Here is a 57671-nt window from a genome sequence, read left to right on the forward strand (position 1 = left end):
TAATTGACCATGAGGAAAACGCTACCTGCCTCCGCAGAGGTGCCGGCGCGATCCCGCTCACCTGTCGCGAATGGTGAGCCTCGTCCCCGATTCGTGACAGGCGAGCGGTCGGGGGTGAGGACCGGCAGCCGGGACGAACGGATGCCGCGACCGGCGCGTGAGCACCGGTCGCGGCATCCGTCGTCAGGAGTCGGTCAGACGACGCGGGCGGACTCGTCCTCGACGGCGTCATCGGCGGCCCCGGCCGACGGCTCGCCGCGCTCGGCCTCGGAGAGCGCATGCGCCTCTTCGTCGAGATCGGTCGCCGCCTGCTCGAACTGCGAGTTGTAGAGCCGGAAGTACGCGCCCTTGGCGACGATGAGCTCGTCGTGCGTGCCCTTCTCGACGATGCCGCCGTTCTCCATCACGAGGATGAGATCGGCGTCGCGGATCGTCGACAGGCGGTGCGCGATCACGAAGGACGTCCGGCCCTCGCGCAGCGCCGCCATCGCGTGTTGCAGCAGCAGCTCGGTGCGGGTGTCGACGGAGCTGGTCGCCTCGTCGAGGATCAGCACCGACGGCTGCGCGACGAACGCGCGGGCGATCGTGATGAGCTGCTTCTCGCCGGCCGAGATGTTCGACGCGTCCTCGTCGAGGAGCGTGTCGTAGCCGTCCGGCAGGGAGTGCACGAAGCGGTCGACGTACGTCGCCCGCGCGGCGGCGAGGATCTCGTCGTCGGTGGCGTCGGCGCGGCCGTACCGGATGTTCTCTCGGATCGTGCCGGCGAACAGCCACGGGTCCTGCAGCACCATGCCCGTCTTGGCGCGGATGTCGCGCCGCGTGAGCTGAGCGATGTCCTGCCCGTTGAGGAGGATGCGGCCGCCGTCGAGCTCGTAGAAGCGCATCAGCAGGTTCACGAGCGTCGTCTTGCCGGCACCGGTCGGGCCGACGATCGCGACCGTCTGCCCCGGCTCCACCCGGAAGGACAGATCGTGGATGAGGGGACGGTCGGGCGAGTACGAGAACGCCACGTCCTGGAACTCGATGGTGCCGTCGCCGTCGACAGGCGCCGGGGCATCCTGCGCGTCGGGCTCCTGCTCGTCCTCGTCGAGCAGCTCGAACACCCGCTCGGCCGAGGCGGTTCCGGACTGCACGACCGCGGCCATGCCGCCCAGTTCCGACAGCGGCTGGGTGAACTGCTGCGAGTACTGGATGAAGGCCTGCACGTCGCCGAGGCGCAGCTGTCCGCCCGCGACCATCAGCGCACCGAAGACGGCGATGCCGACGTAGGTCAGGTTCCCGATGAACATCATCGCGGGCATCATGATGTTCGACAGGAACTGCGCCTTGAAGGAGGCCGCGTAGAGCTCCTCGTTCTCGGCGCGGAATGCCTCGCGGGACGCCTGCTCACGGCCGAAGACCTTGACGAGCGCGTGGCCCGAGAACGACTCCTCGACACGTGCGTTGAGACGGCCGACCTTGCGCCACTGGATGCCGAACGCCTTCTGCGAGCGCGGGCCGATGACGCCGAACAGCACCGCCATGAGCGGGAAGCTCACCAGCACCACGAGGGTCAGCTGCCACGAGATCGTCAGCATCATGATGAGCACGCCGATCACGGTGAGCACGGCAGTGAGCGCCTGCGACAGCGACTGCTGCATCATCTGGGTGATGTTGTCGATGTCGTTGGTGACGCGGGAGATCAGCTCGCCGCGCTGCACCCGGTCGAAGTAGCGCAGCGGCAGCCGGTTGATCTTCGCCTCGACGTCTTCGCGCAGGCGCCACATGACGCGCACCATGATCACGTTGATGACGTAGCCCTGCACCCACATCAGCACCGACGACGCGAAGTACAGCGCGAGCACGATGAGCAGCACGCGGCTGAGCGCCATGAAGTCGACGCCCGCGCCGGGCACGAAGTGCTCCATTGCCTCGACCATGTTGGCGAGGTCCTGCTCACCGGAGGCCTCGAGCCCCTGGACGACCTGCTCTTTGGTGGCGCCGGACGGCGCCATCGACGACACGACGCCCTCGAAGAGGATGTTGGTCGCCTCGCCGAGCACCTTCGGCGAGAGCACCGCCAGCACGACGCCGATCGAGCCGAGGATCGACACGAAGATGAAGCCGACCGCGTTGGGCCGCAGGAGCCCGATGAGGCGGCGGAAGGAGGGCCCGAAGCGCGCGGCCTTGCCCGGGGCGACGGCGCCGCTCCAGTCGTCGGCCGAGATGCGGGCCTGCTCGCCGAGCTCGATCTCGAGCTTCTCCTCGGGGCTCAGCTCTGCGATCGCATCGCGTGCGCGGCGGCGGCTGGTGGACTTGCCGGTGCCGGACTGTGGTTCAGGGTTCGAGGGGTGTTCGGCGCTCATCGGGCGACCTCCGCTCCGAGCTGGGATTCGACGATCTCGCGGTAGGTCTGGCTCGTCTCGAGCAGCTGCTCGTGCGTGCCGAGTCCGACGATGCCGCCGTCGTCGAGGACGATGATGCGGTCGGCGTCGGTGATCGTCGAGACGCGCTGGGCGACGACGATCTTCGTGACGTCCGGCAGCTCTCGCCACAGCGCCTGCCTCAGCCTCGCGTCGGTGGTGAGATCGAGCGCCGAGAACGAGTCGTCGAAGACGAGCACGCGCGGCTGGTGGACGATCGCCCGGGCGATGGCGAGGCGCTGGCGCTGACCGCCTGACACGTTGGTGCCGCCCTGCGAGATCGGGGCGTCGAGCCCGCCGTCCATCTGGCTCACGAAGTCGCTCGCCTGGGCGATCTCGAGCGCATGCCAGAGCTCGGCATCCGTCGCCTCCTCACGCCCGAACCGCAGATTCGAGGCGATCGTCCCCGAGAACAGGAACGGCCGCTGCGGCACCAGGCCGATCGTGGCCCAGAGCGCTTCGAGATCGGCGCGGCGCACATCCAGGCCGCCCACCTCCACGACGCCGTCCGTCACGTCGAACAGACGCGGGATCATCGAGATCAGCGTGGTCTTGCCCGCGCCGGTCGAGCCGACGACCGCGACGGTCTCACCCGGCTCGGCGCGGAAGCTGATGCCCGAGAGGATGGGGTGCTCGGCGCCCGGGTAGGTGAAGGTGACGTCCGTGAACTCGACGGTGCCCGGCGCAGGGAACTCGGCGGGTGCATCCGCCGCCCGCGCGAGCGATGAAGACGTGTCGAGGACCTCGCCGATGCGCTCGGCCGACACCGCGGCGCGCGGGATCATCAGCGTCATGAAGCTCGCCATCAAGACGCCCGAGAGGATGATCATGGCGTACTGCATGAAGGCGAACAGCGTGCCGATCTGGATCTCGCCCGAATCGACCTGCATGCCGCCGAACCAGATCACGCCGATCACGGTCACGTTGAGGATGAGCATGACGGCGGGGAAGAGCACCACGAACAGCGAGCCGACCTTGCGGCCGACCACCATGATCTCGGTGTTGGCCTCGCGGAAGCGCTGCTCTTCGATCGGCTCCCGCACGAACGCGCGGATGACGCGGATGCCGGTGAGCTGCTCGCGCATGATGCGGTTCACGCCGTCGAGACGTGACTGGAAGCTGCGGAACAGCGGAACCATGCGTGCGATGACGAGACCCGCGACGAGCAGCAGCACGGGCACGGCGACGGCGATGATCCAGGCCAGGCTCGCCGCCTGTTCGATCGCGAGGATGATGCCGCCGATCGCGAGCAGAGGCGCCGTGACCAGGAAGGTGGCCGCCATCATCGCCAGCATCTGCACCTGCTGCACGTCGTTGGTGTTGCGGGTGATGAGCGAGCCGGCCCCGAACCCGGTGACCTCGCGCTCGGAGAACCCCGAGACGCGCTCGAAGACGTCGTCACGGATGTCTCGCCCGAGCTTCATCGCCGCCCGCGCGGCGAAGTAGGTGGCGATGATCGAGGCGACGATCTGGGCGAGTGACACCGTCAGCATCACCATGCCGGTGCGCCAGATGTACTCGGTGTCGCCCTTTGAGACGCCGTTGTCGATGATGTCGGCGTTGAGGCTGGGCAGGTAGAGCGAGGCGAGGGCCGAGGCGGACTGGAACAGCAGCACCCCGAGCAGCAGCCAGCCGGACGGTTTGAGATAGCGGACGAGGAGTTTGGCGAGCACGGAGTTCTCCCAGACGTGACGAGGCCATGACGAATCACCGCCTGATGCGGTGGTCATGGTGTGCCGACCCACCATTGCACGGGCCGCCGACATCGCGGCAGTCCCGTTCACGGAGGGCGAACGGCTGATCGGACGGCGTTCCCGGGCCGTCCGCCGGTCACTCTAACACGATATATCGCGTACTGTCACTCCGGTCCACGGCCGACGAGCGAGGGATGCCGCAGGTCAGGCCTGCCCGCCCTGGGCGATGTCGGCGCGCTCGCGCCAGCTGCGCGCGGTGACGCGATCCAGCGCCACCTGGCGGCGCAGGGCGTCGGCCTGCTCGTAGAGCGACGGCTGGCCGTAGCTCGTCAGCACCTTCACGAGCACGGGCAGCAGCTCGATCATGAAGAAAAGCCCGGCGATGAGCCAGTGCGCCCAGGAGAGGATCGGCTCGCGCTGCGACAGCCGCTCCAGTCCGCTGATCTGGCTGAGCAGCCCCACGGCGCCGGAGTTGCCGCCGGCGATCTCCGCGGCGCGGGCGTCGTAGGCCGCCAGAGCCGCCTGGTACTGCTCGCGCGCCCCGGGGAGCTCGTCGTTCGCCTGCTGCTTGTTCTGCGCCTCCGACGCGCCGACCTCGGCCGTGCCCGCCGCCTGCGCCGCGGCCAGATCCGCCTGGGCGGTGGTCAGCTGGGAGGCCAGGTCGTCGTACGAGGCCTGCGCGGCGGCGAGCTGATCCTGCGCGGCGCCCGAGCTCGCGCCCTCGCCCGCGACGCCGCTGCAGCCCGCGACCTCACCGGCCCCCTGGCCGGTGAGCTCGCACTGGTAGATGGCGCGCGCCTGATCGATCACCGTCTGCTGCGCGGCGAGCTTCGCGGTCAGGTCGTCGACGGTCTGCTGCGCCGAGGCGGTCGACGCAGACGTCGTGTCGGCGCCCGCCACGACGCCGCTGGCCGCCTGGCTCTCGAGCGCGGCGACGCGCTCGCTCGCGGCATCCAGCGCCTGCTTCTCAGGACCGGCGGTGACGGCATCCTGATCCGCCTGCGCCTGCGTGATGTTCGTCGCGTTCACCTCGCGGGCGATGTCGTTGTGGAAGATCTGCAGCACGAGAGGCTCGGCCACGACGATGCCGATGACCGCCGCCATGATCACCCGGGGGATGGCGAGCCCGATCAGCCGGCCCACACTGTGCGTCGAGCGCATGGTCGAGGTGAGGAAGCGGTCGAGGTTGAAGATGATCAGCGCCCACACGATCGCGAGCGGCAGCGCGCCCCACGCGACGATCCGGACACCCGTGGTCAGGGCGAAGTACATCGAGATCGCGGAGATCAGCGCGGTGCCGGCGATCACGAAGAACATCTGCACGAAGCGGGGCGTCTCGGTGGGCACCTGGTCGAGCACCGACGCGTCCGCTCCGCCGAGCACGGCGAGCCTCCGCCAGCCCGAGCCGCGCTCGCGACGGCGCGCGCCGCGCTTCGCGCGACCCGGGCGCGTAGGAGCGGCGTCCGCCGGGGCGGGGTCCTCGACGACAGCGGGCTCGGCGGTCGGGTCCGGCTCCGCCGCAGCGCCCCACTCCCCGATCGGGGCGGTCTCCACGGCCGCCGCCGGCTCGGTGTCCGCCACCGCCGCCCTGTCGGCCACCACCGTGACGGGCTGCGTCGGGTTCATCGCCAGCGCGTCCTCGAGCAGATCGCGCGTCACCGGGTACGGGTCATCGGGACCCTCTCCATCGAGACGCTGGTCGCTCGGCTCCCCGGCCGCCTGCTGGGCGCGCACGTCATCGAGGTAGAGATCCGCGGTTCGGTCGCCGTCCGTCTCGAACTCGATGCGGCCGTCGGAGCCGAATCTGCCCGGCCGGTGTGCGGAGAATGACATCCGGACACCCTAGACAGGCCAACCTGTGCGGCAGGTGGACGAATCCTGGATCGACGGGGGCCGCAAGCGTTTCGTCTCGCTCGTTCCTCGCTCGCTCAACGACCGTGCTTCCGGTCGTGAATCGACCGAGCGACACGAGAACCGAGCGCTTCGGCTCAGTCCTCGAGCGGGGTGACGGCCGCGACCGCCTCGTCCTCTTCGGTGGCGACGAGCTGGCCGCAGGCGCCGTCGATCTCCTTGCCGCGGGTGTCGCGGAGGGTCGTCGGGATGCCGGCGTCGTTGAGGCGCCGGACGAACTCGTTCTGCACCGGCACGTCGGAGGCCGTCCAGATCGAGCCGGGGGTCGGGTTCAGCGGGATGGGGTTGACGTGCACCCAGCCGCGACCGCGCGCGTTGAGCTTCTCGGCGAGGAGATCGGCGCGCCAGCCGTGGTCGTTCATGTCCTTGATGAGCGCGTACTCGATCGACACGCGGCGTCCGGTCTTGTCGAAGTAGGCGCGGGCGGCATCGAGGGCCTCGTCGACCTTCCAGCGGGAGTTGACCGGGATCAGCTCGTCGCGGAGCTTGTCGTCCGGCGCGTGCAGCGAGAGCGCGAACGTCACCGGGATGTCCTCGTTCGCGAGCTTCGTGATCGCAGGCACGAGACCGACGGTCGACACCGTGATGCCGCGAGCGCTCATGCCGAGGCCGTGCTGCTTGTCGGTCATGACCCGCACCGCCTGCATCACCCGCGCGTAGTTCGCGAGCGGCTCGCCCATCCCCATGAAGACGATGTTCGACACCCGCTCGGCGGAGCGGTCGTCCTTCTTCTTGCCGCCGAGCCCGCCGTCGGCGATCAGGCGGTTGGCGCGCACGATCTGCTCGACGATCTCCGCCGCCGACATGTTGCGGGTGAGGCCCGCCTGCCCGGTGGCGCAGAAGGGGCAGTTCATGCCGCAGCCGGCCTGGCTCGACACGCACAGCGTGATCCGGCCGGGGTAGCGCATGAGCACCGACTCGACGAGGGCGCCGTCGTGGAGCTTCCACAGGAACTTGATCGTGTCGCCGCGGTCGGTCTCGAGACGCCGCACTTCCGTGAGCAGGGCCGGCAGCATGCCGTGGACGAACTCCTCGCGGCCCTCCGCGGGGAGGTCGGTCATATCGGCGGGGTTGTGGGTCCAGTGCTGGAAGTAGTGCTTCTCGAGCTGCTTCGCCCGGAAGCCGGGAAGCCCGAGCTCCTTGACCTTCTCGACGCGCTGCTCGGGGGTGAAGTCGGCGAGGTGCACCGGCGGCTTGCCGCGCTTGGGGCTCGCGAACTGCAGGAGCGGCCGGCCCTCGGCATCCTTCTTCTGGGTCCAGCCCTCGGTCGCCGGACGCACCTGCCTGGGCTTCGTGGCGCGCACGGGCGAATCGGTCATGAGAACCAGGGTAGGGGACACGCCTGGACGGATGCCGATGCCGGCGCATCGCGCAACCCCCGCCCGGCGTGCGGCCGGCCCGGCTAGCGTGACGGCGTGAGCGACAAGAGCGACGCGATGATCCGGCCGATCGAGCCCGGCGATGCCGGCGAGGTGCTGACGCTGCAGCGTGCGGCATTCGTGCAGGAGGCACTCATCTACGGCACGCCCGACATGCCGCCGCTCACGCAGACGCTGGAGGAGGTGCAGGCCGAGCTGGAGGAGAATCTCGGCGTCGTCGCCCTCGACGGCACCCGCATGATCGGAGCGCTGCGGGCGCGCATCGACGGCGACCTCCTGCTCGTCGGCCGCATCGCGATCGCGCCGGACCGCGCGGGCGAGGGCATCGGCAGCGCGCTGCTGGAGGCCGTCGAGCGACGCGGCGCCGACCGGGGTGCCACGGACGCGGAGCTGTTCACCGGGTCGCTCAGCGAGGCGAACATCCGCCTCTACGAGCGCGTCGGGTATGCCGAGACCCAGCGTGTGCCGGGCGACGACGGCACCGAGCAGGTCTTCCTGCGCAAGCGACTCGAGCAGGAGCGTCGCGGCTAGGCTCGCCGTGTGGTCCCGCTCGAGAACCTTCTCGCCTTCACGCTCGCCGCGCTCGTCCTGATCGTGATCCCGGGCCCGAGCGTGCTGTTCACGATCGGGCGCGCACTCGCCCTCGGACGCATCGGCGGGCTCCTCAGCGTGCTCGGCAACGCGCTCGGCCTCCTGCCGGTCGTCGGCCTCGTCGCGCTCGGCGTCGGCGGCATCGTGGCGCAGTCGGTCGTGCTCTTCACGATCGTCAAGGTCGCCGGGGCGCTGTACCTCATGTATCTCGGCGTCCAGGCGATCCGTCACCGCCACCGCGCCGCCGCCGAGGCGAACGGGGGCGTCCTGCCCCGTTCCGCGTGGCGTCAGCTCGGCGAGGGCTTCATCGTCGGCGTAACCAACCCGAAGACGATCGCGTTCTTCGTGGCGGTGCTGCCGCAGTTCGTCGATCTGAACGCGGGCATGGTGCCGCTGCAGATGGTCGTGCTCGGCCTCGTCTTCTTCGTCATCGCACTCATCTCCGACGGCATCTGGGCTCTCGTGGCCGCCGGCGCCCGCGGGTGGTTCGGCCGCTCGCCCAAGCGCATCTCGACCTTGTCGGCGACCGGCGGCGGCTTGATGATCGGCCTGGGCGGCATCCTCCTCTTCACCGGGAACAAGCACTGATGGACTCTTCGACGACCCCGGATGCCGGACCGCAGCGAGCGAGCGGCCGGCGCATCATCTTCCTCGACGTCGACGGGACGATCCTGGAGCACGGCTCGCACATCTCCCCCTCGACCCCGGGCGCCGTTCGCGCCGCCCGCGCGGCCGGGCACCTGGTGTACCTCAGCACCGGGCGATCCGCCGCCGACATCCATCCGGTCGTCGCCGAGATCGGCTTCGATGGCGCCGTCACCAACTCCGGCGCGCTCGTGACGTCCGACGGCGAGGTGGTCGTCGAACGCCCGCTGTCGGCGGAGGCGACGGACCGGATGCTGACGGCGCTGCGCAGCCGCGGCATCCGCTACTTCCTGCAGACCCGTGACGCCGTCTACGCGAGCGACGACATGGCCGAGCTGATGCGCGACTACGCCGTCGCGCTCGAGGCCCGCGTGCAGGCAGGTCAGGAGGTGCGCCCGGAGGACTCGCTCGTCGGCCTCGCCCAGCGGAGGTTCCCGGGTGTGGCAGAGGCGGACCTCGGCCGCATCGACAAGGCCGTGTTCGTCAGCGACCACGAGGAGGGCATCGACGAACTCCGTGCCGATCTGGGCGACGAGTTCCTCATCGTCCCCGGCAGCATGCCGCTGCCCGGCGGCTCGAACGGCGAGATCAGTGAACGCGGCACCACCAAGGGCTCGGCGATCGAGCTGCTGCTGGCGCACCTCGGGATGGATGCCGCCGACGCCGTCGCGGTCGGCGACAGCTGGAACGACGTCGAGATGTTCCAGGTGTGCGGCGTCGCGGTGGCGATGGGCAACGCGCAGCCCGAGCTCAAGGAGCTCGCCGACATGGTCACGACCGACGTCCTCGACGACGGCATCGCCCACGCGTTCCGGCGGCTCGGCCTCATCTGATCCGGCGTCGCCGCCGTTCGAGGCGGCCCGGCCGCGGTGTCACGGCTGCTCGCGGACTTCCATCCCGAGGTTGACGAGGGTGCCCCCGGGGTCGCGTACCTGCGCGACCCGCTCGCCCCATGGCATGTCGGCGGGCGCCTGCTCGGCCCGCCCGCCGGCGTGCACCCACGCCGCGTAGGTCGCATCCACGTCGTCGACGTAGAACCAGAGCGCGACGCGGTCGCCGACCGACGGCGGCAGCGCGTCGGGGTCGCGGCCGATGCCCAGCGACGTCTCGCCGACCTGCAGCGACACGTAATCGTCCTCGTCGCCGCTGCCGAACCGGTAGGTCACCGTCGCGCCGAGGGCGCTCTCGTAGAACCGCACGAGCTCCGGCAGGTCTCGCACCAGCAGGATCGGGAACAGGCTCCGTACCCCCATGGGGCCACCCTACGTCGCCGTCGTGGGTCTCGAAAGGGACTGCTCAGTCCAGGAAGATGTCGGGGAACAGGGCCGAGTCCGGGGTACCGGGGACGGCCGCGTAGCCCGAGAAGTCGGTCACGCCGGCCGCTTCCAGCACGTCCTCGACGATGAGCGTCTGGCCGGTGTACCCGCGCGCCGGCTGGGTGAAGATCTCGTATGCGGCGTCGGCGTAGATCTCGGGCGTGCGGCTCACCTTCATCATGCGGTCGCCGCCGAGCGCGAACTGCACCGCCGCGGTCGCGATCGTCGTGCGCGGCCACAGCGTGTTGGCGGCGATGCCGGCCGACGCGAACTCCGCCGCGAGCCCCAGGGTCGCCATCGTCATGCCGTACTTCGCGAGCGTGTAGCCGGTGTGGCCGCCCAGCCACTTCGGCGAGAGGTTCAGCGGCGGCGAGAGGGAGAGGATGTGCGGGTTCGCGGCATCCTTCAGGATCGGGATCGCGGCACGCGAGAGCATGAAGGTGCCGCGCACGTTGACGTCCTGCATGAGGTCGTATTTCTTGGCGTCGAGGTCGAGCGAGCGCGACAGGTCGATCACCGAGGCGTTGTTGACGACGATGTCGATGCCGCCGAACTCGCCCTGCGTCTTGAGCACGGCCTCGGTGACGTCGTCGTCGTTGCGCACATCGCCGACGATGGGCAGTGCGTTCCCGCCGGCCGCGCGGATCTGCTCCGCCGCCGAGTGCACCGTGCCTTCGAGCTTGGGGTGGGGCGTGTCGGTCTTGGCGAGCAGCGCGATGTTGGCGCCGTCCCGCGCCGCGCGCAGCGCGATCGCGAGGCCGATGCCGCGGCTGCCGCCCGACATCAGGATGGTCTTTCCGGCCAGGGGCTTGTCGCTCATCTCGGGTTCTCCTCGGGTCAGGAACGGGACTTGGCGGATGCCGCCGCGAAGGCCGCGACGCGGGCGCGGGCCTCCTGCGTGTCGAAGCGGGCGCCGATCGAGGCGGCCTCGTCGTCGAGGTTCTCGGCGAGCGAGCGCCCCGCCCCGGTGCGGACCAGCCGCTTCGCCTGGCCGAAGGCGCCGGTGGCGTTGTCGAGCCAGAACCGGGCGACCGCCTCGGCGCGGGCGGCGACGTCCGCCGCGGGCACCACTTCGGTGACGAGACCCCAGTCGAGCGCCGTCTCGGCGTCGATCGTGAGGTCCTGCAGCAGCAGCTGCAGCGCGCGGCGCTGGCCGACCGCCGCCGGCAGCAGCGTCGAGACGCCGAGGTCCGGCGTCAGCCCGATGTTCGCGTACTTGCTCACGAACCTCGACTGCTCCGACGCGACGATGTAGTCGGCGGTGAGCATGAGCCCGAGCCCGCCGCCCGCCACCGCACCCTGCACGGCCGCGACGATGGGCTTGCCGGACTCGACGAACGTGCGGATGCCGTCGTGGATGGTCTGCGCGGCGCCCGTGACGTCGGGGCCGGACGCGCCCGACGTCGCCATCTCGAGGACGTCGCCGCCCGCGCAGAAGGCCGGGCCCGCGGCATCCAGGATCACCGCGCCGACCGACTCGTCGGACGTGATCTCGTGGGCGACGTCGCGCCAGCGGCGGCCCATCTCGAAGCCCATCGCGTTGAGGAACGCGGGCCGGTTGAAGGTGACGCGTGCGAGGGCGCCGTCGCGCGTGACGAGGATCGAGTCGCTCATTGTTCTCCTGCGGTCGGGGCTTACTTCGGTGCCATCCGGATGGCACCGTCGAGGCGGATGGTCTCGCCGTTGAGGTAGCCGTTGTCGACGATCGACATCACCAGCCGCGCGTACTCGTCGGGCTTGCCGAGTCGCTGCGGGTACGGCACCTGCTCGCCGAGCGAGTCCTGGGCGGCCTGCGGGAGTCCCATGAGCATCGGGGTCTCCATGATGCCCGGGGCGATCGTCACCACGCGGATGCCGTAGCGCGCGAGCTCGCGCGCGATCGGCAGCGTCATCGCGTGCACGCCGCCCTTCGATGCGGCATACGCGGGCTGGCCGATCTGCCCGTCGAACGCCGCGACGCTCGCGGTGCTGACGATGACGCCGCGGTCGCCGTCGGCGGTCGGCTCCGTCTTCGCGATCGCGGCGGAGGCCTGCGCGATGACGTTGTACGTGCCGATGAGGTTGACGCGCACGATGCGCTCGAAGCCCTCCAGCGGCGACGGGTTGCCGTCGCGGTCGAGGACCTTCGCGGGCGGCGCGATGCCGGCGCAGTTCACCACGACGCGGAGGGGACCGGATGCCGCGGCCGTCGCGACCGCGGCGGCCACCTGCTCCGCCTCGGTGACGTCGGCCGGCGCGAACGCTCCCCCGAGCTCTGCGGCGACATCGGCGCCGGCGGAGGACGGCAGGTCGACGATCGTCACGGCAGCGCCGGCTGCGGCGAGGCGGCGGGCGGTCGCGAGACCGAGGCCGCTCGCGCCACCGGTGACGAGCGCGGAGGCACCCGTGAGGTCCATGGATTCTCCTTCGAAGTCCGGATGCTGCGGAACCGCGTATCAGCATACGCGGGACTGAGTCCCAGGTCATGCCGGGCGGCGCACGACCCAGGCTAGTCGTGCCGCCACACGGTCACTCGATGAGCGGCCTCCGCACCCGTACCAGCGTGGCGATGCGATCGAGGAGTTCCGCGGGGCGCGCCAGCAGCACGCGCGCCTCGGGCCGATCGGTGAGGTACTCGGCCAGTCGTGTGGTCGCACGCGCCTCGGCGCGACGGTACCCCGAGAGATAGTGCTGAGTGACGCCCCATTCGATGTCGGCGCCGGCGGTGCCGACGCGCACCGGGAAGGTCGGCGTCTCGGCTCCCTCGACGAACGAGCCGCCGCCGCTGAGGAGCCCCTCCAGCAGCGGCCCGACGGAGTCGCCGATCGCAGGGTGGGGCCACAGCGTCGTCGGCGGCTGCACCGTGAGCAGGCGCACCGCGTCCCACGGCATGAAGCCGCCCGGCGAGTCCCCCAGCCAGGGCGCAAGTCCGCCGGGGGTCAACCGCACGTGCCGGGCGGCGGCATCGCCGATCGCCAGCGCCGCCTCCGGCCCCTCCAGAGCCGTGAGCGGTCCTCGGCGGCGCGTGACACGTGTGGTGGCGGACATGACCTCATCCCATCATGCGGCCGGCGCACGCTCCGCCGCTCGAGTTGAATCCCTTCCCGCTCGCCTGTCACAAACGGTCCGCTCACACCGCGAAACGTGACGGGCGAGCGGAACCGGCAGGCGGGCAGGATGGGAGCGTGTCGATCCCCGCCGAACCCGTGCCCGTGTCCGAGACCGTCGTGCGGCTCGCGCGCGGCGCCGCGCTCACGCCGGTCTGGCGGAACGACTACGGCGGCATGACGTTCCGCACCGACGACGGCCGCTTCATCAAGCACGGTCCGCGCAACGCCGAGACGTCGTTCGCCGGCGAGGCCGCGCGCCTGGCGTGGGCGCAGCCGCACGCGCGGGTGCCGCTCCTGCTCGAGGTCGGCGGCGACGACAGCCACGAGTACCTCGTCACGGCGGCGCTCCCGGGGCTCTCCGCCGTCGACGCGCGCTGGGTCGCCGAGCCCGCCACCGCCGTCCGCGCCGTCGGCGAGGGCCTGCGTGCCCTGCACGACGCGCTGCCGGTCGCCGACTGCCCCTTCGACTGGCGCGTGCCCTCCCGCATCGCGAACGCGGCCGGCCGCGGCATCCGCGTTCCCGAGGCCCTGCGCGAGCCGCCGCCGGTCGACCGGCTCGTGGTCTGCCATGCCGACGCCTGCTGCCCCAACACGCTCATCGGCGACGACGGCCGCTGGAGCGGGCATGTCGACCTCGGAGCACTCGGCCTCGCCGACCGCTGGGCCGACATCGCCGTGGCGTCGATGTCGACGGCGTGGAACTATGGCGAGGGATGGGAGGACGCCCTCATCGAGGCGTACGGTGTCGAGCCCGACCGCGCGCGCCTGTCGTACTACCGAGAGCTGTGGAACGCGACATGACCGAGATCACCGGCAACGTCTGCAAGATCGACGGCCATCCGAACCTCGTGATCCTGCGGCGCTTCCGCGCGACCGCCGACGAGATCTGGCGCGAGCTCACCGAGTCGGCGCGGCTCGAGCGCTGGATCGGCCGCTGGGACGGCGACCCGTCGAGCGGGCACGTCACGTTCTACATGACGGCGGAGGCCGAGGATGCCGCGGGCGAGGAGTACACGATCCTCGAGTGCGACCGGCCCCGGCGCTTCGCCGGCGACACGTCGGCGGCCGGAGGTGCCTGGCATCTGTGGTTCGAGCTCGCCGAGGAGGCGCCGGGCGACACGATCCTCACGTTCGGCCAGCGGCTGAACCCGGGCGAGGACGTCGGCTCGATCGGTCCGGGCTGGGAGTACTACCTCGACCGGCTCGTCGCCGCGCAGGCCGGTCTCGACGCCGGCTCCGTCTCGTGGGACGACTACTTCCCCACCCTGCAGCCCGCCTACGAGCGGCTCGTCGCCGCCGACTGACGCGGCGCACCGCGCTCGCCCGTCGTCCGGGCCTTTCGTCTCTGCGTTTCGACTCGCAAGCTCGCTCAACGACCGGGGGAAGGCTCCGGTCGTTGAGCGAGGAGCGCCAGCGACCCCGGGGGGGCTCCGGTCGTTGAGCGAGGGAGCGCCAGCGACCGGGGGGGGGGAAGGCTCCGGTCGTTGAGCGAGGGAGCGCCAGCGACCGAGACGAAACGCGCCGAACCTCGCTGCAGCGCCGCTCCGAGTGAGGCGTGCGGTGCGCACGTTCTGCAGTCCGGCAAACGCCGGTTCCGGCATCCCAGAACCCGCGAAACCTGGACCTCACCGCGCCGGGGTCGGCACGCGCGCGCGGTGCGGTCCGGAAAGCGCAGCATCCGGCATCCCAGACACCGCGGAACCTGGACCGCAGGAGCCGGCCCGACTCAGGACCACACGAACCGGAACGTGCCGGCGGCGACCGCGGCGGCGATCGCCACGGCCATGATCGCGGCGGCGCCGAGCAGCGCCACCAGGTCGCGGGGGTGGAGCCGCGAGGGACGTGACCACGTGCGCGGGATGCCGGAGCCGAAGCCGCGCGCCTCCATCGCCATCGCGAGCTTGGTGCCGCGCCGCACGGCGAACACGAGCAGCACGAACGCCATGGAGAAGAAGCGCCGGATCGCGCCGCTGTCGCCCACGCCGCGCGCGCGGCGCGCGAGGCCCATGCTGCGCCAGTCGTCGAGGAAGAGGCCCAGCGTGCGCGTGCCGGCGAGCACCCCGAGCACGAAGCGGCTCGGCAGCTTCGCGACCTGCGCGAGGGCGTCGGCGAGCTCGGTGGGGTCGGTGCGGCCGAACAGCAGGATCGTCGGCAGGGCGAGGGCGAGCACGCGCAGGCACACCGCGACGGCGAGAGCGATCGAGTCGTCGCTGATCGTGGCGTACCAGAACGACCAGTAGACCGTTCCGCCCGGCTCGGCATACAGCAGCATGCTGATGCCCGCGACAGGGGCGAAGACGAGGATCGGCAGCATCCGCATCAGGACGGTCATGGCTCCGAGACCGGTCAGCGGGATGCAGGCGAGCTGCAGCGCGATGGCCACGAGGGCGCTCGTCACGTCGATCGACGCGAGCAGCGCCACCGACAGCAGCAGCGCGAGCACGATCTTGGTCACCGGGTTGACGCCGTCGAGCCAGGCCGCCCGCTCGGCACCGACGTCATGCGCGTCGGTACGGGCGTCGACGGCGGTCACGACCGCACCCCCACCGGCCGCGAGCGCCTGGGTGCGCCGGATGGGGCCTCCGGGACTGCGGGCCCCGCACCGAGATCGATGCGGTGGCCGCCGAGATGGTGCAGCACGTCTTCGTCGTGCGTGACGGCGACGACGGTCGTGCCGGCGGCGATCTCGGACTGCAGCAGCTGCACGAGCTCGATCCAGCCGCGGCGGTCCTGGCCGAACGTCGGCTCGTCGAGCACGATGACGGGCGGTGCGTCGGCGAGCACGGTCGCGACCGAGAGCCGGCGCTTCTGTCCCCCCGACAGCGTGAAGGGGTTCGCGGCGGCGAGCGGCGCGAGGTGCAGTCGCTCGAGCAGCTCGTCGACGATCAGGCCGACGGCGTCCGCGGCCACGCCGCGCGAGCGCGGCCCGATCGCGAGCTCGTCGCGCACGGTCGAGGCGAGGAACTGATGCTCCGGCTCCTGGAACACTGTGCCGATGCGGGTCAGCAGCTCGCGCGAGGACCACCGCGACGGGCGGCGGCCCGAGCGGCCGGCGAGCTCCGGCGCCGCGACGACCTCGCCCGCCGCCTCGGGCAGGAGCCCCGCGAGCGTCAGCGCGAGGGTGGACTTGCCGGCGCCGTTGGGCCCGGTGATCACCGTCGCCGCCCCGCGCGGCACGCTGAGATCCAGCCCCGCCCGCACGACGGTGCGGCCATCGCGGGAGATCGAGAGAGCGGATGCCGCCACCGCCGCCGCGGCGGCGGCCGGCGCCGCGGGCAGGACGGGCAGGTCGACGGGGCGACCCGGCACCCACACGCCCGCGGCGGCGAGCTCCGCACCGTGACGGGCGAACACCTCGGCCGGAGTGCCGTCGGCGAGGAGGCCGCCGTCGGCGCCGACGACGAGCACACGGTCCATCAGGTCGGCCCAGACGGCCGTGCGGTGCTCGATCACCACGAGCGTCGCCCCCGTCTCGGCGAGAGCGTGCTCGATGCTCGCGCGCACCTCGCGGACGCCGTCGGGATCGAGATTCGCGGTCGGCTCGTCGAGCAGCAGCACGCCGGGTCGCATCGCGAGCACGCCGGCGAGCGCGAGCCGCTGCTTCTGCCCGCCCGACAGCGCCTTCGTCGGCCGCGCGAGCGGGACGTCGAGCCCGACGGCCTCGAGCGCCTCGGCGACGCGGGCGGGGATCTCGGCCGCCGGCACCCCGAGGTTCTCGCAGCCGAAGGCCACGTCGTCGCCGACCTTCGACAGCACGACGCCCGAATCGGGATCCTGCAGCACGAGCCCGACGCGCCCGCGGTGGGCCTCCGGCCGCTCGCCGTCGATCAGCAGCGATCCCGTCTCATCGCCCTCGTCGGCCCCGCCGAGAAGGCCCGCCATGCCGGCGAGGAGCGTCGACTTGCCGGCACCCGAGGCACCGAGCAGCAGCACGCGCTCCCCCGGCTCGATCGTGAACGACACGTCGCGGACGGCGGGCGCGCGCCGGCCTGCGTAGCGCCATCCCCAGCCGTCCGCCGTGAGGCGGGCCGGACGGGTCGAGGCCATCGTCAGACCTCGCGGCGCGCTTCGCGTCCTGCCGCGAAGCGGTTGAGCGCACCGGTGGCGGCGAGCCCGCGGACGGCGAGCCAGCCGACGACACCCGCGAGCACGGCACCCGAGACGACGAGCGAGACGAGGTAGATGACGTTGAACTCGAGCGTCTTCAGGATGTTCGGCGAGCTGCCGTAGAACAGCTCGAACACCCAGGCGCCGGCGGCGGCGCCCGCACCGGCCAGCATCGCGACAGGCAGGGTGAAACGGCGGTAGAGGAAGAGGGCGAAGATCAGCTCGGCGCCGAGACCCTGGACCAGGCCCGACAGCAGGGTGGACACGCCCCACACGTTGCCGATGAGCATCGACACGATCGCGGCGATCACCTCGACGAGGAGTGCCGCACCGGGCTTGCGGATGACGAGACCGCCGATGACGCCGCCGATCAGCCAGATGCCGACGGCGAGTCCGCCGAGGCCGGGCGTCAGGCCGTCCATGGCGATGAACCAGGCGTAGCCGACGGTGTTCCAGGCCCAGAAGACGAGGCCGATGGCGACGCCGAGCACCGCCGCGACGACGATATCGACGACTCGCCAGCGCAGGCTGCGGGGGCCCGAAGGGGTGGCCGCAACGGGGGTGGATGCGGACGCGGACGTGTGCATGTGAACTCCTCCCTGCGCCGGCATGATCCGGATCAGGTTCGACGGTCGAAGCGTGGATCGCTTCCTCTCAGCCCGGCTCACCGGACTCCCGTGGTTATGGCGTTGAGTATACCGCCGCGATGACGGGTATTTTGAGGGGGTGACTCCGGACGACACCCCCGTGCCCACGCGTCGCGCGCGCCGGGCGCAGACCGGTGCCGTGCCGACCCCGGCTTCGGCCGGTGCCCCGGAAGGCGGCATCCTGACCGTCGCCACCGGTGAGGCTGACATCGTGCACCCGGGCAGCACCACCGCCCCCGTCGATGTGCCCACCGTTGCGCCGACCATCGCCACGGTGCCGCTCGGCGACAGCCCGACGGCGATCGCGCCGACGATGCCCCTGTTCGATTCGGACGCGCAGACCGGGCCGGTCATCCCCGGGCTCCTTCCCGAGCCGTCGGTCCCCGTCGCCACCTGGGATCCCGCGGGCCACGACGCCCTCGCCGACGTCCCGGTCGCCGAGGATGCGCGCCCCGCGGCGGGCGGCGGACGAACCGCGCTCGCGTGGGTCGATGAGACGGCCGTGGGCCTCGGCGCCGCTCCCGGCGATCTGACCGCCGCGGCCACCCCCTACGTCACGGTCGACGCCGACCTGCTCTCCGACGCGCCGCGGCGCTCGCCGCTGCGCGCCGGCGTCGTGGTTCCCACCCTCGCGATCGCGGCCGTGCTCGGCGCGTATGCGGGGACGACGCTGCTGTGGCCGCTGCACGCCGTCGCACCCACGGTCACCGCCATGGAGGTCCAGCCGGTCGCGGCCCCCGCCGCGGCGCCGGTGTGGCCCGCGCAGGGCAGCGCGGCCGAAGCGGTCGGAGGCATCTCGGGGACACTGGCCACGACGGCGGATCCCGACTCCATCGCCAGCGTCACCAAGCTCGTGACCGCCCTGGTCGTCCTCGAGGAGATGCCGCTCGCGCTCGGCGAGCAGGGTCCCGAGTACCGCTTCACCTCGGCGGATCGCTCCCGCTACTGGCAGTACCTCAGCAACGGCGAGTCCGCGCTGAACGTGCCCGCCGGCGGCTCGCTCACCGAGTACCAGATGCTCGAGGGCATGCTGGTCGGCTCGGCGAACAACTACGCCGACCGCCTGGCGCAGAGCATCTGGCCGTCGGATGCCGTCTTCGCCTCGGCGGCCTCGTCCTGGCTCTCCACGCACGGCGTCCCCGGTGTGACCGTCTACGAGCCGACGGGGATGGACCCGCGCAACACCGCGAGCCCTGAGACCCTCGTCGTGCTCGCGCAGAAGGCCCTCGCGAACCCGGTGATCGCCGAGATCGTCGCGAAGCAGTCCGTCGACCTGCCCGGTGCCGGGCTCGTCGAGAACACCAACGGGCTGCTCGCCGACCCGGGTGTCGTGGGCCTGAAGACCGGGACGCTCGACTCCTGGAACCTGCTGTCGGCGAAGGACGTCACGATCGGCGACACGACGGTGCGCCTCTACGCGTCGGTGCTCGGACAGCCCGACGACGAGAGCCGTCTCGCCGCGTCCCGCGCGCTGTACGCACAGCTCGAGAGCGAGCTGCAGCTGAAGCCCTCGGTGACGGCGAACACCGTCGCCGGACAGGTCGAGACCCTGTGGGGCGACGAGGTGGACATCGTGACGTCGGGCGACGCGTCGGTGGTCCTGTGGAACGGCGGCAGCGGCACCGTCGCCACGACCTACCACCTCGGCGAGAGCCGCGATGCGGGCGACGCGGTCGGCTCCCTCAGCGTGACCGGACCGCTCGACGACACCACGGTCGACCTGCAGCTCGCCGCCGACATCACCGACCCGTCGCCGTGGTGGCGGCTGACGCACCCGCTGGACCTGTTCGGCCTCAACGGCTGAGACCGCCGCCGTTCACCTGGCGGACGGTCAGCCCGGGGAGGGTCAGCCGGCGGACGGGTGCCCGACGACGCCCTTGCGCAGCAGCGCGTTGCCGTACTTGCGGGTCTCGCCCGTGCGCAGGATGAGGTACGCGCGCTTCGCCTGCTCGTAGTACTCGAACCGGTCGACGTAGCGCGGGGCATCCGTGCCTGCCGCGGCGGCGAGCTCGCGCTGCACGTCGAGCACCTCGCCGTCAGCCGACGCCATGAGGTCGAGCGCGGGCGCATCGTCGAGCGGCAGCACCGTGCGCACGGCGGCCACCACCTCGGGCGTGGTCGTCCCGGGCAGGTCCACGACGCGCGCGCCGATCGCCCACGCCGGAAAGTGCGCGTCGGCGATCACGACGGCGTCGGAGTGGCCCATCCGGTCCAGGTGCAGCAGCAGCTCCCCCGTCAGCAGCGGGTGGATGCCCTCGAGCATGGGATTCCCTTTCGTCAGCGGATGAGGCCTTCGGCGGCCAGATCGTCCCACAGGCCGCCCGGGATGTCGACCTCCATGAGCTCGGCGTTGCGGCGCAGCTGCTCGGGTCGGCTCCCGCCCACGACGACCGAGCGGACGGCCGGGTCCCGCAGCGCGAACTGCACCGCGGCGGCCGGCAGCGGCACGTCGTGAGCGCGGCAGACCGCGACGATGCGCTGCAGGTGCTGCCACAGCGGCTCCGGCATCCGTCCGTACTCGTACCGGTCGTCGCGCGTGGGCTCGTCCTTCGCCAGCAGACCGGAGTTGAAGACGGATGCCGCGACCACGCCGGTCCCGCGCTCGTGGCACGCCGGCAGCACCTCGTCGGCGGCCGGCTGCTCGAGCAGCGTGTAGCGGCCAGCGATCATGATGAGGTCGAGATCGGCGCCGCGAACGCCCGCGGCGAGCGCGTCGGCGGTCATCGAGCCGATGCCGATGGCGTCGACGGCGCCCTCCGCCCGGAGCTGCTCGAGAGCCGGGAAGGCCTCCTGCAGCGCGAGGTCGAGGTCGTGGCGCTCGGGGTCGTGCAGGTACAGGATATCGATGCGGTCGATCCCGAGACGTTCGAGCGATTCGTCGAGGCTCGCGCGGATGCCGGCCTCGGAGAAGTCCCACTCGCGGCGCAGCGTCGTGCGCACGTGGAAGTCCGCGGCGAGGTCCAGTCCGCCGTCGTCGTCGGGGTTCGGACGCAGCAGCCGCCCCGCCTTCGTCGAGATCACGAACTCGTCGCGGGGCTTCGTCCGCAGGAACGCGCCGAGCCGCCGCTCCGAGAGACCGAGGCCGTAGTGAGGGGCGGTGTCGAAGTAGCGGATGCCGCTCTCCCAGGCCGCATCGAGGATGGCCCACGCCTGATCGTCGGTGAGCTCGCGGAAGAGGTTGCCGACGTTCGCCGCGCCGTAGCCGAGGCGCGTCAGCGCGGGGGCGTCGGAGCCGGTCGGGTCAGGCCGCGGCATCCGTGCTCCCGAACTCGTACGCGGCGCGACTGGCCGCCTTCATCTCCATGCCGATCCCCGGCGCGAGCGGGGCGCGGTAGACGCCGCCGTGCACGTCGGTCGGCACGACGAAGTGCTCGTGCAGGTGATCGACGTACTCGATCATGCGGCCCTCGCGGCTGCCGCTCACCGCCACGAAGTCGAACATCGACAGGTGCTGCACCGCCTCGCAGAGCCCCACGCCGCCGGCGTGCGGGCACACCGGCACACCGAACTTCGCCGCGAGCAGCAGGTTGGCGATGTTCTCGTTGACGCCGCCGACGCGCGCGGCGTCGATCTGCATGACGGCGATGGCGTCCGCCTGCAGCAGCTGCTTGAAGATCACGCGGTTCTGCGCGTGCTCGCCCGTCGCCACGCGCACCGGCGCGACGCCCCGGGCGATCTCGGCGTGGCCGAGCACGTCGTCAGGGCTCGTGGGCTCCTCGATCCAGGCGATGCCGAACTCGGCGAGCGCGTTCACCCACGCGATCGCCTCCGACACCTCCCAGCGCTGGTTCGCGTCGATGGCGATCGGGAAGTCGGGTCCGCACACCTCGCGGGCGACGCGGAGGCGGCGGACGTCGTCGTCGAGGTCGGCGCCCACCTTGAGCTTGATCTGGCCGAAGCCGTCGGCGATCGCCTCGCGGCACAGCCGCGCGAGCTTCTCGTCGGAGTAGCCGAGCCAGCCGGGGCTCGTCGTGTACGCCGGGAAACCCGTGGCGAGGAGCTCCTGCTCGCGCTCGGCGCGGCCCGGCTCGGCGTCGCGGAGGATCTGCAGGGCATCCGCGGGCGTGAGGGCGTTCGTGAGGTAGCGGAAGTCGACGAGGGCCACGATCTCTTCGGGGCTCATGCGCGAGAGCAGCTGCCAGAGCGGGAGGCCTGCACGCTTGGCCTTGATGTCCCACAGCGCGTTGACGACCGCGCCGATCGCCATGTGCATGACGCCCTTCTCGGGGCCGAGCCAGCGCAGCTGCGAGTCGCCGATGAGCTCGCGGTTGGTCGCGCCCATGTCGTCGAGGAGCAGCTCCACCTCGCGGCCGACCAGATGCCCGGCGAGCGCGTCGAGCGCCGCGACCTGCACGTCGTTGCCGCGCCCGATCGTGAACACGAAGGCGTGCCCGCTGACGCCGTCGGCGGCATCCGTCACGATCCGGAGGTACGCGGCGGAGTAGTCGGGATCGTGGTTCATCGCATCGGAGCCGTCGAGGCTGAGCGAGGTGGGGAATCGGATGTCTGTCGTCTCGAAGGCGACGATGCGGCTCACGGGGCGGTCTCCTGCAGTTCGCGGTCCGGAAGTCGAACCGCTCGCAGTGTAAACATCCGATGTCTATACTGTCAATCACGCCCCGCGGGCCGCGACGGCATCGACGCCGCCCCGCACGGAGAATCCAGGAGAGCAATGAAGTTCGCGCGCCTCGGCGAGTCCGGTAGCGAGATCCCCGTCGTCCTCGACGGCGATCGTCGCCTCGATCTGCGCCCGCTCACATCCGATGTCGACGGCAGCTTCCTCGCCGACGATCCCGTCGGCCGCACGTCCGCCGCGATCGCCGCGGGGCTCCTGCCCGAGCTGCCGGGCGCCGACGCGCTCCGCATCGGCGCCCCCATCGCGCGGCCGAGCGCCGTCGTGTGCATCGGCATGAACTACGCCGCCCACGCCGCGGAGTCCGGGGCGACCCCGCCGAGCATCCCGGTGATGTTCCTCAAGACCCCGAACACCGTCGTCGGTCCGAACGACGCCGTCACGATCCCCCGGGGCAGCGAGAAGACCGACTGGGAGGTCGAGCTCGGCATCGTCATCGGACGCCGCGCCGCGTACCTGGACTCCCCCGCGCAGGCGGCGGACCACATCGCCGGCTTCGTCACCGCCAACGACGTGTCGGAGCGGACGTTCCAGCTCGAGGTGTCGGGCGGGCAGTGGTCCAAGGGCAAGTGCGCGCCCGGGTTCAACCCGACCGGCCCGTGGCTGGTCACGCCCGACGAGGTCGACCCGCAGGCGCTGCGGCTGCAGAGCCGCGTCAACGGCGAGCCGCGCCAGGACTCGTCGACGGCCGACATGATCTTCCCGGTCGACCACATCGTGTGGCACCTCTCGCAGTTCCTCACGCTCGAGCCTGGCGACCTCGTGCTGACCGGGACCCCGCAGGGCGTCGCCCTGTCGGGGCGCTTCCCGTATCTCGCACCGGGTGACATCGTCGACATCGAGATCGAGGGTGTGGGCGCCCAGCGCCAGGAGTTCGTGGCATGGGAGGCAGCACGATGACCGGACAGCTGGACGGACTCGTCGCCGTCGTCACCGGGGGCGCCTCGGGCATCGGCGCCGCGATCGCAAGCGCACTGGCCGACGAAGGCGCCGAGGTCGCCGTGCTCGACCGCGACACCTCGGGCGCCGACCCGCGGTTCGCCGCGTTCGCCGCCGACGTGTCGGACCGCGCCGGCGTCGAGGACGCGATCGCTGCCGTGGCCGAACGGTTCGGCCGCATCGACATCCTCGTCAACAACGCCGGCATCGGCGCGCAGGGCGACGTCGCCGCGAACGACGACGACGAGTGGGCGCGCGTGCTGTCGATCAACGTCACGGGGATCGCGCGCGTGAGCGCCGCGGCGCTGCCGTGGCTGCGGCAGTCGCCCGCCGCGGCCATCTGCAACACGTCGTCGATCGCCGCGACCGCGGGCCTCCCGCAGCGCGCGCTGTACAGCGCGTCGAAGGGGGCGGTGCTGTCGCTCACCAGGGCGATGGCGGCCGACCACCTGCGCGAGGGCATCCGCGTCAACGCCGTCAACCCGGGCACAGCCGACACCCCGTGGATCGGCCGCCTGCTCGCCAGCGCGCCCGACCCGGCTGGAGAGCGCGCAGCGCTTGAGGCCCGGCAGCCGCACGGGCGCCTCGTCTCGGCCGACGAGGTCGCCGGCGCCGTGCTCTACCTCGTGAGCCCCCGCGCCGGCTCGACCACGGGCACCTACATCGAGGTGGACGGCGGGATGTCGCCCCTCCGCCTCCGCCCGGCCGGGTCCTGAGGCCCGCGCGGTTGCCCCGCGGGTCAACCCGGCCGGGTCCTGAGGCCCGCGCGGTTGCCCGCGGGTCCGCCCGTGCATCCGCGTCAGCCCGTGCGTCCGCGTCAGCCCGCAGCTCCTGACCCCGTCGTCTCTCCGCTCACTTGCGCTGAATGTACGCGAAACGCCCGCCGAGCCGTACGTTCAGCGCAAGTGAACGCCCGGAGACTCCGTGGAGCGGCGACGGGGTGGGCGGGTGGGGCGCTCAGGCGAGGCGATAGACCCGCTCGGCGTTCGAGGCGAGCACGGCCTCGCGGTCGTCCTCGCCGAGCCGGTCCGTGACCCACGACGACACGGTCTCGACCCAGCGGCCATACGGACCCGAGACCGGCCAGTCGCCGCCGAACAGGAGGCGGTGCGGGCCGAAGGCGTCCAGTGCGACGTCGAGGAACGGGCGCAGCTGTGCGGCGGTCCACTCTCCCTGCGACTCCGCGGGCAGTCCCGACAGCTTGCAGACGACATTGTGACGCCGGGCGAGCCTGTGCAGCTCCGTCGCCCACGGCGTGCCTTCTGCGGGGGCCGCGGCATCCGCCGATCCGACCGGCGGCTTGCCGAGGTGGTCGAGCACGATCGTGAGCTCGGGCACCGCATCGGCCAGGGCGATCACGTCGGACAGCTGGCTCCAGCGCACGCACGCGTCGAACGTGAGACCGGCCGCCGCCACCGCCCGCGCGGCGTCACGGAAGCCCTGCGCCGCCGAGAAGCCGTCGGGCTCGGACTGCAGCAGGCGGCGCACCCCGACCACGAGCGGTCTGCTCTCGTACGCCGCGAGGTGCTCGTCGGTCGCTGCGGGGTCCTCGAGCGGCGCGCGCGCGACGATGCCGCGCAGCGGCACGCGCGGTGCCAGCGACGCGACCCAGTCGACCTCGGCGACCGACTGCTCCGGCGTGCACTCCGCCTGGACGAACACGAAGCCGAAGTCGTCGTCGGGCGCGTCCTGCAAGGCGAGATCGAGCTCGTCGGGTCCGAATGATCGGAGCAGCGGTCCCTCCAGCCACTCGTAGGTCAGGACCTCGGGGTCCCAGAGATGGAGGTGTCCGTCCACGACTCGCATGCCTCCATTGTGACGCCGACGCGTCCTTGCCGCGGCATCCCGACCGGATGACATCCGATGTCTATGATGGGCGCGTGGCCGTCACCGACGAAGCGATCGAGAAGATCAAGGACATGATCGTGCGCGGCGAGCTCGCCCCCGGGTCGCGCCTGCCTCCCGAGAAGGATCTCGCCGAGCGTCTGGGCCTCTCGCGCAGCTCTATGCGCGAGGCCGTGAAGGCTCTCGAGGTCATCCGGGTGCTCGACGTGCGGCGCGGCGACGGCACGTACGTCACGAGCCTCGAACCGAAGCTGCTCCTCGAGGCGATCTCGTTCGTCGTCGACCTCCACGACGACGACTCGCTGCTCGAGATCTTCGCCGTGCGCCGCGTGCTCGAGTCGCATGCGACCGGTCTGGCGGCGCAGCAGGCGGACGAGGACGACGTCGCGACGCTGGATGCCGAGATCAGCGGCGTCGCCCCTGACACCGACATCGAGTCCCTGGTCGAGCACGACGTGCGCTTCCACAGCGCCATCGCGCGACTCGCCGGCAACGACTACCTCGCCAGCCTGCTGGACAGCCTCACCAGCCAGACGGTGCGAGCGCGTGTGTGGCGAGGGCTGACCCAGGAGGGCGCCGTCGAGCGCACCCTCGCCGAGCACCGGGCGATCCTCGACGCGATCGCCGACCATGACATGGAGCTCGCCACCTCGATCGCCCAGGTGCACATCGCGGGCATCGAACGGTGGCTGCGCCAGGCGCGCGACCGCGCCTGACCTCCGTCGAGAGCATGCGCTCTCGCCGAACGCGGGCGACCCGCGCCGGAGGCCGGCGGCTGACGGCCGTCGCCCCCGCCGACAGCGCACGCTCTCGCCGAACGCACACGTCACGAACGTGAACGTCGTGCGCTCTCGGTGAGAGCCCACGATCTCAACGAGGGCACGGCATCCCCGCCCGATACCCCCGCGACCACGCCTGACCCAGCGCGACCGGCCTGAGCCCGGGCGACGGGGCGCCCGCCCCGCCACCCGGACTCCGACGTCAGCCGGTCACGTACGACTCCGACGTCATCTGGTCACGTACGACAGGGCGTCGACGCGCAGCACGTCGCCCGACGCCTTCACGAGCCGCAGCGTGTGCTCGCCCTTGCCGAGGCCGTCCTGCGAGAAGACCTCGCGCTGTGTGATCCGCGCGGCGCTGTGCAGGTCCACGGTGTCGACCAGCGCACCGTCGAGGTAGACCTCGACCTCGCCCTGGTCGGGGGCGGTCGGGCCGGTCACCGTGACGGCCGTCCCCTGGAAGGTCAGTTCCACGGCGGCGTCGTCGTCCTCGGTCCAGTGGACGTCGTCGCGCAGGTCGCCGCGGAACCGGAAGTCGAGGGCCGTGTCGCCGTCGGGAAGCGTCGACAGGTACGACGCGCTGACGGTGACGGCATCCGCTTCCACGGTGTAGTCGGTCCCGCTCTTCAGCGCGGTGCCGTCGCGGTAGATGCCTTCGAGCTCGCCCGGGTCGCGCAGGATGCGGACCGTCGCACCGGCGGGCGCCGCACGGTCGAACACGACCGCGCCGACGTCGATCAGACTCTGCTGCACCACGTCGAGGCGGTCGAGCAGCATGAACTGCCCCGACTTCTTGACCACGCGGATGGTGTGGCTGCCGTCGGCGAGGTCGCGCACGCTGTACACCACCTGCTGCACGCCGCGATCCTGTGCCGGGTCGAGATACGTGTCGACGGTGTCGACCAGCACGCCGTCGAGGTAGACCTCGGCCTCACCCTGCGATGAGTGGGTCTCGGTCACCCAGTCGATCCCGGTGCCGACGAACGTGTACTCGAACGCGGCGCCGTCGGCCTCGGCGTAGTGGACGTCGTCCTGGTAGTCGCCCAGCCCGCGGCCCGTGCTGTGACCCCAGTTGCCGCTGTAGGCGATCGCGGAGTCGCTGTCGTTGACGGCCACGACGTTCGACGCACCGGGCTCGGGCGCCGTCCCGCCCTGCGACGAGTCGTACGACGACACGGTGAGCGCCTGCGAGGTGGCCACGATCTCCTTGCCCGCGTTGCGGGACCATTCGCCCTCGTACGACAGACGCGCGTCGTCGTCGTTCAGCGCGATCTCACCGCCCTTGGCGGGCGTGACGGTGAACAGGCGCGTGCCGTGCACCGGGACGTCGTCGGCGGTGAACTCGCCGTCGAAGCTGCCGAGGTTCTTCTGCGCCCAGAGGTCGCGCACCTTCGCGGATCCCTGCAGGCCCAGGTCGGCGAACGACACCTTCATGTCGGCGTCCGTCCGACCGAGGTTGAACAGCGCGACGGTGACCGACCCGTCGGGGTTCATGGCGTACCAGGTCTGCTGCTTCGTCGCCGTCGACACGGGGTGGGCGGGGCGGCCCGCCTGGTTCACCGCGATGACCTCAGGGTTCGTCAGCAGCTCGATGCCGTAGTCGTCGAGCCGCGTCATGTCGTTGCCGACGTACATCGGCGCGGCCGCGACCGCCCAGAGCGTCGTCGCCGTGCGCCGCTCGTCGCGCGTCAGCCCGTCCATCGAGCCGTTGCCCACGTTGAGCGAGTCGAAGTCGTTCCAGCCGCGATCCGGTCCCGCGAAGCGCCACCAGTCGGCCGCACGCGGGAAGAGGCGGGCGATGTTGTCCCAGGTGGTGAGGGCCTCGTCGCCGCAGTAGCACTCGACGTCCCACTCGACGCGCCAGCCCTGGGCGTGCTCTGCCCAGTAGTCGGCGTAGCGGATGTCGAGCGCCCACGAGAGCTCGAACCAGATGCCGTTGCGCTCGAGCGCCTGCGACCAGGCCGCGACATCGTCGCGGGCATCGAGGGAGAGGTCGCCGATTCCCGACCCGGGCGTGACGCTGTCGAACTTGAGGAAGTCGATCCCCCACTCGCCGAACATGTCGGCGATCGAGTCCACGTACGCCTGGGCGCACGGGTTCGCGAAGTCGAGACGATAGCCGATGTTCCAGTAGTCCGCCTGCTGGATCGGCTGCTTGACGATGTCGCCCGTGGAGCAGTCGGGGGCGCCGTAGATCGGCAGGTCGGCCTCGTACACCTCGGGCGAGATCCCGGGGATCGCGTAGAGCCCGACCTTCTGGCCGTTGCCGTGGATGTGGTCGATGACGGCCTGCAGCCCGTTCGGGAACAGCGTCGTACTGGGCGTCGGGCGCCCGTACTCGTCGGTGCCACCGTTCCACGCGGCATCGATGTTGATGTACTCGTAGCCCGCCGACTGCAGCTTCTCGTGCATGGCGTCGGACTGGGCGATGATCTGGTCGGCGGTGATCCAGGTCGATCCGCTGCCCGAGTACACCTGCATGCTGTAGCTGCTCCAGCCCATGTAGGGCCGGGCGCCGAGCTCTTCCTCGGGCGCCGGCGCCGCGGCGGCGGGCGCCGCGGCGGCGGGCGCGGTCGTCGCCGGGGAGACGGATGCCTCCGCCGGCGGTGCCGCATACGCCGCCGTGGCGCCGAGCCCGAGGGTCAGCGCGCCGACGGCGAATGCCGCGAGCCGGCGTGGCCGGCGGGCATGGCGATCGTAGGTGTCCATGGTTTCCTCTCTGCGGTGGGTTCGACGGTGAACCCCGCGCGCGTGCCCTGGCCCCAGTGGCCGCTGTACGCGCAGGTTCCCAGAAGGTGGAGCGGACGTCAGCGGCTCATGGGAGCCTCTCGACATCGAACAGCAGCGCCTGCTGCGGGTTGAGGGTGGGAAGCGGCACGCCGGCGACGCCGAGCACCGACCCGGGCAGCTCGATGCCGCCGTCCAGCGCCAGACGCATCCAGTCCGGATCCGACACCTCGTGGCGGCTGGCCGGGCCGAGCTCCGACCTCACCCGCACGCGATAGACCGATCCGGCGTCGAGCCCGGGGAAGCGCACCCGGCCGCTCTGCCCGTCGGCGGACGTGGCGAGGCGGGTCCAGGTGAACAGCGCCCGCTCCCCGCCGGCCGCGACGATGCCGGTGAGCATGGTCGCGTCGTCGGCGAGGTCGGCGTTCACGACGTCGCCCGTGTGGATGAGCTCGCGCAGCTCCCGGTACAGCGCCGCCCAGGCGGTGATGGTGTGCAGGTCTTCGGCGCCCGACACCGTCAGATCGGTCTCGATGCCCGCGTGCGCGGTGAGGGCGACGGCGAGCCGGAACGACAGGTCGGTCTCGCGCGAGGTGGTGTGGGAGCGGCGGGCGCCGAGGTGCGAGCCGATGAGCTCGGGCGGCACCAGGAGGCGCGTCCAGCGCTCGATGCGCGCCCGCTCCACCGGGTCGTTGCAGTCCGACGCCCACACGCGGTCGGTGCGGTCGAGGATGCCGAGGTCGACGCGGCCGCCTCCGCCCGAGCACGTCTCGATCTCGAGGCGCGGGTGGCGGGTGCGCAGCTCGTCCAGCAGCCGGTACAGGGCGAGCGTCTGCTCGTGCACGAGGGGCCGGTCGCCGCCGTCGCGGCGCGCGACGGGTTCGACGAGGTCGCGGTTGTGGTCCCACTTGAGGTAGTCGATGTCGTGCTCGGCGACCAGCGCGCTGATGCGCTCGAGCACCAGTGCGTAGGCGTCGGGATTGGCGATGTCGAGGACGTGCTGGTTGCGGGCGGTGGCTCCGGCGCCCTGGCCGGGGGCGAGCACCCATTCCGGGTGGTCCCGGGCGAGGTCGGAGTCGGGGCTGATCATCTCGGGCTCGAACCAGAGTCCGAACTGCATGCCGCGCTCGCGCACGGCGTCGACGAACGGCCCCAGCCCGTCGGGCCACACCCCCTCGTCGACGAGCCAGTCGCCGAGCCCGGCGTTCGCGTCCCGGCGCCCGCGGAACCACCCGTCGTCGAGCACGATCCGCTCGACGCCGACCTCGGCGGCGCGGTCGGCGATCTCGACGAGGCGGTCGAGATCGTGGTCGAAGTAGACCGCCTCCCAGGTGTTGAGCACCAGCGGGCGGGGCGTCGCGGGGTGACCGCGGCGAGCGCGGAGCCGGCGGTGGAATCGGGCGGAGAGCCCGTCGAGCCCGCGGTCCGACCACGTGAAGAGCACGGTCGGGGCGTCGTAGCGCTCGCCGGGCTGCAGCACCACCTCGCCCGAGCGCAGCAGCTCGCCGGCGCCGATGACGCGGGACTGCGCCCCGGCGCCCTCGGGAAGCCGCTCGGCGAGGTACTCGCCGTCGCCGCTCCAGGCGAGGTGAACGCCCCACAGCTCGCCGTGCGCGAAGCCGAAGGCCGGCGTGCCCGCGACCAGGAGGAACGGTGTGTCGTGGCCGGGCTTTCCGCGGCGCGCGCGGCGGGCGTGCGTGCCGAACGAGAAGGGCAGGCGCTGCGGCGCACGCTCGCGGCACCACTTGCCGGTGAAGTCCAGGAGCTCTCCCGCGCGGTCCGGCACGGGCACGAGCGCCCGCAGCCCGTCGACCAGATACGCGGATGCCGCTTCCGCCGGGTTCTCCACCGACAGGTCGACCGACAGCACGCCGGCGGCATCCAGCCGGTAGGTCAGCCGGGCGCGCGTGCCGGCCACGGCGTCGTCGAAGCGGAGCGCGATGCGTCCGCCGCCGTCGCGTGCGGGTTCGATGTCCACGTCCACGAGCCGCGGGCGCGGGGTGGTGGCGGTGCCGCCGCGGTGGCCGGCCTGAGCGGGGGTCCCGGCCCAGCCGTCCTGCTCCGTCGGCCACACCGAGAAGAGGCGAGGGACGTCGGGCGAGTTGTTGAGCACGGCAGGCACGGATGTCGCGCGCAGTGCGTCGATCCCCCGCGGGTCCAGGGCGCCCAGATCGGCGCCCCAGTGCAGCACGCGGGGCATGGCGCCCGCGAGATCCACGACCAGCGCAGTCCCTGCCGCTCGCAGCGTGTGGACGGCTGCCGGCACGGCTTCCGTGGCCGGCAACGTCTGGACGGCGCCTTCACCGTTGACCATTCGAACTCCTCCATCGAGTTTCTTGACATCGGTAATTAATCACGTTTACGCTGGCGTCGCAAGCAAAGATCCGAGGTCTGCAGGCGAGGTCGCCACGGACACTCGCGATCTCGGACACCGACGACCGAGGATCGAGATGAGCGACACCCTGCGACTGTCGTGGAGCGCCCCCGCCGATCGGTGGGAGGAGGCCGCACCTCTGGGCAACGGCCGTATCGGCGCCATGGTCTTCGGCGGCGCGACCGGGCGGTACGCGCTCAACGACGCCACCGTCTGGTCGGGTACCCCCGACGGCCCACCCGCGGCGCTGCGCGACGTGCTCGCCGGCGGCGCCGGACCCGAGCGGCTCGCAGAGATCCGCGCGGCACTCGACGCCGGCGACGTCCGCACCGCCGAAGCCCTGCTCATGTCGTTCGAAGGCCCCTACTCGCAGGAGTTCCTCCCGCTCGGCGACCTCGCGGTCGAAGTCGCCGGCGCGACCGCCGTGACCCCGGCGCGCATCCTCGACCTCGACGAAGCCGTGCTGACCGAGACACTGCAGGTTCCCGGCGGCACCGTCCGCCGGCGCTCCTGGGTGTCGGCGCCCGCACAGGCACTGATCGTCGAGCTCACCGCGGACGTCGAGTTCGCGGCATCCCTCTCGCTATCGACACCCCTCCGCGGCACCGCGAACGGTCTCGGTCTCGACATCGAGATCCCGGTCGACGGGGCACCCCTGCACGAGACCTCGGTCGAGCCGCCCCTGCGGTACGCCGAGGCCGACACCGACTTCGACGCCTTCGCGGCCGTCGCGGTCGCGCTGGACACCGACGGTTTCGTGGATGCCGCGCCTGCACGCGCGGCCGTCCACGGGGCTCGCCGGCTGCTGATCGCCCTCTCCACATCGTCCCGCGCCGAGTTTTGGTGGGCCGACGCGGACGGGGAGTGGCGGACCGCCTCCCGCGAGGCGGTCCGGGACCGTGCCATACAGCGCGCGGATGCCGCGGCACACCGCGCACCGTCCGCGCTGCTCGCCGAGCACATCGCCGATCGTCGGCGCCACGCTCGGGCACGGTTCGCGATCGGCGGTCGACGGGAAGGCACGTGGGACATCGACCGCGACATCCTCCACACCGGCGACGCGCAGCTGAAGGCGACGATCGCCGCCGAGTTCGGCGCGTATCTGCTCGCCTCGTCGTCCCGGGCGGGTGGGCCGCCCGCGAACCTGCAGGGCATCTGGAACGACCAGCTGCGTCCTGCGTGGTCGTCCAATTACACGATCAACATCAATACGCAGATGAACTACTGGGCAGCGCCCGTGCTCGGCCTCGACGACGCGTCCGAGCCGCTGCTCGCGCTGGTCGAGCATCTCGCCCGCACCGGTGCCGACGTCGCGCGCGAGCTGTACGGCGCCCGCGGCTGGGTGGCGCACCACAACTCGGACGTGTGGGGCTGGAGCCTTCCGGTCGGCGGCGGCCACGGTGCGCCCAGCTGGGCGATCTGGATGATGGGCGGCGTGTGGCTCACCCACAACCTGTGGGACGCGTACGAGTTCGGCGGAGACCTCGAGCTGCTTCGCTCCCGCATCTGGCCGGTCATGCGCGGCGCCGTCGAGTTCTGCCTCGACTGGCTGGTGCCCGGTCCCGACGGGATGCTGCGCACCTCGCCGTCGACGGCGCCCGAGAACTCCTTCATCGGACCCGACGGCGGGTCCACCGCGATCGGGCTGACGGCGGCATCCGATGTCTTCCTCATCCAGGCGCTCTTCGAGCGCGCCCTCACGGCCATCGATGCGCTCGGTGCCGACGACGACCCGCTCACGGCCGAGATCGATCGCGCGCTGGCCGCGCTCGCCCCGGTGGGGATCCGCTCCGACGGCCGGCTGAGCGAGTGGTCGGCCGAGGTGGTCGAGGTCGAACCGCTGCACCGGCACCTGTCGCCCCTCGTCGGCATGTATCCGCTCGACACCCTCACGCCCGACCGCGATCGCGAGCTCTTCGAGGCCGGCGTCCGCCTGCTCGACGCGCGCGGCTCCGGAGCGATGGGCTGGTCGTGGGCGTGGAAGATCGCGCTGCGCGCCCGCATCGGCGACGGCGATGCCGCCGCGGCGCTCCTGGACGAGGCGCTCGCGCCGTTCGACGGCGACGCGACCCGCCACGGACCCGTGGACGGGTCGGAGTGGGGCGGCCTGCTGCCCAACCTCTTCAGCACCCATCCCCCGTTCCAGATCGACGGCAATCTCGGCTTCCCGGCCGGCATCGCCGAGATGCTGGTGCAGAGCCATGACGGCGTCGTGCGGCTGCTGCCCGCCCTGCCGTCCACGTGGACCGACGGCGACGCGCAGGGACTCGGCGCACGAACCGGCCTCGTGGTCGACCTGGCGTGGCGCGACGGCGCGCTGGCGTCGGCGACGCTGCGCAGCATCCGCGGGGGCGAGCGCGACGTGATCGTCGACTGCGCGGGCGGCCGCGCGGTGGTCCGGGTACCCGCCGACGGGACCGTCGACGTGCCGGTGGACGCGCTCACCGACGCCGCCGGCCTCGCGATCGGGGTGCTCCGTGCGCGGTGAGCTCACCCTCGTCGACGAGCCCACCACCCAGACCGAGCCGCCGGACTTCGACCGGTTCTGGGCCGACACCCTCGGCGAGACGCGGCGCCACCCGCTCGACGTCACCGTCGAGCCGCGGGATACCGGCCTCGCGGTCATCGACGTGTTCGACGTCACATTCCGCGGCTTCGGGGGCACACGGATCCACGCCTGGCTGCGCGTCCCGCACGGCGCGACGGCGCCGCTGCCCGGCCTCGTGCAGTTCTTCGGCTACGGCAACGGCCGCGGCCACGCGCTGCGCGACCTGCGCTGGGCGGCCGCCGGCTACGCGCACCTCGTGGTGGATGCCCGCGGCCAGGGCCACGGCGACACCGACGACGACCACCCGGACGGCGGACCTTCCGCCGGCGGGTTCCTCACCCGCGGCATCCGCTCGCCCTACGAGTACTACTACCGGCGGGTGTACGCCGACGCCGTGCGGGCCGTCGAGGCGCTGAGGTCTCTCGACATCGTCGATGAGGCCCGCGTCGGAGCCGTCGGCGCGAGCCAGGGCGGCGGGATCGCGCTGGCGATCGCGGGACTCGTGCCCGACCTCGCGGTCGCGATCGTCCAGGCGCCGTTCCTGTGCGAGCTGAATCGCGCGGCCCGGCTCAGCGTCGAGCACCCGTACGCCCTGCTGACCCAGCACTTCGCCGACCGGCGCCTCGACACGGCCACCGCCCTCGACACCCTGCGGTACTTCGACGGCGTGAACCACGCCACGCGCGCCACCGCGCCGGCCCTGCTGAGCACCGGGCTCCGCGACGGCATCGCGCCCCCGGCATCCGTGCTCCCCGCTTTCACGGCCTACGCCGGACCCAAGCAGGTGGTGCTGTGGCCGTACAACGGCCACGAAGCGGGCGGCGACCTCGACGAGGAGAACGCGCTCGAGTTCGCCGCCGCGCACCTGGCACCGCTCCGACTCACCGCCGGTCGCCCCAGCGCCTGACCCGCGGACTCGCTACCGTATCGACTGAGACCGAAGGAACCGATGGATCACGACACCGCTGCGCGCACGACGCTCATCCGTTCGGCGTCGGAAGCAGGCTCGAGGGTGTTCGCCACCATCCTGACCCGCAGCCCCATCAGCCGCATCGACATCGCCCGCCAGACCGGACTGTCGCAGGCCGCCGTCACCAAGGCGGTCTCGCCTCTCGTCGCCGCCGGTCTCGTCGACGCCCCGCCCGCGACCCACCGCGACGGAAACCCCGGTCGCCCCGCAGCGCCGGTGTCGATCGTCCCCGATGCGATGGTGCTGCTGGGCATCAAGGTCAACGTCGACGAGGTGATCGGCGTAGCCACCGATCTCGCCACGACGGTGCTCGCCGCCGAGACCCGGCCGCTGGCCGCGCACGATCCGGGGTCGGCGGCGGAGGCGATCATCGAGGTGGTGCGCCGTCTCGAAGACCGCCTCGGCGACAAGCGCGATGCCATCGCCGGCGTCGGCGTCTCGGTGTCGGGCGACGTCGACACCTCCACCGGCGTCGTCCGGGAGTCGGCGATCATGGGGTGGGCGGACGTCGACTTCGGCGGGCTGCTGCAGGAGCGGCTCGGCCGGCCCGTGACACTGGAGAACGACGTTCACGCACTCACCGTCGGCGAGCACTGGTTCGGCGTCGGCCTCGGCATGGAGTCGTTCGCGATCGTCACCATCGGCCGCGGCATCGGCAGCGGCCTGCACCTGAACGGGCAGGTCGTCACCGGCGCGTTCGGGGTGTCCGGCGAGATCGGCCACCTGCCGCTCGCCGACCCCGCGCGCATCTGCTCGTGCGGACGCCGCGGCTGCGTCGAGGCCGTGGCCTCCACGGCCGCGATCGCGGCCACCGTGTCGGCCGCGCTCGGCCGCGACGTCGACATCGAGGAGGCGGTCCGCCTCGCGCACGCGGGCGACCCGGCCGCCGAGGCCGCGTTCCGCGAGGCAGCCAGTCTCATCGGCACCGCGATCGCCACGCTGGTCAACCTCGCCGGCCCTGAACTCGTCATCATCGGCGGCGAGGGAGTGTCGAACTTCGACCTCTTCGAGAAGAACCTGCGCGACGCCTTCGACGCCCACGCGTTCGGTGCCGCTGCCCGCTGCCGCATCGTGACGCGGCCGCACACCTTCCAGGACTGGGCCCGCGGCGCCGCTGCGGCCGCCATCCAGTCGCTCGTCCGCTGACGCCGCGCCGCGGCATCCGTCCTTCCCGGAGAAGCCATGCCCGTCATCACGCGCGCTCGCGCCATGCTCGTCGACATCCCCGTCGAGACCGTCCGCACCGACGCGGTGCAGTCGTTCGTGAAGCAGGAGACGATCCTCGTCGACCTCGAGACCGACGACGGCACGCCCGGACGCGGCTACTCGTACACGATCGGCACCGGCGGCCGCGCCGTGCTGTCGATGCTGCGGGACCACCTCCTGCCCGCGATCATCGGGCAGGACGTGCGCCGCCCCGAGGCGGTCTGGCGGCATGCGTTCTCACAGACCCGCGCCACCACGGTGGGCGCCATCACCTCGCTCGCGCTCGCGGCGATCGACACGGCGGTGTGGGATGCCGGATGCCGGCGCAATGGAGAGCCGCTCTGGCGTGCCGTCGGGGGCAGCGATCCGGAGGTGCGGCTCTACGACACCGAGGGAGGCTGGCTGCACATCGACCCCGACACCCTCGTCACCAACACCGTCGCCGCACGCGACGGCGGCTGGCACGGCTCCAAGCTCAAGGTCGGCTCGCCCGACCCGCGCCGCGATGTCGAGCGCCTCGCCGCCGTGCGTGCGGCCGTCGGGCCGGGCTACCCGCTCATGGTCGACGCGAACCAGGGGCTCACCCTCGCCGATGCGCGCGCTCTCGCCCGCGCGATCGAGCCGTCCGGGATCTCCTGGCTCGAAGAGCCGCTGCCCGCCGACGACGTGTCGGCGCACGCCCGCCTCGTGGAATCGACATCCATCCCCATCGCGGTCGGCGAGTCGCTGTACTCCGTCGGGCAGTTCAAGGAGTACCTCGCACGCGATGCCGCCACCATCGTCCAGCCGGACGTCGCGCGTGTCGGCGGCATCACGCCGTGGCTGAAGATCGCGCACCTCGCCGAGGCGTTCAACGTGCCGGTGTGCCCCCACTTCCTCATGGAGCTGCACGTCAGCCTCGTCGCCGCGGTGCCCAACGGTCGCATCGTCGAGTACATCCCGCAGCTGCGCGCCGTCACGACCGCCGACCTCGCGGTGACCGGCGGTCGCACGACCGCCCCCGACGAGCCCGGCATCGGCATCTCATGGGACGACGACGCGCTCGAGAACCTGCGCGTGCTCTAGCCCGAGCCGCGACACGACGGTGCCCGGCGGTCTCGCGACCGCCGGGCATCGTCGTGGGTACTGCGTCCTACTTCAGCGCGTCGTACAGGTCCTGCTCCATCTGCAGGAACTGCGCGAGACCGAGACCGTCCAGGTCGTCGAGGTACGCCTGCCAGGCGCCGTCGTCGTTGATGTCCCGCTGGCCGGTGACGAACTCCGCCTGCGCCTGCGTGACGTAGTTGGCGATGTTCGTCTGCAGATCGGCGAGCTCTGCCGACGTGTCGGCGTCGGGCCACAGCCTCTCGGCCGGGAACAGGATGCTCTCGTCGGGCATGTAGGGCTCGTACTCCTTCGACGCGATGAGCAGGCGCCGCTCGTAGCCGTCCGGCGAGTAGACGTCCTCGGGGACGACCTGCGAGTTGCGGTACTCCAGCGAGTCCCAGTACTGCGCCATCGAGCGCCAGGCGGCGTTCGAGGTCTCGTCGTAGGTGAGCGGCTTGAAGGAGGGCTCCAGCTCCGGGTCGAGCGCCACGTCGCCCTCTTCCGCCGGCACCCACGCCTCGCCCTCCGGACCCATCGCGCCCCGCTTGTCGCCTTCGTCCGTCACGAGGTAGTCGATGACCTTGATCGCCTTGATGCGCTCGTCCTCGGTCGACTTGTTGGTGAGGGCGAAGATGCCCACCGGGTTCACGGGCGACCGCCACGTCGCCAGCTGCGTCCCGTCGGGGCCGGCGACAGGAGCGACCGCGTCGTAGTTCTTGTCACGGCCGTCCGGAGACTCGGGCGTCACGAAGTCGTACGGATGCAGATCGACCGCGGAACCGAGGATCTCGGTGCCGGAGTTGTCGCCGAGCGCCTTGAGCCCGTCGCCGTTCTGGGTGAACGCCGCGGTGTCGAGCAGCCCCTCCGACGCGAGGGAATTGATGTACGCGAGGCCCGCACGCCACTCGTCCGATGCGGCAGCGAGCTGCACCTCACCGTCGTCCATCACCATCGGAGGCGGGCTGGACGGCCCCGCGACCGGCGCGTAGGCGAACGCGTTCATGAGGTAGTTGACGATCGGCTGCGTCGCCGACCCGCTCAGCGGCACCTCGTCCTGCACGCCGTTGCCGTTGGGGTCGTCGTTCTTGAACGCCCGCAGCACCGTCCGCAGCTCCTCGGTGGTCGTCGGCTGCTCGAGGCCCAGCTTCTCCAACCACGTCGTGTTCATCCACAGCTTGGACGGGAAGCTGCAGTGGTAGCACTCGCTCCACTGGGTGATCGCGTAGATGTGCCCGTCGGGGGCGGTGACCGACTCCTTCCAGTCCGGCTTCTCCTCGAAGCGCTCCTTGAGCGTCGGCGCGTACTCGTCGATGAGGTCCTCCAGCGGCAGCAGGACCCCCTGCTGGCCGTACTTCAGGATCTCGCTGCGCGAGAAGGCGTCGACCCACGGCACCAGGAAGTACGCGTCCGGGTAGTCGCCGCTGGCGAGCGAGACCTGCCGCTTCTCGCCCGCGACGCTGCCGTCGTAGGTGGTGGTCTGCCAGTCGAAGTCGATGTCGAACTTCTTCTCGACCTCCTGGGTGAAGCTGTTCTCCTTGAGCGTGCCGTTGTCGCCCTGCGGACCGAAAGCGACGAGCTTCCCGTTGTCCTGGTCGGCAGAGGGCGTGCACGCCGCCATCGCGAGCGCGGTCGCCGCGATCGCGATCGACGCGACCGCTCCCCTCATCAAGCTGTGTCTCATTGCCGGAATCTCCTTTGCCCGGGTCATATTGCGTGGTGGTGGGTCTGTGAGGGGAAGCGGGTCAGCCCTTGACGGCGCCGACCATGATCCCCTTGTTGAAGTACTTGGCGACGAACGGGTAGACGACGAGCATCGGCACCGTCGCGATGACGACGGTCGAGTAGCGGAGCAGATCGGCGAGCTCCCGCCGCCGGAGCTGCTCGCCGACGTCGCCGCCGCCGCCGGCGTCGTTGAGCACGAGGAGGCCGCGGAGCACGAGCTGCAACGGCTGCAGGTCGGCGTTGCGGAGGTAGAGCAGCGCGTCGAAGTACGAGTTCCACTGCATGATCGCGTACATGAGCGCGATGACGGCGATCAGGGGCTTCGCGAGCGGGAGGACGATCGACCAGAGGATCCGCAGCTCGCTGGCGCCGTCCAGCTGCGCCGCCTCATAGACCTCGTCGGGGATGGAGGCGCGGAAAAACACCATCGCGATGATGACCTGCCAGACGCCGATCGCGTTCGGCAGCAGCATCGACCAGCGGGTGTCGAGGAGCCCCAGCGACTGCACCACCAGGTACATCGGGATCACGCCGCCGCTGAACAGCATCGTGAAGACGACGGCGCCGGTGATGACCTTGCGGCCGAACAGGTTCTGGCGTGACAGCGGGTACGCGATCGCGACCGTGCCGGCCACGCTGATGAGCGTGCCGATCACGGTGTAGAAGGCCGAGTTCGCGAAGCCGCGCACGATCGCCGGATTGCCGAGCGCCTCGACGTAGCCGCGGAAGGTGATGTCGACCGGCCAGAACAGCACCTGGCCCGACGAGACGGCGTGCGGGCTCGACAGCGAGCTGGCGACGATGTTCAGGAGCGGCAGCAGCACCACCAGCAGGAAGATCGTCAGCAGCACGTAGGCCACCGCGACGAAGGCGCGGTCACCCCTGGTCTCTCGGATCTTCACGCCGCGCGGCTCCGATCGCCTGCGCCGGTCGCTGGGGAGGGATCGAGCGGCGACGGCGCCGACGGCGGCCTCTTCGGCGAGGACGGCCTCCTTGCTGATGACGTTGCTCACCACAGCCCGCTTCCCGTGACCCGCTTGGACACCGCATTGACGACGAGCAGCAGCACCAGGCTGATCACGGCGTTGAAGAGGCCGATCGTCGCGCCGAGACTGAAGTTCGCGTTGAGGATGCCCGTCTTGTACACGTACGTCGGGATGATCTCCGACGTCGAGAGGTTGAGCGCGTTCTGCAGCAGGAACGCCTTCTCGAACCCGATGGCCATGATGTTTCCGACGCCCAGGATGAGGATGATCGTCGCCGTCGGCATGAGCGCGGGCAGATCGACGTGCCGGATCTTCTGCAGGCGCGAGGCACCGTCGATCTTCGCCGCCTCATAGAGCGAGACGTCCACGGATGCGAGCGCCGCGAGGTAGATGACCGCCGAGTACCCCGTCGTCGTCCACAGGTCGGTGGCCACGTAGATGTGGCGGAAGAAGTCGGCGTCGGCCAGCAGGTCGACCTGGCCGGCGCCGAAGAAGCTGAACGTGCGCCCCAGCAGGCCGACGCGAGGCGACAGCAGCAGGATCGTCATGGACACGATCACGACCGTCGAGATGAAGTACGGGGCGTACGTCATGAGCTGCACCGTGCGCTTGAAGAAGCGCAGCCGCACCTCGTTCAGCGCGAGCGCCAGGATGATCGGCAGCGGCAGGCTGGCGATCAAGGTGTACGCGGCGAGGATGAACGTGTTGGCCACCAGCCGCGGGAACACGGGGTTGCCGAACAGCCGCTCGAAGTTGTCGAAGCCGACCCAGGGGCTCCCCCACACCCCGTCGATGGGGTTGTAGTTCTTGAACGCGATCACGGCGTTCGCCATCGGCACGTACCGGAACACGATGAACCACACGATGGGCAGCAGCAGGAGCAGATAGAGCTGCCAGTACCGCCGCACGCTCCGGGAGAACCGTGCGCGAGTGGTCAGCCTTCGCGGCTGCGGGATCACCGCCGTGGCGGGTGTCACATGCTCAACGTCGAGCGTCATCCGGATCCTCCATGGATTACTTTACGACGTAATGTTATGTTGTCGATCGCGATTCCGCTACTGGATCATCCGATGTCTGCCAATTCGGCATCGCCCCCATCGACAGCGCACGCTCTCGCCGAGAGCCCACGTCAAGAACGTGAACGGCGTGTGCTCGCGGCGAGAGCACACGCTGTCGACGAGGCGCGGGCGCGCGGCTACGCGAAGCGGACGGTCTGCTGCAGCCGGGTGCGGATGTCGAAGACCTCGTTGCCGCCGATGTCGCGCGCGCCGGTGATGCCACGACGCAGCACGGTCGCCAGCGCACTGCGCGACGTCACCGCGACCCGCACGCCGCGAACCTTGCCGAGCTCCTGGATCGGATCGATCACGTCTTCGTCGGGCAGCACCACGATCGCGCCGCTGAAGCGGACGCCCGCCCCGCGTGAGATGACCCGCATGTGAGCCAGCAGCTCGGCCAGCGGTGCGCCCGAGACGCCGTCGCCGATGAACTCGCCGCGCCGCAGGCGCGCGGGTCCGCCGAAGTCCTCCGACAGGATGCCGTACAGGCCGCTCGGGCCGAGCACGATGTGGTCGATCTTGGCGTCGGGATCGGCATCCCGTCCCGCCGCGGCGACGTCGTGCCACACCGTGTAACCCATGCCGAGGTCGGCCACGATGCGGGCCGTCGCCTCCTCGGCGAGCGCATCAGCGAGCAGGCGCCGCAACGCCACGGGGGCCGAGCGCACGAGCGCCGGATCGTACGGGTCGTCGAGCGTCACGCCGCGTCCGGCCCACTCGCGGATGAGCGTGAGGTAGCGCTCGCGGCGCCAGCCGCCGGGGTGCCCGTACGAGCGCGCACGCGGACGGGTGTCGGTGCGGGCCGCCGGCGGCCGCCAGCCCGACCACTCGGGGGCCGCCGCCTCGCCGAACCCGTGGCCGCGGTCGTACGCCGCGCGGGCGTCCGGTGTGCCGACGAGCTCCCACGCGCGCTGCACCTGGATGAACACGGCGGCGTCGCCGCCGGTGTCGGGGTGGGTCTGCCGCAGCCGCAGGCGATAGGCCTTGCGCAGCGTCTCGTCGTCGACACCGGGGTCGACCGCGAGCACCTCGTAGGCCGACGCCGAGAGCGGACTGTCGAACACGCACCCTCCCCACGAGCCGCTGCCGCACGGACCGGCCGCGCGGAACACCGCAGATCAGGCTACGTCACCCCCGGGCCGTCGGGCGCGTCGCGGCGCTCATCGCGTCCGATCGTCGGGCGCGTCGCGGCGCTCGTTCCGCCGAGCGTAGGCGGCGGCGCTGCGGCTGGACAGGGCGAGCAGGACCAGGATGTCGAGGCTCAGCGACACGTACGTCCCGTCGATCTCGATCTCCTGGCCCTGCGCCCACCACGCGGTGAAGGATGTGCTGATCGAGAGCACCGAGATGAGCATCACGACTACGCGCGCCCAGTTGATGCCCCGGTATACGAGGAATGCCAGCGCGAGGTCGAGCAGCAGCACCACCGCGCCCGTGCCCAGCACGAGCCACAGCGCCGCCTGCGTCCCCTCCGGGCTCGGGTCGAACCCCTCGAGCACGGAGTCGGGATCGGCGAGGATCTCGTCCCACCCGGCCGCGATGCCGACGAGCACGGCCACACCGGCGAGGACGCGCAGCAGGATCAGCGCGGCGCCGGCCGTCGTGGAGATGGGCCGCTTCATGTGCGGGTCGTACTGCGGCGGCTTCAGCAGTCGCGCGGCGGGCTCGAACGCGGGTCGTTTCTGGGGAGCAGGCGTCTCTGCGCTCACGCCGCCACCTCCCCGGACGCGCCGACGCGCGGCTCGACCGCGCGCACGTCGACGATGGGCAGGTCGCCGTCGGTGCGGATGCTGTCGCCGCCTCCGTTGCGCGCGTGGTAGCCGGTGGCGAAGTCGGCGATGACGTCGACAGCGACGCGGGCATCGGCATCCGTCACCGTCCGGACGATGTGGTCGCGCTCGACATCGGTGTCGGCGTCGATCTTGTGCGTGACCTGCAGCGTGAACAGCGACAGCCCCACCCGCGTGTCGAAGGTGCCCGCGGCGAGCCACTCGACCCGGCGCCCGCCGGGCAGCAGCCAGTCGTCGGGGCAGCGCCAGAACCGCACATGGTGACGTTGCGCGGGATTGCCGTCGACCTCCTGCTGGTACGCGAAGTCCTGCTGGCGGCCGAAGAGGAACAGCGGGCTCACCGGCGCCTCGTCGTAGCTGCGCCGCGTGAGCGTCGACGCGACGATGCGCCATGAAGACCCGAGGGTGACCGGCTCTGCGCGCGTCCAGCCGGCGGCCTCGAGCGCGGCGCGGATCTGCTCGCCCGTGCCCTGGAACGCCAGGTTCACCGGATCGCCGAGGAGCCCGTCGCTGGTCCGGGTGCGTCCGATGAAGTACTCGGGCACGTAGATGGTGGTGAGGATGCGGTGCAGGCGTGGCAGCACGAGGTAGGCGAGCAGCAGCCAGAACGCCAGGAAGAACGGGATGCCCCACCAGCCGACGTGGAACGTCTCGGTGAAGCTGAGGTAGGCCAGCCACAGTGCCGCCAGCCCGGCGAAGACGAAGAAGAACCAGTCGATCGCCACACCGATCGAGTACGCGCGGCGCCGGGTTGCCATGATCCCTCCTCGTCCGCCGACCTGTGTCAGCCCCAGAGCGGGATGTCGGGTCGGTGGGCCAGCGCGGTCGCGCCGACGTCCGGCGGCAGGTCGGCGAGCGTCGCGGGCTGCCAGCGCGGCGAGCGGTCCTTGTCGATGACCTGCGCCCGGATGCCCTCCGCGAGGTCGGGCTGGGTCGTGGCGAACCACATCACGAGCCCGTACTCCTGGTCGAGCGCGTCGCGCAGTCCCGGCAGCTCGCGCGCGCGGCGCACGGCCGCCAGCGTCACCGCGAGCCCGGTCGGCGAGAGCTCGCCGAGCAGATCGGCTGTGGCGGATGCCTCGGGCTCGGGGCGCGCGCGCAGTCGCTCGACGATCTCGGGCACGGTGTCGGCGGCGAAGGCGTCGTCGATCCACGCGCGTGCCGCCTCGAGCTTCGATCGCACCGGTGTCTCGTCGAAGAGCAGCACCAGCTCGGTCGGCGTGGAGGGATCGGCGCGCGTCTCGAGCGCATCGCGGACCGCGTCGAGGTTCTCGTGGGGCACGAAGTGGTCGGCGAATCCGGCGTAGATCGCGTCCGAGGCATCCATCACGGCGCCGGTGAGTCCGAGGTACTCCCCCAGGCGGCCCGGCGCGTGGGCCAGCAGCCATGTGCCGCCGACGTCGGGGGTGAAGCCGATGCGCGTCTCGGGCATCGCCAGCTGCGACCGCTCGGTCACGATGCGGATCGCCGCGTGCCCGGCGACGCCGATGCCTCCGCCCATCGTGATGCCGTCCGCGAACGCGATGAAGGGCTTCGGGTACTCGGCGATGCGGGCGTTGATCGCGTACTCGTCGCGGAAGAACACCCCGGCGTCCTCGGCGCGGCCGCTCGTGACCTGCTCGGCGAGCCCGCGCACGTCGCCGCCGGCGCAGAGCCCGCGCTCGCCCGCGCCGTCGAGCAGCACGACGTCGACCTCGGTGTCGTGCTCCCATGCGTCGAGGACCTCGTGCAGCCGGCGGACCATGCCGAGGTCGAGGGCGTTGATCGCCCGCGGACGGTTCAGGGTCAGGCGCCCGAGGCCGCCGCTCGCCCTCGCGAGGACGGTGGGCTCTGCGGCGTCGGTGGCGAGGTCGGTCACGAGCGCAACGTTACCGGGCGGGTGAAGTTCTCCCACGCTGGAGCGGGATTTCCGCCAGGATGGGACTCGGTTCCGCAAGGAATCCGCAATGAAGCGGCCCCGACCTGTGCCCCGCGGGGTGTCTCGCTCACGTCCACGGGAAGGGTTCGGCATGCCCCACGGCCAGTCGCTGGAGTTCTCAGGTGTCACCAAGCGCTTCGGCGCCGTCACGGCCGTCTCCGGGCTCACCGCCCGCGTCGAGCCCGGGCAGGTGACCGGATTCCTCGGCCCGAACGGCGCCGGCAAGACCACCACGCTGCGGATCCTCTTGGGCCTCGTCCGCGCCACGGACGGCCACGCGACGATCGGCGGCAAGCGCTACGCCGAGCTCGACCAGCCGCTGCAGACCGTCGGCGCCGTGCTCGAGGCATCCAGCTTCCACCCCGGTCGCACGGCGGCGGCGCACCTCACCATCTACGCGCAGGCCGCGGGCATCGCGAAGACGCGCGTCGGCGAGGTGCTGGACCTCGTGGGATTGACGGATGCCGCGGGCCGCAAGGTCGGCGGATTCTCACTCGGCATGCGCCAGCGCCTGGGCCTCGCCTACGCGCTGCTGGGCGACCCGGGCGTGCTCGTGCTCGACGAGCCGGCGAACGGCCTCGATCCCGAGGGGATCCGCTGGATGCGCGGCTTCCTCCGCCAGCTCGCGGCCGAGGGCCGCACGGTGCTCGTGTCGTCGCACCTGCTCGCCGAGGTGCAGCAGACCGTCGACGCGCTGCTGATCATCTCGCGCGGGCGCCTGGTGTTCCAGGGCTCCATCGACGAGCTCACCGACCCCGACGAGCACGCCACGGTCGTCGATGCCCCCGACCGCGCGGCGCTCATGGATGCCCTGCGGGCGGCGGGCGTGCCGTTCGAAGTGCTCCGCTCGGGCCTGACCGTGCGCGGCGTCGACCCGGCCGCCGTGGGTGCGGCCGCCGCGGCCGGCGGCGTGGCGCTGTCGTCGCTGCACCGGCGCGGACCGGCGCTCGAGGAGGTCTTCCTCGACCTCGTGAACGGCGTCCGCGTGCACGCCAGCGCGACCGGCGCCGTCGGCTCGCTCTCGCCGGTGCAGGGAACGGATGCCGCAGCCGGCGCGGCCGGGGTCATCGGTGTCGCCGCGGCTGAGGCCTCCGCGGAGCCGGACGCTGCGGCCTCCGCGGAATCGGCCGAGGCGACCGCGGTGGACGCGGTCCCGGCGGAGTCGGTCGAGGTGACCGCCGTGGACGCGGTCGCGGTGGGCGCGATCGCGGCGCAGTCGGTCGGGGCGCCGGCATCCGACGAGGACGGCGACTCGGAGGCGGATGAGGCCGAGGAGTCGGCGCTCAGCGCCGCGGCGCTCGATGCCGAGGCGACGGGAGCCCCCGGTGCGGCCGCCGCTCTGGCCGCGGCCGCCGGCGCCGCGTGGGCCGGCGAATCCCGCGAGGCGCGCGACGAGGAGCCCTTCGCGGAGCGCGGCCACGCACCGGCCGATGCCGATTCCGCCGAGAGCGCGCACGACGCGGGTGCCGGTGGCGAAGACCTGCCCGCTGCTGCCGAGCCACCGCTGACGGCGTCCGCGGCGTCGTTGTACTCGGTCGCCGGCACCGGGGTGATCGACATCGTTCCCGCCGCCGCGCAGAACGCGGCCCAGCCCGCGCCGGCATCCGCCGAGCAGCAGGACGCCGAACGGGACGACGCCGACCACGCCGCCGTGGGGCCCGCGGCCGAGGCGCCGTCGGCGCGGGCAGCGATCCTCGAGGAGTCCGGCGGATACCCCGCCGACGATCCGTGGGCGCCGGAGGACGCGGATCCCGACGTGGAGGCCCTCGGCGAGATCGACGACGAGCTCTCGACCCCCGAGCCCGCCGACGCGGACGACGACCGTCCGTGGGAGCACTACGTCAAGACGGACTCCGATTTCGAGGCCGACGCCTTCTTCGCGGCGTTCGACGCCGACGGCAATCCTCGCGCCGTTCCCGGCGGCGAGGCGGATGCGGCATCCGACCCCGACGCGGATGCCGAAGCGCAGCCCGCCGGTGACGCCGATCCCGGGCCCGACACCGACCCGGCCGACCCCGGCCCCACTCCCGGCGCGGATCCCGAGCACACCGGCGACGCCGAACCCGGCGTCGACACCGACCCGCCCTCTGCGCCCTCAGAGTCCCATCCCGAGGACGCCGGCGATCCCGACGCCGCACCCGAAGACCAGCCCGCCCCGACGGAGGACCCGGGTCCCGGGCCGGATCCCGAGCCCTGGATCCCGCCGGAGGCCGCCGCCTTCGAGGACGCGTACGACGACGCAGTCCCCGCGACCGAGGTGCCCGACACCGCGACCGAGACCGCGACCGAGGTCCCCGAGACCACGACCGACGACACGGCCGAGCCGGTCCCGCCGACGCCGGGCGAGGCATCCGTCCCCTCCGATGGTGACGAAGAGCGCGTGGCCGCCGACGACCGCGCGTCCGTCGACCAGGAAGGGGGCGACCGATGAGCCTGACCGCGGCCACGCGCGCCGAGACGACGAAGCTCTTCTCGACCAGCGTCTGGTGGATCCTCGCCGTCGTCCTCTTCGCCTACGTCGCCTTCACCGCGGCCGCCCTCGGCTTCGTGTTCGCCGCTGCGGCGACGGGCGCGCTCCCGGGCGACGCGCCACCGCTCCCCGAAGAGGGCCTGGCCGCGACCCTCTACAGCACGGCCACCGCGGTCGGGTATGTCTTCCCCCTCCTCGTGGGCACGCTCATGGTGACCGCGGAGTTCCGGCACAAGACCCTGACCCCGACGTTCCTCGCGACGCCGCGCCGCGGCCGGGTGCTCGCCGCGAAGCTCGCCGTCGGCGTCCTCATCGGCGTGGTGCTCGGCGTCATCGGCATCGCGGCGGCGCTGGGCACGTCGGCCGCCTTCCTCGCCGGCTTCGGGCTCGAGACCGAGATCACATCGCTCGACACCTGGACGATGCTCGGACGGATGCTGCTCGCCTACGTGCTCTGGACCCTCATCGGCGTCGGGGTCGGCGCCCTGGTGCGCAACCAGGTCGGGGCCATCGTCGGCGTGCTGGTCTTCACGCAGTTCGTCGAGCCCATCGGCCGCACCGCCGCGGCGTTCGTCGACGGCCTGTCGGACTTCACGCGGTTCCTCCCCGGCGCCGCCAGCGACGCCCTCGTGGGAGCGAGCGTGCTGTCGGCGAGCATGCCGCAGGGCTCGACGGAGCCGCTCGAGTGGTGGGTGGGCGGCCTCATCCTGCTCGGCTACGCGGCGGTGTTCGTCGTGGTCGGCCACCTGGTGAGCTGGCGCCGCGACGTCAGCTGACGCAGCCGCTCCGGTCCAGGAAACGCAGCTTCCGGCCGCCCCCAACCTGCGAAACCCGGACCGCGCACGGCCCGACGGCGGTCTGAGCAACGCCAGGGGTCCAGGAAACGCAGGATCGCGGCATCCCGAAACGGCGAAACCCGGACCGCACACGCGGGCCACGGGGGTTTCAGACGGCGGGAGCGGGCGCGGGAGTCTTGCGCTTGCGCGGCTTCTTCTCGGGCACGACGGGAATGGTGCCCGTCTCGGCCGCGATCTCGGCGACGTCGGCGGCCTCCGCGGCGACCTCGACACGCAGCGCCTGCACGAGCGCGAGGCCGTGGCGGGTCGTCAGGATGATCCGCTGGAACTCGGGGTGGCCCTCGAGGTCGATCACGACGCTGGGCCGGCGACGGCGGATCACGGCGAAGTCGTCGCCGCCCGCCGAGCGCCACGTCCCCATCGCGATGACGCCGCGGAGGTGCGTGCCCGGGCTGGGGACGCCGCGCAGCCAGGTCCAGGCGTCATCGGTGAGCTGCACCTTGGTGATCGTGGACCGTTCGATGACGACGTTCCCCTTGCGGAATGACAGCGCGCGCTCCGACACCGACAGCACCACTTCGAGCTGCGTCGAGTCGAGCAGCAGCGTCACCATGCGACTAGTCTGCCAGCGGGTCACCCGGGAACCGGGCTCATTTGCTTACGGGAGGGCAACGATCCGCGACCCCGACGTCTCCGCTCGGTGCAAGACTGGATCGGTGACCGTCGTGTCCCCCTCCGTCACCGCGCCCCCCGCAGCGGCCTCCCCCGCCGCCGTCGACGCAGCGCTGGCGCGCGCCGCCGCGGGCGAACAACTCGACGCGGCGGACGCCGAGACGCTGCTCGCCGCGACCGGCGAGCGCTTCGAGCGTCTGCTCGCGATCGCCGGCGAGCTTCGGGATGCCGGGCTCGCGGCATCCGGTCGCCCGGGCGTGATCACGTACTCCCGCAAGGTCTTCGTCCCGCTCACGACCCTGTGCCGCGATCGCTGCCACTACTGCGTGTTCGTCGACACCCCGGGCCAGCTGCTGAAGAAGCGCAAGCCCGCGTACATGTCGCCCGAGCAGGTGCTCGCCGTGGTGCGACAGGGTCAGGCGATGGGCTGCAAGGAGGTCCTGCTGACCCTCGGCGACCGCCCCGAGGATCGCTGGCCCGAGGCGCGGGCGTGGCTCGACGAGCACGGGTTCGCGTCGACGATCGAATACGTCGCCCACATCGCCCGCCTGGTGACCGCCGAGACCGGGCTGCTCGCCCACGCGAATCCGGGTGTCATGAGCGCGGAGGAGCTGCGGATGCTGCGGCCGACCGCGCCGTCGATGGGCATGATGCTCGAGACGACGTCGCGCCGGCTGTTCGAAGAGCCCGGGCAGGTCCACTTCGGCTCGCCCGACAAGGATCCGGCCGTACGGCTCGAGGTGATCGATGCGGCGGGGCGCGAACGCGTGCCCTTCACGACCGGCATCCTCGTCGGCATCGGTGAGACCGCCGCCGATCGCGCCGAGTCGCTCGTCGCGATCCGTGATGCCCACGAGCAGCACATGATCGATGGCCAGGGCCACGTGCAGGAAGTGATCGTGCAGAACTTCCGGGCGAAGCCCCGCACCGCGATGCAGGCCGCGCCCGACGCCGATCTGCTCGAGTACGTCGCCGCGGTCGCCGTGGCGCGGCTGGTCATGGGACCCCGCATGCGGATCCAGGTGCCGCCGAATCTCTCGGATCCCACCGAGTTCGACCTGCTCGTGCGCGCCGGCGCCGACGACTGGGGCGGGGTCTCGCCGCTGACGGCCGATCACGTCAATCCCGAGCGTCCGTGGCCCCACCTCGACGACCTCGCCCGCATGACGGCCGAGCTGGGCTTCGAGCTGCGCGAGCGCCTGACCGCCCAGCCCGAGTTCGTGCTCGAGGCCGAGACGTGGATCGACTCCGACCTGCGCCCCGCCGTCACGGCGCTCGCCGACCCCGCGACCGGCCTGGCCGCCGCACCGAGCCGTGCGCCGGGTGCAGGCGTTTCGTCTTCAGGCGCCAGAGCGCCCTTCGCTCAACGACCGGAACCCGATGCCCGGTCGTTGAGCGAGCGAGGAACGAGCGAGACGAAACGCCCGCAACCCACCCCCCGGTCGTTGAGCGAGCGAGGAACGAGCGAGACGAAACGCCCGCAACCCGCCCCCCGGTCGTCGAGCGAGCGAGGAACGAGCGAGACGAAACGCCCGCAACCCGCCCCCCGGTCGTCGAGCGAGCCCGCAGCGAGCGCGGAACCCGCCCCCCGGTCGTTGAGCGAGCGAGGAACGAGCGAGACGAAACGCCCGCAACCCGCCCCCCGGTCGTTGAGCGAGCGAGGAACGAGCGAGACGAAACGCCCGCAACCCGCCACCCGGTCGTCGAGCGAGCCCGCAGCGAGCGCGGAACCCGCCCCCCGGTCGTTGAGCGAGCGCCCTTCGACAAGCTCAGGGACCGCGAGCGAGGCGAAACGCCCGCAACCCGGCCACGGCGCCGTGCGGGCGGACATCCGCCGCCTGGCCGACACAGCGGCGGCCGACCCGCTCTCGCTCGACGACGCCGAGTGGGCCGCGCTCCTGGAAGCGACCGGCGACGACCTCGACGTGCTCGCCGCGACGGCCGACGACCTGCGCCGCTACACCGTGGGCGAGGCGGTCACGCTCGTCGTCAACCGCAACCTCACGTCCTCCGGGCTCCGCGCCGCGACGACCGACGACCCGGCGACGTTCACGCTGGACGACGTCGGCGCCATCGCCGCCGACGCGTGGGACCTCGGCGCCACCGAGCTGTGCGTACAGGGTCTCCTGCCGCCGGAGGTAGACGCCTCGGGCTACCTCGACATCGCGCGTGCGGCGAAGGCGGCGGCGCCCGGCATCCATCTCCACGCGTACCGCCCGCAGGATGTGCGCGATCTCGCCGACCGCTCCGGTCTCGGACTCGACGCGGCTCTGGCCGCCCTGCGCGAGGCGGGCGTCGACACCGTTCCCGGCACCGGCGTCAAGGTGCTGAGCGAGCGCGTCCGCGGCCTCGTGGCCCCCGGCGACCTCGAGATCGACCGCTGGATCGAGGGCATCACCGCGGCACATCGCGCCGGCCTCCGCTCGACGAGCGTGCTCTTCTACGGGCACGTCGAGACCACCGCCGAGCGCGTCGCGCACCTCCGGCGGCTGCGCGCGATCCAGGGCGCTTCGACAAGCTCAGCGACCGGGGGCGGGTTCACCGAGTTCGTGCCGATCCCCCTTCCGGGCCCCGCCGGCGGCGTGCCGCTCGTCCCCGGCCGGGCGTCGCTCGACGAGCACCGCGCGATGGTCGCGGTGTCGCGCCTGCTGCTGTCGGGCAGCATCCCGCACGTGCAGATCCCGTGGACGCGTGTCGGGCGCGAGGCTTCCGTCGTCCTGCTGCAGTCGGGTGGCGACGACCTGGGCGGCACGCTGCTCGACGGCCGCGTCAAGCCCGAGGCGGGCATCGAGCAGGGCCTCGAACTGCCGGTGACGGATGCCGCCGCCATGGTCGCGCGGCTGTTCCGCCCGTTCCGCCGGCGCACGACGACGTACGGCCAGGCGACGCGATGACCCGCGTCGAGGTCGCGATCGTCGGTGCCGGGTTCGCGGGCATCGGCATGGCGATGGCGCTGCGTCGCGCCGGCCGCGAGGACTTCGTCGTGCTCGAGCGCGGCGCATCCGTCGGCGGCACCTGGCGCGACAACACCTACCCGGGCGTCGCGTGCGACGTGCCGTCGCACCTGTACGGCTTCGCCGCGCACCCGAACCCGTCGTGGTCGGGCACGTACGCGAAGGGCGCCGAGATCCACTCCTACCTCGAGCACGTCGTCGACGTCGAGGGTCTGGGCGACCGGCTGCGCCTGCGCACGGCGATGCAGCGGGCCGAATGGGATGCCGGGCACGCGGTCTGGCGCATCGGCACGTCACCTGCGGGGGCGTCCCCGCGGTCCGCCGGACATCAGGGCGCGTCATCCGGACGCGAGGGCGAGACCGATGACGGCGTCATCATCGCCGACGTGCTGGTGCTCGCGTGCGGGCGGCTCACGGAGCCGACGATCCCCCGGATCGCCGGCCTCGAGCAGTTCCCGGGGCCGCTGTTCCACTCGGCGCGGTGGGATCACTCCGCAGATCTCACCGGCGCACGCGTCGGCGTCGTCGGCACCGGGGCCAGTGCCGTCCAGATCGTGCCCGAGCTCGCGCGCGCAGCGGCGCATGTCACGCTCTTCCAGCGCACCCCCGCATGGATCGTGCCGCGCGGCGGGGACGCGTACTCCGACGCCGAGCGCGCCCGGTTCGTCACCGACCCCGCGTCGCTCGAGGCGCTGCGAGCCGATCTGTATGCCGAGGGCGAGGCGCGCTTCGCCTCGCGCTCGGGGGACTCCGCCGCCGCGGCGGAGGCCGAGGCCGTGGCGCTCGCGCACCTCGAACGACAGGTGGCCGACCCCGCGCTGCGCGCCGCGCTCACCCCGGACTACGCGTTCGGGTGCAAGCGCGTGCTGCTCTCGGACGAGTTCTACCCCGCCGTGGCATCCGACGCCGTGTCCCTCGTGCCGGCCGCGCTCGCCGCCGTGGAGGGCTCGACGCTCGTCGCCTCCGACGGCACCCGCCACGAGATCGATGCGCTCGTCCTCGCGACCGGCTTCGCCTCGACCCGCCAGCCCTACGCCGAGCTCGTCGCAGGCGAGCACGGCCAGACGCTCGCCGAGCACTGGTCGGGCGGGATGACGGCCTTCGCCTCGACCGTCGTCGCGGGCTTCCCCAATCTCTTCGTGCTCAACGGCCCGAACGCGTCACTGGGTCATTCGTCGTCCGTGCTCATGATCGAGGAGCAGGCGGGCTACGTCGCCCGCGTCCTCGACGACCGCTCGGGCCGGGTGCTTCGTGTCGACCCCGACGCCGAACGGCAGTACACCGACGAGATCGCGCGGGCGGCGGCATCCACCCGCTGGATGACCGGCGGATGCCGCAACTGGTACGTCGACGAGCGCTCGGGCCGGCTCGCCCTGCTGTGGCCCGGCACGGTCGACGCCTTCCGCGAGCGGCTCGCCCGGGCCGACGGCTCGGAGTTCCTGCCCGCACACGACGACCCACACGGCCGCCGGGAGGACCCGCGCCCGCACCCCGATCGCGAACCTGCTCTCGAAGGGAGCTCCGCATGACCGTTCCGCTGCGCTTCGGCTACAAGGCGTCCGCCGAGCAGTTCGGCCCCGCCGAGCTGCTCGACTACGCGATCCAGGCCGAGGAGGCCGGGTTCGACTCGGTGTTCATCTCGGACCACCTGCAGCCGTGGCTGCACGACGGCGGGCACGCTCCGGCATCCGTCCCGTGGCTCGGCGCGCTCGGCGCGAAGACCTCGCGCGTGCTCATCGGCACATCGGTGCTGACCCCCACCTTCCGGTACAACCCGACGGTCGTCGCGCAGGACTTCGCGACGCTCGGCGTGATGTACCCGGGGCGCGTGATCCTCGGCGTCGGCACGGGCGAGGCGCTCAACGAGGCGAATCTGGGCATCGCGTGGCCCGACCCGCCCGAGCGGTTCCAGCGGCTCAAAGAGGCGATCGGCCTCATCCGCCGGCTGTGGTCGGAGGACCGCGTCAACTTCGACGGCACCTACTACCACGCCCGCAACATCACGATCTACGACAAGCTGCCCGAGCCGGTGCCGATCTACATCGGCGCTGCCGGGCCCGCCGCGACCCGCCTCGCCGGTCGCATCGCCGACGGGTTCATCACCACGTCGGGCAAGAAGCGCGAGCTCTACACCGACACGCTCCTGCCGGCGCTGCACGAGGGCCTCGAGAAGGCGGGCCGCCCGGCCGACGCCATCGACACGCTCATCGAGGTGAAGGTGTCGCTCGACGCGACACTCGAGGCCGCGCAGGAGAAGACCCGGTTCTGGGCGCCGCTCGCCCTCACGCCCGACGAGAAGATGGGCGTCGACGACCCGATCGAGATGCAGCGCCTCGGCGAGCAGCTTCCGATCGAGCGCGCGGCCTCGCGGTTCATCGTGTCGGACGACCCCGATGAGCACGTCGAGCGCATCGGGTGGTACATCGAGCTCGGGTTCCGCCACCTGGTGTTCCACGACCCCGGCCACGACCAGGGCGCGTTCCTGCGGCTGTACGGCGAGGAGATCCTGCCGCGGCTGCGCGCGCGGTTCGGCGCGTGAGCCCGCTGTTCCGGCGGCGCGGGCGTGCACCGCGCACGACTCAGGCCGAGCCGCCGTCGGCCCGGCGCGACGAGGTCCCCTCGGCCGACCCGCGTGAGTTGCGCACGCCGCGCTGGATCGTGGTGGTCCCGGTCAAGCCGTCGGCGCGCGCCAAGTCGCGCCTCGACGTCGAGGGAGTGGGCCGTGCCGACCTCGCCCGCGCGATCGCCCTCGACACGCTCACCGCGGCGAGCGTGTGCGAGCTCGTCGCTCAGGTCGTCGTGGTGACCGACGACGCGACGCTCGCACGCGAAGCGGCGATGATCCCGGCGCTGCGGTTCGTCCCCGAGCGCGACGCGGGCGGGCTCGACGCCGCGGTGGCGGTGGGGGTGGCTGCGATCGATCCGGACGGACGGATGCCGCGCGCAGCCCTCCTCGGCGACCTTCCGGCTCTGCGACCCGAGGATCTCGCCGAGGCACTGCGGGCCGCGGCATCCGTCGACCGGGCCGTCGTGCCCGACGCGGAGGGCACGGGCTCGACGCTGGTCACCGCACGGGCGGGCGTCGCGTGGGAGACGTCGTTCGGCGACGGCTCCTTCGCGCGGCACGTCGCGCTGGGGTGTGAGGCGCTCCCGATCGCGGATGCCTCCACCCTTCGTCGCGACGTCGACACCGCCGCGCAGCTGACGGCCGCCGCCGCGCTCGGCCTCGGCCCCCGCACGGCCGCACTGCTGGCTGCGCACGCCGAGGCGTGACGCGTCTCGCCGAGGATGAGGATGGGCCCGTCGGCCGGCACGGCGCTAGCCTGGCGTGATGAGCGACTACGAGGTGCTGGAGATCGGCGGGCTCGACGAGTGGCGGGCGCACTACGGCGGGTTCCGGCCCGACAGCTCGCGCGACGGGCGCAGAGTGGTCGACCACGAGCTGAATCTGCAGTACATCGGCATGACCGCGAACGCGTACGAGCCGGGTGAGGAAGCGGGCTACTGGCACGCGCACTCGCGCGTCGAGGAGGCCTACGTGTTCCTCGCCGGCCGCGGGCAGATGGCGCTCGACGACGACATCATCGACGTTGGCCCCGGCACCGTGGTGCGCGTGGGCCAGGGCGTGCTGCGCACGTGGCGCGCGCTGCCCGACAGCCCCGAGCAGCTGCGGTGGCTGTGCATCCGCGCCGGCGGCCGCGAACTGCCCCAGCTGCCCGACGACAGCCAGCGCGCCCCCGACCGCGCCTCCCCCTGGACCTGACCCCGCGGCCCGGATCCCCGAACGCGTGAACCCTCAGGCGCTGAAGCCGCAACGCAGCGCGCAGGCGGAGCGCGGCATCCGTCTCCCCCGGTCCCGAGATCAGGTGATCTCACCAGGACAGGACGATCGCGCAGAAAATCTCCTGCGCACGTCACATCACCTGATGCGGTGACGTGACGGACACGCGCCGGAACGGATGCCGCGGCCCAGCCGCCCGCCCCGACCCGTCAGCCGAGGAGCAGGTACACCGCGCCGACGATGGTGAAGGCGATCACGAGCTTCTCGAACACGGTCTGCGGCATGCGGTCGGCCAGCCAGCGGCCGAGGAACGCGGACGCGACGACGAGCGGCACGAGCACCAGGTCGATGAGGAGCCCGGGCACGGTGATGATCCCGATGCCGATCGAGAACGGCACCTTGAAGAGGTTGACGATGGCGAAGAACCACGCCGCCGTGCCGAGGAACGCCTTCACCTCGAAGCGCGCGGCAAGGAAGTACATCGACATCACGGGGCCGGCGGCGTTCGCGACCATCGTGGTGAACCCTCCGAGCGACCCGTAGGTCGCCGCGGCGATGCGGTGTGGTCCGGCGGTGTCGACCTGCGACATGAACCGCCGGCGCAGCAGTGTGATGGCGATCACCGCGAGGAGGATGACGCCGATCGACCGCTTCACCCAGAGGTCGTCGGCGAACCACAGGAACACCACGCCCAGCAGCACGCCGACGACGACGGCAGGGGCGAGCCGCAGGAGTGTCCGCCAGTCCGCGTGGCGGCGATACATGGTGACCGCGAACAAGTCGGCGACGATCAGCAGCAGCAGCAGCACACCGGTCGACTGCTTCGCCGGAAGGACGGCCGCGAAGATCGCGACGGCGATGGTGCCGGCTCCGGGAACGGCGGTCTTCGACAGCCCGACGACGACGGCGCCGACGCCGAGCAGGGCCCAGGCCCACCACGCCAGCTCGGGCACGTCAGAGAGCTCGATCGTCGGCCAGGCCGGCGGTCAGCGCCGCCTCGCCGAGCGCCGTCTGACGCGCATCGTCCGTCATCCACAGCGGACGGACGAGAGATCGGATGCCGAGCCGGGCGACCTCGTCGGCCACAGCCTCGTCCTCCTCGGCGATGAGCCACGCGTCGAGCAGCCCGCCGTCCGCGCGCGCACCGTACAGCCCCGCCACCGCGGCGGCGGAAGTCTCGACCCCGATCGCGGTGAGGCAGACGTCGGCCATGCCGCGCACGACCTTGCCGCCGATGATGGGCGAGACGCCGACGACCGGCGCCGCGGTCTCGCGGAGCGCCTGACGGATGCCGGGCACGGCGAGGATCGGGCCGATCGACACGACGGGGTTGGAGGGCGCCAGCAGCACCACATCGGCCGTCGCGATCGCTTCGGTCACGCCGGGTGCGGGAACGGCGTCGCCGGCGCCGGGGTTCTCGAACCGCGCGGGCGCGAGGGTGGCGCGGTGGCGCGTCCACCACTCCTGGAAATGCAGGCGTGAGCCGTCCTGGAGGACGACGATGGTGTCGACCTCCGTGTCGGTCATCGGCAGCAGGCGTGCGCCGAGGTCCCAGCGATGCGACATCCGCTCGAGCACCTGCGTGGGCGTGAGGCCGTCGCGCAGCCAGCCGGTGCGGGCGAGGTGCGTGCCGAGGTCGAGGTCGCCGAGAGTGAACCAGGGCCATCCCGCGCCCCACTCCTGCAGCTCGTGGTTGACGCGCTCGCTGTCGCCCTGACGACCCCAGCCGCGTTCGGCGTCGTTCACGCCGGCGAGCGCGTAGGTGATCGAGTCGACGTCGGGTTGGAGGCGGACGCCGGAGAGCCACAGGTCGTCACCTGTGTTGACGATCACGGTGAGCGCCGACGCGGTGTCGTCGAGGCCGCGCGCGCGCAGCGCTGCGCGGACGCCCAGCACGAATCGGGAGCCGCCCACGCCGCCCGCGAGCACGACGATGCGGGGCGTGCCGGCCATCTGGCGTCAGCCCCGGCCGTCCATGCCGAGCTGCGGGAGCACGCCGGTGCGGGGTGCGAACTCGTCGGTCGCGTGCGGCAGCGAGAACTTGGCGACCGCGTCGATGAGCGCGTCGACCGTCTGCGCGTCGGCGATGACGTCGACGTCGAGGCCGGCGCGGCGGGCGTCCTTGGCCGTGCGCGGTCCGATCGCGGCGATGAGGGTGGTGGCAGGGATGTGGGAGAACTGCTCGTGCACCTGCTCGGCCACCGAGCCGCTGGTCACGAGGATGGCGTTGATGCGTCCGGATCGGACGTCTTCCGCGATGCGCTCGGTCACCGGCACCCCGACGGTGCGGTAGGCGACGACGCTGCGGACACGGTGCCCGGCCTCGGTCAGCATGCGGGTGAGCACGGGCTTGGCGATCTCGCTGCGGAGCGTGAGGATGTCGCGGGCCTGCGGCTCGAGGCCGATGAGCTGCTCCGCCATGCCGGCCGCGGAGTTGTCGCGCTCAGGAACCAGGTCGACGCGGTAGCCGACGGCGAGGAGCGCTGCCGCGGTGGTCTCGCCCACAGCCGCGACCTTCGTGGTCGGCGGGACGACAGCCCGATACGCGTAGAGCACGTCGACGGTCGTAGCGCTCGTCACGGTGAGCCAGTCGAACCTGCCGGCCGCCAGATCGGCGAGCGCCTGCTCGAGCGTG

49 protein-coding genes and 1 riboswitch (1 of these 50 running past the window's edge) are annotated in these 57671 nt (G+C 71.8%); of the genes, 20 read left to right on the plus strand and 29 right to left on the minus strand.

Features of this window, described 5'->3' with window-relative positions; genetic code table 11:
- Positions 1-194 precede the first annotated feature (194 nt).
- The 4 genes from MRBLMI12_RS07235 to rlmN form a co-directional block, all read right to left on the minus strand.
- Positions 195-2345, minus strand: coding sequence for an ABC transporter ATP-binding protein (locus MRBLMI12_RS07235; protein WP_363355186.1), 2151 nt, complete (start codon positions 2343-2345; stop codon positions 195-197).
- Positions 2342-4075 carry an ABC transporter ATP-binding protein gene (locus MRBLMI12_RS07240; protein WP_363355188.1) on the minus strand — a complete coding sequence of 578 codons (1734 nt, stop codon included), beginning with the start codon at positions 4073-4075 and terminating at the stop codon, positions 2342-2344. The genes MRBLMI12_RS07235 and MRBLMI12_RS07240 overlap by 4 nt, the downstream gene beginning before the upstream one ends.
- Before the next feature lie 225 nt (positions 4076-4300).
- Positions 4301-5929, minus strand: a complete 1629-nt coding sequence (locus tag MRBLMI12_RS07245) for a DUF4407 domain-containing protein (RefSeq protein ID WP_363355190.1) — start codon at positions 5927-5929, stop codon at positions 4301-4303.
- Between the two features lie 155 nt (positions 5930-6084).
- A complete protein-coding gene (gene rlmN, locus MRBLMI12_RS07250; RefSeq protein WP_363355192.1) occupies positions 6085-7326 on the minus strand; it encodes a 23S rRNA (adenine(2503)-C(2))-methyltransferase RlmN in 1242 nt (413 codons plus the stop codon).
- A gap of 117 nt (positions 7327-7443) precedes the next feature.
- Here rlmN and MRBLMI12_RS07255 point away from each other — a divergent pair, with 117 nt between their 5' ends.
- The 3 genes from MRBLMI12_RS07255 to MRBLMI12_RS07265 are packed head-to-tail and all read left to right on the plus strand — an operon-like array spanning position 7444 to position 9455.
- Complete coding sequence (locus tag MRBLMI12_RS07255) at positions 7444-7917, plus strand: GNAT family N-acetyltransferase (RefSeq protein ID WP_349429039.1); 474 nt, start codon at positions 7444-7446, stop codon at positions 7915-7917.
- A gap of 9 nt (positions 7918-7926) precedes the next feature.
- Entirely contained in the window at positions 7927-8565 is a 639-nt protein-coding gene (locus tag MRBLMI12_RS07260) for a LysE family translocator (protein ID WP_349425416.1), read from the plus strand.
- Positions 8565-9455 carry a Cof-type HAD-IIB family hydrolase gene (locus MRBLMI12_RS07265; protein WP_363355193.1) on the plus strand — a complete coding sequence of 297 codons (891 nt, stop codon included), beginning with the start codon at positions 8565-8567 and terminating at the stop codon, positions 9453-9455. Before MRBLMI12_RS07260 ends, MRBLMI12_RS07265 begins: the two co-directional genes overlap by 1 nt.
- A 39-nt stretch (positions 9456-9494) precedes the next feature.
- Here MRBLMI12_RS07265 and MRBLMI12_RS07270 read toward each other — a convergent pair whose 3' ends face one another.
- The 5 genes from MRBLMI12_RS07270 to MRBLMI12_RS07290 all read right to left on the minus strand — a co-directional run bounded on the left by MRBLMI12_RS07270 (position 9495) and on the right by MRBLMI12_RS07290 (position 12965).
- On the minus strand, positions 9495-9875 hold the full coding sequence (locus MRBLMI12_RS07270) for a VOC family protein (protein WP_349425418.1): 381 nt from the start codon (positions 9873-9875) through the stop codon (positions 9495-9497).
- Positions 9876-9918: 43 nt separating this feature from the next.
- Positions 9919-10758: an SDR family oxidoreductase gene (locus tag MRBLMI12_RS07275; RefSeq protein ID WP_363355194.1), complete on the minus strand. Its 840-nt coding sequence runs from the start codon at positions 10756-10758 to the stop codon at positions 9919-9921.
- Between the two features lie 17 nt (positions 10759-10775).
- Positions 10776-11552, minus strand: coding sequence for an enoyl-CoA hydratase/isomerase family protein (locus MRBLMI12_RS07280; RefSeq protein ID WP_363355195.1), 777 nt, complete (start codon positions 11550-11552; stop codon positions 10776-10778).
- A 20-nt stretch (positions 11553-11572) separates the two neighbouring features.
- Positions 11573-12334, minus strand: coding sequence for an SDR family NAD(P)-dependent oxidoreductase (locus MRBLMI12_RS07285; protein ID WP_363355197.1), 762 nt, complete (start codon positions 12332-12334; stop codon positions 11573-11575).
- A 112-nt stretch (positions 12335-12446) separates the two neighbouring features.
- A complete protein-coding gene (locus MRBLMI12_RS07290; protein WP_349425422.1) occupies positions 12447-12965 on the minus strand; it encodes a hypothetical protein in 519 nt (172 codons plus the stop codon).
- 137 nt (positions 12966-13102) lie between these two features.
- Between MRBLMI12_RS07290 and MRBLMI12_RS07295 the strand changes: the two genes are divergently transcribed.
- Both MRBLMI12_RS07295 and MRBLMI12_RS07300 read left to right on the plus strand, forming a co-directional pair.
- The gene (locus MRBLMI12_RS07295; protein WP_363355199.1) at positions 13103-13828 is read left to right on the plus strand and encodes an aminoglycoside 3'-phosphotransferase; all 726 of its coding nucleotides are present in this window, start codon (positions 13103-13105) and stop codon (positions 13826-13828) included.
- A complete protein-coding gene (locus MRBLMI12_RS07300; protein WP_363355201.1) occupies positions 13825-14331 on the plus strand; it encodes an SRPBCC domain-containing protein in 507 nt (168 codons plus the stop codon). Before MRBLMI12_RS07295 ends, MRBLMI12_RS07300 begins: the two co-directional genes overlap by 4 nt.
- A gap of 422 nt (positions 14332-14753) precedes the next feature.
- Here MRBLMI12_RS07300 and MRBLMI12_RS07305 read toward each other — a convergent pair whose 3' ends face one another.
- The 3 genes from MRBLMI12_RS07305 to MRBLMI12_RS07315 all read right to left on the minus strand — a co-directional run bounded on the left by MRBLMI12_RS07305 (position 14754) and on the right by MRBLMI12_RS07315 (position 17721).
- Entirely contained in the window at positions 14754-15560 is an 807-nt protein-coding gene (locus MRBLMI12_RS07305; RefSeq protein WP_363355203.1) for an energy-coupling factor transporter transmembrane component T family protein, read from the minus strand.
- Positions 15557-17074, minus strand: a complete 1518-nt coding sequence (locus MRBLMI12_RS07310) for an ABC transporter ATP-binding protein (RefSeq protein ID WP_363355205.1) — start codon at positions 17072-17074, stop codon at positions 15557-15559. The genes MRBLMI12_RS07305 and MRBLMI12_RS07310 overlap by 4 nt, the downstream gene beginning before the upstream one ends.
- A 2-nt stretch (positions 17075-17076) precedes the next feature.
- Positions 17077-17721: an ECF transporter S component gene (locus MRBLMI12_RS07315; protein ID WP_363355207.1), complete on the minus strand. Its 645-nt coding sequence runs from the start codon at positions 17719-17721 to the stop codon at positions 17077-17079.
- A riboswitch (TPP riboswitch) is annotated at positions 17712-17823 on the minus strand. (Overlaps the previous gene by 10 nt.)
- Before the next feature lie 37 nt (positions 17824-17860).
- On the opposite strand from MRBLMI12_RS07315, the gene MRBLMI12_RS07320 reads away from it, so the two are divergent.
- Entirely contained in the window at positions 17861-19585 is a 1725-nt protein-coding gene (locus MRBLMI12_RS07320) for a D-alanyl-D-alanine carboxypeptidase family protein (RefSeq protein ID WP_363355209.1), read from the plus strand.
- A gap of 42 nt (positions 19586-19627) precedes the next feature.
- On the opposite strand, the gene MRBLMI12_RS07325 is transcribed toward MRBLMI12_RS07320, so the two are convergent.
- From MRBLMI12_RS07325 to MRBLMI12_RS07335, 3 genes are read right to left on the minus strand one after another with little or no spacing between them, the layout of a single operon-like run.
- The gene (locus MRBLMI12_RS07325; protein WP_363355211.1) at positions 19628-20044 is read right to left on the minus strand and encodes an RbsD/FucU family protein; all 417 of its coding nucleotides are present in this window, start codon (positions 20042-20044) and stop codon (positions 19628-19630) included.
- 14 nt (positions 20045-20058) lie between these two features.
- Positions 20059-21036, minus strand: coding sequence for an aldo/keto reductase (locus MRBLMI12_RS07330; RefSeq protein ID WP_363355213.1), 978 nt, complete (start codon positions 21034-21036; stop codon positions 20059-20061).
- Positions 21023-22318 carry an enolase C-terminal domain-like protein gene (locus tag MRBLMI12_RS07335; RefSeq protein ID WP_363355215.1) on the minus strand — a complete coding sequence of 432 codons (1296 nt, stop codon included), beginning with the start codon at positions 22316-22318 and terminating at the stop codon, positions 21023-21025. The genes MRBLMI12_RS07330 and MRBLMI12_RS07335 overlap by 14 nt, the downstream gene beginning before the upstream one ends.
- A 135-nt stretch (positions 22319-22453) precedes the next feature.
- On the opposite strand from MRBLMI12_RS07335, the gene MRBLMI12_RS07340 reads away from it, so the two are divergent.
- Entirely contained in the window at positions 22454-23314 is an 861-nt protein-coding gene (locus MRBLMI12_RS07340; RefSeq protein WP_363355217.1) for a fumarylacetoacetate hydrolase family protein, read from the plus strand.
- Positions 23311-24069, plus strand: coding sequence for an SDR family NAD(P)-dependent oxidoreductase (locus MRBLMI12_RS07345; RefSeq protein ID WP_363355219.1), 759 nt, complete (start codon positions 23311-23313; stop codon positions 24067-24069). Before MRBLMI12_RS07340 ends, MRBLMI12_RS07345 begins: the two co-directional genes overlap by 4 nt.
- A gap of 241 nt (positions 24070-24310) precedes the next feature.
- On the opposite strand, the gene MRBLMI12_RS07350 is transcribed toward MRBLMI12_RS07345, so the two are convergent.
- Positions 24311-25159: an amidohydrolase family protein gene (locus MRBLMI12_RS07350; RefSeq protein ID WP_363355221.1), complete on the minus strand. Its 849-nt coding sequence runs from the start codon at positions 25157-25159 to the stop codon at positions 24311-24313.
- 74 nt (positions 25160-25233) lie between these two features.
- On the opposite strand from MRBLMI12_RS07350, the gene MRBLMI12_RS07355 reads away from it, so the two are divergent.
- Positions 25234-25914, plus strand: coding sequence for a FadR/GntR family transcriptional regulator (locus MRBLMI12_RS07355; protein ID WP_363355223.1), 681 nt, complete (start codon positions 25234-25236; stop codon positions 25912-25914).
- A 291-nt stretch (positions 25915-26205) separates the two neighbouring features.
- Here the strand turns inward: MRBLMI12_RS07355 and MRBLMI12_RS07360 are convergent, their stop codons facing one another.
- Complete coding sequence (locus MRBLMI12_RS07360; RefSeq protein ID WP_363355225.1) at positions 26206-28686, minus strand: X2-like carbohydrate binding domain-containing protein; 2481 nt, start codon at positions 28684-28686, stop codon at positions 26206-26208.
- Between the two features lie 106 nt (positions 28687-28792).
- Positions 28793-31018, minus strand: coding sequence for an alpha-galactosidase (locus MRBLMI12_RS07365; RefSeq protein WP_363355227.1), 2226 nt, complete (start codon positions 31016-31018; stop codon positions 28793-28795).
- A 136-nt stretch (positions 31019-31154) separates the two neighbouring features.
- Here MRBLMI12_RS07365 and MRBLMI12_RS07370 point away from each other — a divergent pair, with 136 nt between their 5' ends.
- The 4 genes from MRBLMI12_RS07370 to MRBLMI12_RS07385 are packed head-to-tail and all read left to right on the plus strand — an operon-like array spanning position 31155 to position 36867.
- A complete protein-coding gene (locus MRBLMI12_RS07370) occupies positions 31155-33566 on the plus strand; it encodes a glycosyl hydrolase family 95 catalytic domain-containing protein (RefSeq protein WP_363355229.1) in 2412 nt (803 codons plus the stop codon).
- Positions 33556-34533, plus strand: coding sequence for an acetylxylan esterase (locus MRBLMI12_RS07375; protein ID WP_363355231.1), 978 nt, complete (start codon positions 33556-33558; stop codon positions 34531-34533). The genes MRBLMI12_RS07370 and MRBLMI12_RS07375 overlap by 11 nt, the downstream gene beginning before the upstream one ends.
- Positions 34534-34575: 42 nt before the next feature.
- Positions 34576-35742: an ROK family transcriptional regulator gene (locus MRBLMI12_RS07380; protein WP_363355233.1), complete on the plus strand. Its 1167-nt coding sequence runs from the start codon at positions 34576-34578 to the stop codon at positions 35740-35742.
- A gap of 36 nt (positions 35743-35778) precedes the next feature.
- Positions 35779-36867, plus strand: coding sequence for a mandelate racemase/muconate lactonizing enzyme family protein (locus tag MRBLMI12_RS07385; RefSeq protein ID WP_363355235.1), 1089 nt, complete (start codon positions 35779-35781; stop codon positions 36865-36867).
- Positions 36868-36934: 67 nt separating this feature from the next.
- Here MRBLMI12_RS07385 and MRBLMI12_RS07390 read toward each other — a convergent pair whose 3' ends face one another.
- From MRBLMI12_RS07390 to MRBLMI12_RS07420, 7 genes are all read right to left on the minus strand, one after another.
- Complete coding sequence (locus MRBLMI12_RS07390; protein WP_363355237.1) at positions 36935-38569, minus strand: ABC transporter substrate-binding protein; 1635 nt, start codon at positions 38567-38569, stop codon at positions 36935-36937.
- A 61-nt stretch (positions 38570-38630) separates the two neighbouring features.
- Entirely contained in the window at positions 38631-39623 is a 993-nt protein-coding gene (locus tag MRBLMI12_RS07395) for a carbohydrate ABC transporter permease (protein WP_363355239.1), read from the minus strand.
- A complete protein-coding gene (locus MRBLMI12_RS07400) occupies positions 39620-40594 on the minus strand; it encodes an ABC transporter permease (protein ID WP_349425444.1) in 975 nt (324 codons plus the stop codon). Before MRBLMI12_RS07400 ends, MRBLMI12_RS07395 begins: the two co-directional genes overlap by 4 nt.
- A 197-nt stretch (positions 40595-40791) precedes the next feature.
- Positions 40792-41718, minus strand: a complete 927-nt coding sequence (locus tag MRBLMI12_RS07405) for a J domain-containing protein (RefSeq protein ID WP_363355242.1) — start codon at positions 41716-41718, stop codon at positions 40792-40794.
- 96 nt (positions 41719-41814) lie between these two features.
- Positions 41815-42363 carry a hypothetical protein gene (locus tag MRBLMI12_RS07410; RefSeq protein WP_349425446.1) on the minus strand — a complete coding sequence of 183 codons (549 nt, stop codon included), beginning with the start codon at positions 42361-42363 and terminating at the stop codon, positions 41815-41817.
- A complete protein-coding gene (locus tag MRBLMI12_RS07415; protein WP_363355244.1) occupies positions 42360-43202 on the minus strand; it encodes an LssY C-terminal domain-containing protein in 843 nt (280 codons plus the stop codon). Before MRBLMI12_RS07415 ends, MRBLMI12_RS07410 begins: the two co-directional genes overlap by 4 nt.
- Positions 43203-43228: 26 nt before the next feature.
- Complete coding sequence (locus tag MRBLMI12_RS07420; RefSeq protein ID WP_349425448.1) at positions 43229-44302, minus strand: enoyl-CoA hydratase/isomerase family protein; 1074 nt, start codon at positions 44300-44302, stop codon at positions 43229-43231.
- Positions 44303-44453: 151 nt separating this feature from the next.
- On the opposite strand from MRBLMI12_RS07420, the gene MRBLMI12_RS07425 reads away from it, so the two are divergent.
- Together MRBLMI12_RS07425 and MRBLMI12_RS07430 are read left to right on the plus strand one after the other, a co-directional pair.
- Positions 44454-46793 (plus strand): ATP-binding cassette domain-containing protein, encoded by a 2340-nt coding sequence (locus tag MRBLMI12_RS07425; RefSeq protein ID WP_363355247.1) that lies wholly within the window; start codon positions 44454-44456, stop codon positions 46791-46793.
- Positions 46790-47608 (plus strand): ABC transporter permease, encoded by an 819-nt coding sequence (locus tag MRBLMI12_RS07430; RefSeq protein WP_363355249.1) that lies wholly within the window; start codon positions 46790-46792, stop codon positions 47606-47608. Before MRBLMI12_RS07425 ends, MRBLMI12_RS07430 begins: the two co-directional genes overlap by 4 nt.
- Before the next feature lie 169 nt (positions 47609-47777).
- Here the strand turns inward: MRBLMI12_RS07430 and MRBLMI12_RS07435 are convergent, their stop codons facing one another.
- Positions 47778-48242: a hypothetical protein gene (locus MRBLMI12_RS07435; protein WP_308868952.1), complete on the minus strand. Its 465-nt coding sequence runs from the start codon at positions 48240-48242 to the stop codon at positions 47778-47780.
- 112 nt (positions 48243-48354) lie between these two features.
- On the opposite strand from MRBLMI12_RS07435, the gene cofG reads away from it, so the two are divergent.
- From cofG to MRBLMI12_RS07460, 5 genes are read left to right on the plus strand one after another with little or no spacing between them, the layout of a single operon-like run.
- Entirely contained in the window at positions 48355-51195 is a 2841-nt protein-coding gene (cofG, locus tag MRBLMI12_RS07440; protein WP_363355758.1) for a 7,8-didemethyl-8-hydroxy-5-deazariboflavin synthase CofG, read from the plus strand.
- Complete coding sequence (locus MRBLMI12_RS07445) at positions 51192-52784, plus strand: flavin-containing monooxygenase (protein ID WP_363355251.1); 1593 nt, start codon at positions 51192-51194, stop codon at positions 52782-52784. The genes cofG and MRBLMI12_RS07445 overlap by 4 nt, the downstream gene beginning before the upstream one ends.
- The gene (fgd, locus tag MRBLMI12_RS07450) at positions 52781-53794 is read left to right on the plus strand and encodes a glucose-6-phosphate dehydrogenase (coenzyme-F420) (protein ID WP_349425453.1); all 1014 of its coding nucleotides are present in this window, start codon (positions 52781-52783) and stop codon (positions 53792-53794) included. The genes MRBLMI12_RS07445 and fgd overlap by 4 nt, the downstream gene beginning before the upstream one ends.
- Complete coding sequence (gene cofC, locus MRBLMI12_RS07455) at positions 53791-54528, plus strand: 2-phospho-L-lactate guanylyltransferase (protein ID WP_363355254.1); 738 nt, start codon at positions 53791-53793, stop codon at positions 54526-54528. The genes fgd and cofC overlap by 4 nt, the downstream gene beginning before the upstream one ends.
- A 58-nt stretch (positions 54529-54586) precedes the next feature.
- On the plus strand, positions 54587-55018 hold the full coding sequence (locus tag MRBLMI12_RS07460) for a cupin domain-containing protein (protein WP_349425455.1): 432 nt from the start codon (positions 54587-54589) through the stop codon (positions 55016-55018).
- Positions 55019-55245: 227 nt separating this feature from the next.
- Here MRBLMI12_RS07460 and MRBLMI12_RS07465 read toward each other — a convergent pair whose 3' ends face one another.
- The 3 genes in view from MRBLMI12_RS07465 to MRBLMI12_RS07475 are tightly spaced (at most 6 nt apart) and all read right to left on the minus strand, a layout consistent with a single transcriptional unit that may run on beyond the window.
- Positions 55246-55989, minus strand: a complete 744-nt coding sequence (locus MRBLMI12_RS07465; RefSeq protein WP_363355257.1) for a sulfite exporter TauE/SafE family protein — start codon at positions 55987-55989, stop codon at positions 55246-55248.
- Between the two features lies 1 nt (position 55990).
- Positions 55991-56989: a 2-phospho-L-lactate transferase gene (cofD, locus tag MRBLMI12_RS07470; RefSeq protein ID WP_363355259.1), complete on the minus strand. Its 999-nt coding sequence runs from the start codon at positions 56987-56989 to the stop codon at positions 55991-55993.
- A gap of 6 nt (positions 56990-56995) precedes the next feature.
- On the minus strand, positions 56996-57671 hold the 3' portion of the coding sequence (locus MRBLMI12_RS07475; RefSeq protein ID WP_363355261.1) for a uroporphyrinogen-III synthase. It continues 170 nt past the right edge of the window; only the last 676 of its 846 coding nucleotides appear in the window; the start codon falls outside the window, past its right edge; the stop codon is at positions 56996-56998.

This window comes from Microbacterium sp. LMI12-1-1.1, assembly GCF_040676455.1.
Lineage (GTDB): Bacteria > Actinomycetota > Actinomycetes > Actinomycetales > Microbacteriaceae > Microbacterium.

Bases quoted from the DNA above. Each gene is read 5' to 3' on its own strand.
- MRBLMI12_RS07235 (WP_363355186.1), bottom strand. From the start codon at position 2,345: ATGAGCGCCGAACACCCCTCGAACCCTGAACCACAGTCCGGCACCGGC.
- MRBLMI12_RS07245 (WP_363355190.1), bottom strand. From the start codon at position 5,929: ATGTCATTCTCCGCACACCGGCCGGGCAGATTCGGCTCCGACGGCCGC.
- rlmN (WP_363355192.1), bottom strand. From the start codon at position 7,326: ATGACCGATTCGCCCGTGCGCGCCACGAAGCCCAGGCAGGTGCGTCCG.
- MRBLMI12_RS07255 (WP_349429039.1), top strand. From the start codon at position 7,444: ATGATCCGGCCGATCGAGCCCGGCGATGCCGGCGAGGTGCTGACGCTG.
- MRBLMI12_RS07265 (WP_363355193.1), top strand. From the start codon at position 8,565: ATGGACTCTTCGACGACCCCGGATGCCGGACCGCAGCGAGCGAGCGGC.
- MRBLMI12_RS07270 (WP_349425418.1), bottom strand. From the start codon at position 9,875: ATGGGGGTACGGAGCCTGTTCCCGATCCTGCTGGTGCGAGACCTGCCG.
- MRBLMI12_RS07275 (WP_363355194.1), bottom strand. From the start codon at position 10,758: ATGAGCGACAAGCCCCTGGCCGGAAAGACCATCCTGATGTCGGGCGGC.
- MRBLMI12_RS07280 (WP_363355195.1), bottom strand. From the start codon at position 11,552: ATGAGCGACTCGATCCTCGTCACGCGCGACGGCGCCCTCGCACGCGTC.
- MRBLMI12_RS07285 (WP_363355197.1), bottom strand. From the start codon at position 12,334: ATGGACCTCACGGGTGCCTCCGCGCTCGTCACCGGTGGCGCGAGCGGC.
- MRBLMI12_RS07290 (WP_349425422.1), bottom strand. From the start codon at position 12,965: ATGTCCGCCACCACACGTGTCACGCGCCGCCGAGGACCGCTCACGGCT.
- MRBLMI12_RS07300 (WP_363355201.1), top strand. From the start codon at position 13,825: ATGACCGAGATCACCGGCAACGTCTGCAAGATCGACGGCCATCCGAAC.
- MRBLMI12_RS07310 (WP_363355205.1), bottom strand. From the start codon at position 17,074: ATGGCCTCGACCCGTCCGGCCCGCCTCACGGCGGACGGCTGGGGATGG.
- MRBLMI12_RS07315 (WP_363355207.1), bottom strand. From the start codon at position 17,721: ATGCACACGTCCGCGTCCGCATCCACCCCCGTTGCGGCCACCCCTTCG.
- MRBLMI12_RS07325 (WP_363355211.1), bottom strand. From the start codon at position 20,044: ATGCTCGAGGGCATCCACCCGCTGCTGACGGGGGAGCTGCTGCTGCAC.
- MRBLMI12_RS07330 (WP_363355213.1), bottom strand. From the start codon at position 21,036: ATGCCGCGGCCTGACCCGACCGGCTCCGACGCCCCCGCGCTGACGCGC.
- MRBLMI12_RS07340 (WP_363355217.1), top strand. From the start codon at position 22,454: ATGAAGTTCGCGCGCCTCGGCGAGTCCGGTAGCGAGATCCCCGTCGTC.
- MRBLMI12_RS07345 (WP_363355219.1), top strand. From the start codon at position 23,311: ATGACCGGACAGCTGGACGGACTCGTCGCCGTCGTCACCGGGGGCGCC.
- MRBLMI12_RS07350 (WP_363355221.1), bottom strand. From the start codon at position 25,159: ATGCGAGTCGTGGACGGACACCTCCATCTCTGGGACCCCGAGGTCCTG.
- MRBLMI12_RS07360 (WP_363355225.1), bottom strand. From the start codon at position 28,686: ATGGACACCTACGATCGCCATGCCCGCCGGCCACGCCGGCTCGCGGCA.
- MRBLMI12_RS07365 (WP_363355227.1), bottom strand. From the start codon at position 31,018: ATGGTCAACGGTGAAGGCGCCGTCCAGACGTTGCCGGCCACGGAAGCC.
- MRBLMI12_RS07370 (WP_363355229.1), top strand. From the start codon at position 31,155: ATGAGCGACACCCTGCGACTGTCGTGGAGCGCCCCCGCCGATCGGTGG.
- MRBLMI12_RS07380 (WP_363355233.1), top strand. From the start codon at position 34,576: ATGGATCACGACACCGCTGCGCGCACGACGCTCATCCGTTCGGCGTCG.
- MRBLMI12_RS07385 (WP_363355235.1), top strand. From the start codon at position 35,779: ATGCCCGTCATCACGCGCGCTCGCGCCATGCTCGTCGACATCCCCGTC.
- MRBLMI12_RS07390 (WP_363355237.1), bottom strand. From the start codon at position 38,569: ATGAGACACAGCTTGATGAGGGGAGCGGTCGCGTCGATCGCGATCGCG.
- MRBLMI12_RS07400 (WP_349425444.1), bottom strand. From the start codon at position 40,594: ATGACGCTCGACGTTGAGCATGTGACACCCGCCACGGCGGTGATCCCG.
- MRBLMI12_RS07415 (WP_363355244.1), bottom strand. From the start codon at position 43,202: ATGGCAACCCGGCGCCGCGCGTACTCGATCGGTGTGGCGATCGACTGG.
- MRBLMI12_RS07425 (WP_363355247.1), top strand. From the start codon at position 44,454: ATGCCCCACGGCCAGTCGCTGGAGTTCTCAGGTGTCACCAAGCGCTTC.
- MRBLMI12_RS07430 (WP_363355249.1), top strand. From the start codon at position 46,790: ATGAGCCTGACCGCGGCCACGCGCGCCGAGACGACGAAGCTCTTCTCG.
- MRBLMI12_RS07435 (WP_308868952.1), bottom strand. From the start codon at position 48,242: ATGGTGACGCTGCTGCTCGACTCGACGCAGCTCGAAGTGGTGCTGTCG.
- MRBLMI12_RS07445 (WP_363355251.1), top strand. From the start codon at position 51,192: ATGACCCGCGTCGAGGTCGCGATCGTCGGTGCCGGGTTCGCGGGCATC.
- fgd (WP_349425453.1), top strand. From the start codon at position 52,781: ATGACCGTTCCGCTGCGCTTCGGCTACAAGGCGTCCGCCGAGCAGTTC.
- MRBLMI12_RS07460 (WP_349425455.1), top strand. From the start codon at position 54,587: ATGAGCGACTACGAGGTGCTGGAGATCGGCGGGCTCGACGAGTGGCGG.
- cofD (WP_363355259.1), bottom strand. From the start codon at position 56,989: ATGGCCGGCACGCCCCGCATCGTCGTGCTCGCGGGCGGCGTGGGCGGC.